This is a genomic window from Thermodesulfatator atlanticus DSM 21156 (assembly GCF_000421585.1).
GTDB classification, from domain to species: domain Bacteria; phylum Desulfobacterota; class Thermodesulfobacteria; order Thermodesulfobacteriales; family Thermodesulfatatoraceae; genus Thermodesulfatator; species Thermodesulfatator atlanticus.
In genome coordinates this window covers 1-57,671 of sequence record NZ_ATXH01000007.1, presented here as the reverse complement: position 1 = coordinate 57,671, position 57,671 = coordinate 1, and the positions used below count along the sequence as shown (strand labels likewise).

General features: G+C 45.1%; 52 protein-coding genes and 1 other RNA gene (1 of these 53 running past the window's edge). 33 read left to right on the top strand and 20 right to left on the bottom strand.

What is annotated here, in order from left to right:
- From bamA to H528_RS0104265, 12 genes are all read left to right on the top strand, one after another.
- Positions 1-334 carry the 3' end of an outer membrane protein assembly factor BamA gene (gene bamA, locus H528_RS12620; RefSeq protein WP_169352770.1) on the top strand. 2,297 nt of this gene lie to the left of the window's left edge, so 334 of the gene's 2,631 nt are visible here — the last part of the coding sequence; the start codon falls outside the window, past its left edge; it ends in the stop codon at positions 332-334.
- A gap of 97 nt (positions 335-431) precedes the next feature.
- Positions 432-2,501: an elongation factor G gene (gene fusA / locus H528_RS0104315; RefSeq protein ID WP_022853117.1), complete on the top strand. Its 2,070-nt coding sequence runs from the start codon at positions 432-434 to the stop codon at positions 2,499-2,501.
- Positions 2,501-2,992, top strand: a complete 492-nt coding sequence (locus H528_RS0104310; protein ID WP_022853116.1) for a MogA/MoaB family molybdenum cofactor biosynthesis protein — start codon at positions 2,501-2,503, stop codon at positions 2,990-2,992. Before fusA ends, H528_RS0104310 begins: the two co-directional genes overlap by 1 nt.
- A gap of 12 nt (positions 2,993-3,004) precedes the next feature.
- Positions 3,005-4,102, top strand: a complete 1,098-nt coding sequence (locus H528_RS12615) for an ATP-binding protein (RefSeq protein ID WP_022853115.1) — start codon at positions 3,005-3,007, stop codon at positions 4,100-4,102.
- Entirely contained in the window at positions 4,065-4,496 is a 432-nt protein-coding gene (locus H528_RS0104300; RefSeq protein ID WP_022853114.1) for a universal stress protein, read from the top strand. Before H528_RS12615 ends, H528_RS0104300 begins: the two co-directional genes overlap by 38 nt.
- Before the next feature lie 165 nt (positions 4,497-4,661).
- On the top strand, positions 4,662-4,943 hold the full coding sequence (locus tag H528_RS0104295; RefSeq protein ID WP_022853113.1) for a DUF1844 domain-containing protein: 282 nt from the start codon (positions 4,662-4,664) through the stop codon (positions 4,941-4,943).
- A gap of 261 nt (positions 4,944-5,204) precedes the next feature.
- Complete coding sequence (gene ispE, locus H528_RS12610) at positions 5,205-6,059, top strand: 4-(cytidine 5'-diphospho)-2-C-methyl-D-erythritol kinase (protein WP_022853112.1); 855 nt, start codon at positions 5,205-5,207, stop codon at positions 6,057-6,059.
- Positions 6,049-6,996 carry a ribose-phosphate pyrophosphokinase gene (locus H528_RS0104285; protein WP_022853111.1) on the top strand — a complete coding sequence of 316 codons (948 nt, stop codon included), beginning with the start codon at positions 6,049-6,051 and terminating at the stop codon, positions 6,994-6,996. Before ispE ends, H528_RS0104285 begins: the two co-directional genes overlap by 11 nt.
- A gap of 30 nt (positions 6,997-7,026) precedes the next feature.
- A complete protein-coding gene (locus tag H528_RS0104280; RefSeq protein ID WP_022853110.1) occupies positions 7,027-7,656 on the top strand; it encodes a 50S ribosomal protein L25/general stress protein Ctc in 630 nt (209 codons plus the stop codon).
- Between the two features lie 2 nt (positions 7,657-7,658).
- Entirely contained in the window at positions 7,659-8,222 is a 564-nt protein-coding gene (gene pth / locus H528_RS0104275; RefSeq protein ID WP_022853109.1) for an aminoacyl-tRNA hydrolase, read from the top strand.
- An 86-nt stretch (positions 8,223-8,308) separates the two neighbouring features.
- A complete protein-coding gene (locus H528_RS0104270) occupies positions 8,309-8,800 on the top strand; it encodes a CarD family transcriptional regulator (RefSeq protein WP_022853108.1) in 492 nt (163 codons plus the stop codon).
- A gap of 3 nt (positions 8,801-8,803) precedes the next feature.
- On the top strand, positions 8,804-9,841 hold the full coding sequence (locus H528_RS0104265; protein ID WP_022853107.1) for a PIN/TRAM domain-containing protein: 1,038 nt from the start codon (positions 8,804-8,806) through the stop codon (positions 9,839-9,841).
- On the opposite strand, the gene H528_RS0104260 is transcribed toward H528_RS0104265, so the two are convergent.
- Positions 9,838-11,040, bottom strand: a complete 1,203-nt coding sequence (locus H528_RS0104260; RefSeq protein ID WP_218969818.1) for a molybdopterin molybdotransferase MoeA — start codon at positions 11,038-11,040, stop codon at positions 9,838-9,840. The two genes, H528_RS0104265 and H528_RS0104260, sit on opposite strands and share 4 nt — an antisense overlap.
- Before the next feature lie 230 nt (positions 11,041-11,270).
- Here H528_RS0104260 and H528_RS0104255 point away from each other — a divergent pair, with 230 nt between their 5' ends.
- The 8 genes from H528_RS0104255 to H528_RS0104215 all read left to right on the top strand — a co-directional run bounded on the left by H528_RS0104255 (position 11,271) and on the right by H528_RS0104215 (position 21,097).
- Positions 11,271-12,569 carry an adenylosuccinate synthase gene (locus H528_RS0104255; protein ID WP_022853105.1) on the top strand — a complete coding sequence of 433 codons (1,299 nt, stop codon included), beginning with the start codon at positions 11,271-11,273 and terminating at the stop codon, positions 12,567-12,569.
- Entirely contained in the window at positions 12,569-13,963 is a 1,395-nt protein-coding gene (locus tag H528_RS0104250) for an ATP-binding protein (protein WP_022853104.1), read from the top strand. The genes H528_RS0104255 and H528_RS0104250 overlap by 1 nt, the downstream gene beginning before the upstream one ends.
- The gene (locus H528_RS0104245) at positions 13,960-16,200 is read left to right on the top strand and encodes an acetyl-CoA carboxylase (protein WP_022853103.1); all 2,241 of its coding nucleotides are present in this window, start codon (positions 13,960-13,962) and stop codon (positions 16,198-16,200) included. Before H528_RS0104250 ends, H528_RS0104245 begins: the two co-directional genes overlap by 4 nt.
- Before the next feature lie 5 nt (positions 16,201-16,205).
- Positions 16,206-16,862, top strand: a complete 657-nt coding sequence (locus tag H528_RS0104240; protein WP_022853102.1) for a hypothetical protein — start codon at positions 16,206-16,208, stop codon at positions 16,860-16,862.
- Positions 16,850-17,743, top strand: a complete 894-nt coding sequence (locus H528_RS12605; protein ID WP_022853101.1) for a biotin--[acetyl-CoA-carboxylase] ligase — start codon at positions 16,850-16,852, stop codon at positions 17,741-17,743. Before H528_RS0104240 ends, H528_RS12605 begins: the two co-directional genes overlap by 13 nt.
- A 110-nt stretch (positions 17,744-17,853) precedes the next feature.
- Positions 17,854-18,226: RNase P RNA component class A (rnpB, locus tag H528_RS13980), an RNA gene on the top strand.
- Positions 18,227-18,264: 38 nt separating this feature from the next.
- Positions 18,265-19,155 carry a sulfite exporter TauE/SafE family protein gene (locus H528_RS0104220; RefSeq protein ID WP_022853100.1) on the top strand — a complete coding sequence of 297 codons (891 nt, stop codon included), beginning with the start codon at positions 18,265-18,267 and terminating at the stop codon, positions 19,153-19,155.
- Positions 19,156-19,264: 109 nt separating this feature from the next.
- The gene (locus H528_RS0104215) at positions 19,265-21,097 is read left to right on the top strand and encodes a triose-phosphate isomerase (protein WP_022853099.1); all 1,833 of its coding nucleotides are present in this window, start codon (positions 19,265-19,267) and stop codon (positions 21,095-21,097) included.
- A 33-nt stretch (positions 21,098-21,130) separates the two neighbouring features.
- Here H528_RS0104215 and H528_RS0104210 read toward each other — a convergent pair whose 3' ends face one another.
- Genes H528_RS0104210 through H528_RS0104200 form a run of 3 tightly spaced genes read right to left on the bottom strand, consistent with a single transcriptional unit; the run spans position 21,131 to position 26,833 of the window.
- Positions 21,131-24,343 carry an efflux RND transporter permease subunit gene (locus H528_RS0104210; RefSeq protein ID WP_022853098.1) on the bottom strand — a complete coding sequence of 1,071 codons (3,213 nt, stop codon included), beginning with the start codon at positions 24,341-24,343 and terminating at the stop codon, positions 21,131-21,133.
- A gap of 9 nt (positions 24,344-24,352) precedes the next feature.
- Entirely contained in the window at positions 24,353-25,495 is a 1,143-nt protein-coding gene (locus H528_RS0104205) for an efflux RND transporter periplasmic adaptor subunit (RefSeq protein WP_022853097.1), read from the bottom strand.
- A 3-nt stretch (positions 25,496-25,498) separates the two neighbouring features.
- Positions 25,499-26,833 carry a TolC family protein gene (locus H528_RS0104200; protein ID WP_022853095.1) on the bottom strand — a complete coding sequence of 445 codons (1,335 nt, stop codon included), beginning with the start codon at positions 26,831-26,833 and terminating at the stop codon, positions 25,499-25,501.
- Between the two features lie 116 nt (positions 26,834-26,949).
- On the opposite strand from H528_RS0104200, the gene H528_RS0104190 reads away from it, so the two are divergent.
- The 4 genes from H528_RS0104190 to H528_RS12600 all read left to right on the top strand — a co-directional run bounded on the left by H528_RS0104190 (position 26,950) and on the right by H528_RS12600 (position 30,286).
- A complete protein-coding gene (locus H528_RS0104190; RefSeq protein WP_022853093.1) occupies positions 26,950-27,543 on the top strand; it encodes a hypothetical protein in 594 nt (197 codons plus the stop codon).
- Positions 27,540-28,295, top strand: a complete 756-nt coding sequence (gene larB, locus H528_RS0104185; protein ID WP_022853092.1) for a nickel pincer cofactor biosynthesis protein LarB — start codon at positions 27,540-27,542, stop codon at positions 28,293-28,295. Before H528_RS0104190 ends, larB begins: the two co-directional genes overlap by 4 nt.
- 9 nt (positions 28,296-28,304) lie before the next feature.
- Entirely contained in the window at positions 28,305-29,573 is a 1,269-nt protein-coding gene (locus H528_RS14755) for a nucleoside recognition domain-containing protein (RefSeq protein WP_218969819.1), read from the top strand.
- 92 nt (positions 29,574-29,665) lie between these two features.
- A complete protein-coding gene (locus tag H528_RS12600; protein ID WP_022853090.1) occupies positions 29,666-30,286 on the top strand; it encodes an RNA methyltransferase in 621 nt (206 codons plus the stop codon).
- A gap of 19 nt (positions 30,287-30,305) precedes the next feature.
- Here H528_RS12600 and paaI read toward each other — a convergent pair whose 3' ends face one another.
- The 11 genes from paaI to H528_RS14440 form a co-directional block, all read right to left on the bottom strand.
- The gene (gene paaI / locus H528_RS0104170; RefSeq protein WP_022853089.1) at positions 30,306-30,737 is read right to left on the bottom strand and encodes a hydroxyphenylacetyl-CoA thioesterase PaaI; all 432 of its coding nucleotides are present in this window, start codon (positions 30,735-30,737) and stop codon (positions 30,306-30,308) included.
- Between the two features lie 20 nt (positions 30,738-30,757).
- Positions 30,758-31,387, bottom strand: coding sequence for a tetratricopeptide repeat protein (locus H528_RS0104165; protein ID WP_022853088.1), 630 nt, complete (start codon positions 31,385-31,387; stop codon positions 30,758-30,760).
- 131 nt (positions 31,388-31,518) lie between these two features.
- Positions 31,519-32,373 (bottom strand): hypothetical protein, encoded by an 855-nt coding sequence (locus tag H528_RS0104160; RefSeq protein ID WP_028845768.1) that lies wholly within the window; start codon positions 32,371-32,373, stop codon positions 31,519-31,521.
- Positions 32,370-34,496 (bottom strand): urea transporter, encoded by a 2,127-nt coding sequence (locus tag H528_RS12595; RefSeq protein WP_022853086.1) that lies wholly within the window; start codon positions 34,494-34,496, stop codon positions 32,370-32,372. The genes H528_RS0104160 and H528_RS12595 overlap by 4 nt, the downstream gene beginning before the upstream one ends.
- A gap of 17 nt (positions 34,497-34,513) precedes the next feature.
- Complete coding sequence (locus H528_RS0104150) at positions 34,514-35,866, bottom strand: type III PLP-dependent enzyme domain-containing protein (protein ID WP_022853085.1); 1,353 nt, start codon at positions 35,864-35,866, stop codon at positions 34,514-34,516.
- A gap of 17 nt (positions 35,867-35,883) precedes the next feature.
- Positions 35,884-36,921: an ATP-grasp domain-containing protein gene (locus H528_RS0104145; protein WP_022853084.1), complete on the bottom strand. Its 1,038-nt coding sequence runs from the start codon at positions 36,919-36,921 to the stop codon at positions 35,884-35,886.
- A gap of 9 nt (positions 36,922-36,930) precedes the next feature.
- Positions 36,931-37,167 (bottom strand): PqqD family protein, encoded by a 237-nt coding sequence (locus H528_RS0104140; protein ID WP_022853083.1) that lies wholly within the window; start codon positions 37,165-37,167, stop codon positions 36,931-36,933.
- Between the two features lie 78 nt (positions 37,168-37,245).
- A complete protein-coding gene (locus tag H528_RS0104135) occupies positions 37,246-37,761 on the bottom strand; it encodes a hypothetical protein (RefSeq protein ID WP_022853082.1) in 516 nt (171 codons plus the stop codon).
- A 270-nt stretch (positions 37,762-38,031) separates the two neighbouring features.
- On the bottom strand, positions 38,032-38,706 hold the full coding sequence (locus H528_RS0104130) for a DUF1614 domain-containing protein (RefSeq protein ID WP_022853081.1): 675 nt from the start codon (positions 38,704-38,706) through the stop codon (positions 38,032-38,034).
- A gap of 467 nt (positions 38,707-39,173) precedes the next feature.
- A complete protein-coding gene (locus H528_RS0104125; RefSeq protein ID WP_022853080.1) occupies positions 39,174-39,440 on the bottom strand; it encodes a TMEM165/GDT1 family protein in 267 nt (88 codons plus the stop codon).
- A complete protein-coding gene (locus H528_RS14440; RefSeq protein WP_022853079.1) occupies positions 39,437-39,592 on the bottom strand; it encodes a hypothetical protein in 156 nt (51 codons plus the stop codon). Before H528_RS14440 ends, H528_RS0104125 begins: the two co-directional genes overlap by 4 nt.
- A gap of 397 nt (positions 39,593-39,989) precedes the next feature.
- Here H528_RS14440 and H528_RS0104110 point away from each other — a divergent pair, with 397 nt between their 5' ends.
- Positions 39,990-40,286, top strand: a complete 297-nt coding sequence (locus H528_RS0104110; protein ID WP_022853077.1) for a ComEA family DNA-binding protein — start codon at positions 39,990-39,992, stop codon at positions 40,284-40,286.
- Between the two features lie 153 nt (positions 40,287-40,439).
- On the opposite strand, the gene H528_RS13965 is transcribed toward H528_RS0104110, so the two are convergent.
- From H528_RS13965 to H528_RS0104090, 4 genes are all read right to left on the bottom strand, one after another.
- A complete protein-coding gene (locus H528_RS13965) occupies positions 40,440-42,785 on the bottom strand; it encodes a flagellar hook-basal body complex protein (protein ID WP_022853076.1) in 2,346 nt (781 codons plus the stop codon).
- A gap of 64 nt (positions 42,786-42,849) precedes the next feature.
- On the bottom strand, positions 42,850-44,256 hold the full coding sequence (locus H528_RS0104100; RefSeq protein ID WP_022853075.1) for a flagellar hook protein FlgE: 1,407 nt from the start codon (positions 44,254-44,256) through the stop codon (positions 42,850-42,852).
- 3 nt (positions 44,257-44,259) lie between these two features.
- Entirely contained in the window at positions 44,260-44,952 is a 693-nt protein-coding gene (locus H528_RS0104095) for a flagellar hook assembly protein FlgD (protein ID WP_022853074.1), read from the bottom strand.
- A 16-nt stretch (positions 44,953-44,968) separates the two neighbouring features.
- Entirely contained in the window at positions 44,969-46,498 is a 1,530-nt protein-coding gene (locus tag H528_RS0104090; RefSeq protein WP_022853073.1) for a flagellar hook-length control protein FliK, read from the bottom strand.
- A 527-nt stretch (positions 46,499-47,025) separates the two neighbouring features.
- Here H528_RS0104090 and clpB point away from each other — a divergent pair.
- From clpB to fmt, 6 genes are read left to right on the top strand one after another with little or no spacing between them, the layout of a single operon-like run.
- A complete protein-coding gene (gene clpB, locus H528_RS0104080) occupies positions 47,026-49,644 on the top strand; it encodes an ATP-dependent chaperone ClpB (RefSeq protein WP_022853071.1) in 2,619 nt (872 codons plus the stop codon).
- A 41-nt stretch (positions 49,645-49,685) separates the two neighbouring features.
- Complete coding sequence (locus H528_RS0104075; protein ID WP_022853070.1) at positions 49,686-52,052, top strand: hypothetical protein; 2,367 nt, start codon at positions 49,686-49,688, stop codon at positions 52,050-52,052.
- Positions 52,036-52,278 (top strand): DUF433 domain-containing protein, encoded by a 243-nt coding sequence (locus tag H528_RS0104070; protein WP_022853069.1) that lies wholly within the window; start codon positions 52,036-52,038, stop codon positions 52,276-52,278. Before H528_RS0104075 ends, H528_RS0104070 begins: the two co-directional genes overlap by 17 nt.
- 5 nt (positions 52,279-52,283) lie before the next feature.
- On the top strand, positions 52,284-52,694 hold the full coding sequence (locus tag H528_RS12585) for a DUF5615 family PIN-like protein (protein ID WP_022853068.1): 411 nt from the start codon (positions 52,284-52,286) through the stop codon (positions 52,692-52,694).
- Positions 52,672-53,229: a DUF1318 domain-containing protein gene (locus H528_RS0104060; RefSeq protein WP_022853067.1), complete on the top strand. Its 558-nt coding sequence runs from the start codon at positions 52,672-52,674 to the stop codon at positions 53,227-53,229. The genes H528_RS12585 and H528_RS0104060 overlap by 23 nt, the downstream gene beginning before the upstream one ends.
- A complete protein-coding gene (gene fmt, locus H528_RS0104055; RefSeq protein ID WP_022853066.1) occupies positions 53,226-54,173 on the top strand; it encodes a methionyl-tRNA formyltransferase in 948 nt (315 codons plus the stop codon). Before H528_RS0104060 ends, fmt begins: the two co-directional genes overlap by 4 nt.
- On the opposite strand, the gene nikR is transcribed toward fmt, so the two are convergent.
- Positions 54,174-54,596: a nickel-responsive transcriptional regulator NikR gene (gene nikR / locus H528_RS0104050; protein ID WP_022853065.1), complete on the bottom strand. Its 423-nt coding sequence runs from the start codon at positions 54,594-54,596 to the stop codon at positions 54,174-54,176.
- Between the two features lie 164 nt (positions 54,597-54,760).
- Here nikR and H528_RS0104045 point away from each other — a divergent pair, with 164 nt between their 5' ends.
- Positions 54,761-55,798: a bis-aminopropyl spermidine synthase family protein gene (locus tag H528_RS0104045; RefSeq protein WP_022853064.1), complete on the top strand. Its 1,038-nt coding sequence runs from the start codon at positions 54,761-54,763 to the stop codon at positions 55,796-55,798.
- A 15-nt stretch (positions 55,799-55,813) separates the two neighbouring features.
- Entirely contained in the window at positions 55,814-57,463 is a 1,650-nt protein-coding gene (locus H528_RS0104040) for an SWIM zinc finger family protein (RefSeq protein ID WP_022853063.1), read from the top strand.
- Positions 57,464-57,671 lie beyond the last annotated feature (208 nt).

Below are 57,671 nucleotides of genomic sequence, written 5' to 3'. Positions count from 1 at the left end.
CTCAGTACGTGGCTATCGCTACGGTGATATCAGCCCTATTGATCCCAGCACCGGTGAGCGCATTGGTGGCAACAGGATGTTTTTCGTGCAAAACGAGCTTATTTTCCCGTTGGTTAAAAACATGGGGCTCAAAGGAGTTCTTTTCTTTGATATGGGTAACGTGTGGGAACAGTCAGAAGGGTTTCGTTTCTCTGATGTGCGTAAATCTGTAGGGTTTGGTCTCCGGTGGCTTTCTCCTATGGGGCCTTTGCGCATAGAATGGGGTTTCAATATCGACACCAAGCCAGGAGAAGAGAAAAGCAACTGGAATTTCCGTATTGGCGGCGTCTTCTAACCTTTGGTACTCATTTGCTTGACACTTAGATTTAAATTGCGCTAGCCTCTCAAATACGGAAGAATTTTTCTTTCTTTAAAACACAGAAGGAGGGCCTATGGAGACCGCCAAAATTAGAAATTTTGTCTTTCTTTCCCAAAGTGGTGCTGGAAAAACTTCCCTTGCCGAGGCCATGTTGTTCCTTTCTGGTAAGACCAAAAAACTTGGTCGGGTGGATGACGGAAGCTCCATCCTTGACTTTGAGCCTGAGGAAGAAAAGCGCAAGATAACTATTTCCACGGCCTGTCATCATTTTTCCTGGAAAAAACACGAGGTTTTTTTCTTAGACACCCCTGGGGACGACAACTTTAATGCCGAAGCAAAACTTGCCACCTGGGCGGCAGATAATGCGCTCCTGGTGGTGGAAGCCACTTCTCCTGTCAAGGTGCAAACTGAAAAAGTATTTGCCTTTGTAAAAGAGTTTGGTTTGCCCTGTGCGGCCTTTGTAAACAAACTAGACCGTGAGCACGCAGATTTTGACAATGCCTGCGCTGCGCTTGAAGAGCGCCTTGGCATAAGGCCGGTTCCCGTGGCTTACCCTATTGGCAAAGAAGAAAACTTTCGCGGCGTGGTGGATCTTATCGCCATGAAGGCCTTTGAGTTTGAAGATGGTAAGCCCAAGCCCATTGATATTCCTGATGATATTGCCGAAAGGGTCGAAGAATTAAGGGCCAATCTAATCGAATTTGCCGCTGAAAGTGATGACGAACTCCTAGAGAAATTTTTGGAAGAAGGAGAGCTTACTGAAGAAGAAATCGTAAGGGGGCTGAAGCGCGGTATTCTTGAAGGCCGCTTTGTACCGGTATCATGTGGTTCGGCGGCAAAACTTATTGGCATTCAGCCTTTGATGGATCTCATCGTAAACTTTTTGCCTTCGCCTTTAGAACGGGCCGCCTGGGAAGGGGAAACCCCATCAGGGGATCCTGAAGAACGTGAACCAAGTCCTGAGTCCCCGGTTTCCCTCATAGTCTTTAAGACTTTTATGGATCCCTATGCTGGAAGACTTTCTTTTTGTAGGGTGGTCTCCGGGACCCTTCCTGAAGAGGGTCTTCTTTCTAACCCCATCCGCGATGTGAAAGAAAAGTATGCCAACCTCGGCATCCCAGAAGGAAAAGAAATTAGTTCCTGTGCTAAGGCTGTCCCTGGGATGATCTGTGTCATTCCAAAACTTTCCGAGACCAAAACAGGTGATACCTTATGCGATCCTGATGCCCCGATCATATTCCCCATGCCCACTTTACCGCACGCAGTGCTTACTTACGCTTTACACCCCAAGACCCGTGCTGACGAAGAAAAGATTGGTGCAGCCCTTGCCAAGCTTCAGGAAGAAGACCCAAGCCTTGTTATTACGCGCGATGAAGAGAGCCGGGAGATTTTGCTTTCAGGCCTTGGGCAGATCCATATCGAAGCCACCATTGACAAGCTTTCCCGTAAATACGGGGTAAATGTGGAGCTTTCTCTTCCTAAAATTCCTTATCGCGAGACCATTAAAAAGCCCAAGGAAGGGGTTATTTATCGCCATAAAAAACAGACCGGTGGCCGTGGGCAGTTTGCCGAGGTCCACTTTCATATTTACCCGTTACCAAGGGGCCAGGGGTTTGAGTTTGTAGAGACTCTGGTGGGTATGAATGTGCCGCGTAATTTTGTCCCTGCGGTGGAAAAAGGCGTGCGGCAGGCTCTAGAAAAAGGCCCTCTGGCAGGGTATCCCGTGGTTGACGTAAAGGTCCAGTTCTATGATGGCAAGAGCCACGAGGTGGACTCTTCTGATATGGCGTTTATGATTGCAGCTTCCCAGTGTTTTAAAAAGGGTATCCAGGAATGCCAGCCGGTCTTGCTTGAACCCATCATGGAACTTGAGATCGAAGTTCCAGATGAAGTCATGGGAGACGTAATAGGAGACATTAACGCCCGTCGCGGGCGAGTGCTTGGTATGGAGCCAAAGGACGGTAAGCAAATCATAAAGGCCCAGGTCCCCCTTGCAGAAGTGCAACGTTATGCCCTTGATTTGAATGCTATTACAGGTGGTCGTGGTACTTTTCGCATGAAATTCTCCCATTATGAAGAAGCACCCCCACAAGTTGCTGAAAAAATTATTGCCCAGGCCAAAGAAGCTGAGGAGGCAAAATAATGGCTTTTACGGCGGGGGTCTTGACCTTGTCTGACAAAGGTGCCCTGGGAGAAAGAGAAGACACCGCAGGGCCTCTTATCAAAGAGGCCCTGCTAAAGGCTGGTTTTCAGGTGCCTGCTTATCGCATTATTCCTGATGATTACGAAGAAATTTTAGTGGTGTTGGTGGATTGGGTGGATAGAAAAGGCCTTGATCTTATCATTACCACAGGCGGTACCGGGCTTTCCCCAAGGGACGTTACTCCTGAGGCCACCAGGGCGGCCATTGAAAAGGAAGTCCCGGGGATTGCTGAAGCTATAAGGGCTTACGGCATGAAACATACTCCGTATGCCATGTTGAGCAGGGGGATAGCTGGTATCAGAAAGCAAAGCTTAATTATCAATCTTCCAGGAAGCCCGAAGGCTTGTCAGGAATCCATGGAAGTAATATTGCCGGTGCTTAACCATGCCCTTGAAAAGATTAAGGGAAGCACCAAAGAATGTGCACGCTAAAAGAGCCTGTTTATGGTATTTTTTAACAGGGAAAAAGATATAAAACGCTTTAAAGCGGTACTTTCTGGTGAGCCAAACCTGATTCATTTTGTCTACGGACCTATAAACAGTGGCAAAACAGCTTTGCTTATCAAAGTATTTGACGAACTTCCTTCAGAGTATCGGGTCTTTTATATAAACTTCCGTGCCCGGTATATAAGTGAATTTCAGGATTTGCTTAAGGTCCTTTTTGAAGTTCAATTTAGCCGCAGGCGCAAAAAAGCCCGTGAAATCGTAAAAGAATTTTTTAAAGCAGGAACTAAAGCTGTTGAACGCTATAAAGGTATCCCCATTCCCGAAAAAATATTTGATCATATTTTTGCTGATTCACGACGGGTAGATGATGTTTTTCGCTACTTAGAAGATATTTTTGAAGAAACAGTAAAAGCAGGATTACGACCTGTTTTAGTATTAGATGAACTACAACTGATAAAAGAAGTGGTTAATACCTCCGGGAGGCTCGTTTTAAAAGGGCTTTTTAATTTTATGGTACGGGTTACGAAAGAACTCCATCTATGCCATTGTTTGTGTGCCACAAGTGACTGCCTTTTTATTGAAGAAATTTATTTTGATGCCAGACTAGAAGGACGAGCTGAATATCTGCTGGTGGATGACTTGGAAAAGGAAGATGCCTTAAGGGTTTATAAAAACTTTGGTTTTAAAGAAAAAGATCTAATATGGGATTACGTAGGCGGAAAAATTGGTGACATGGTAAGGCTTTTAGAGAAGAAAAAGCAGGGATATAACGAACAAGAAGCTCTCGAACACTTGTTGACTGAAGAGAAGGCGAGGCTTACTTGGCTATTGGGTGGTCTAAAGGAAGAAAATTCTCTCTTATTTGATGAAGTAGAAGAAATTCTGGCTTATTTTGAAGCAAATTTTGTTATGGCCTATGATCCTTTAAAAAGAAAGGCCCTCAGGTTTTTGATTGCTGAAAATGTGTTATTTTATGACCCACTTAAAGGAGAAGTTAGGCCTCAGGGAAAACTTTTGTGGCACGCAATAAAAAACTTTTTGGGAAATGGAGGTTCTCATGTCAGTGGAAATCAAAAAGATCGGGGTGGGGCTTGACGGTTCAGAGGCAAGTTTTAAGGCCTTAAAAGAAGCTCTTGATTTAGCCAAAAAACTTGGCGCAGAAATTGTTGCCCTTCATGTGCTTCCTATCCCTACAGAATTTGCAGATTTAGGGGGCATGTTGGTGGATGTAGAAGCCCAGCTAAGGAATGAAGCTGAGGCTATTCTTGCGCGCGGAGCAGAAGAAGCCAAAAAGAAAGACGTGCCTTATACCGGCGTTATCCTAGAGGGTGATATTGCAGAAAGCATGGCAAATTATGCCGCGGATAAAGGCCTTGATTTGCTAGTTGTGGGGTACCAGGGTAAATCCAAGCTTTCAGAGCTTATTATGGGAAGTGTGACTTCTAGATTGTTAGGCATTTCCAAAGTTCCCGTTTTAGTTATTAAATAGAGACCTTTACAAAATTGCCAGGAGAGGGATCCGTTCCCATTTTTCGGACGAAAAGTGGGAACGGATCGCCTTGAAAAAAAATTCTTTTTTGCAAAGGGCGCGATAAAAGATTTCATCTTATACTTCTGAAAAAGTTTTAAATCTGTTTTAAGGAGAAAAATCTTTATGGTTGAGGAAAAAGAAAAAAGAGAGGATCTGCCGCCGGTAAATTTTAGTATGTTTATTCTTTCGCTAAATACCTCGGCGTTGGTGCACTTAGGAGAGCTGCCAGATCCTCATTCCCAGCAAAAGAAAAAAGACCTTGCCCTTGCACGCCAAACCATAGACATCCTTGATATGCTCAAAGAAAAAACCCGTGGCAATTTGACACGGGAGGAAGAAAAGCTCCTCGATACCATTCTCTACGAACTCCGTATGATTTATCTCAGGGTAAGTGGTGGAAAATAGTCATGAGACCTTTGCAAAGGTGTTCGGCAAAGGTTTTTCATATCGCTTGACGAAAGAACGCCCCTTAGCCACTAGAGACAGCACCCTTGGCTTATTTCTTTTCCGGTCTTCTAGCGATGATCAGGGTGAGGTGTTATTGTAAGCATGCCCATTTTGGCTCATTTGCGGGCGTCCTTCTTTTTATTAGTCATTGCGAGCGAACGTAGTGAGCGGAGCAATCTCAAGGAGCCAGGGGAGCTTGCCTGAATACAGTCGTGAAAAATGACGGTATTTGCGCCTTGCAAAATAAATTTGGTTTTAAAGATACTTTTTCGTCGTGAAGATGGTTATCACGAGCTTTATACCATTTTTCAAAAGATAACATTTGGCGACGAATTAACCTTTAATTTTGTTTCAGAGGGCTTGAGTTTAGAAGTAAATGGCGAAAGTGTTCCCACTGACGACACCAATCTATGTGTCAAAGCTGCGCGTCTTTATGCTAAAGAAGCAGGACTTTCCTTTGGGTTGCATATTCAGCTAAAGAAAAATGTTCCGCCAGGTGCAGGCCTTGGGGGAGGAAGCAGTGATGCTGCCGCAGTGCTTAGCTTTTTAAATAGGCACTTTAAGGCTTTTACTCAGGAAAGATTACTAATTCTTGGCAAAAAACTAGGAGCTGATGTTGCTTTTTTCCTGGTACCATATAGTACAGCCCTTGCCCGAGGAATAGGAGAAAAACTTTTTCCTTGGAAGACCCATGAAGCGTGGTATGTAATACTCTTGCCTCGTGTTAATATTTCTACTAAATGGGCATATGAAAATTTAAGGTTGACAACTTGCCAACCACCACCTAATTATGTGCCGGACCAGCCCTTGTGGGAACAGGGGCTAGTTAATGATTTTGAAGCCCTGGTTTTTAAACATTTTCCAGGGCTTAAGCTTTTAAAAGAAAGGCTTTTGGAAGAAGGGGCCAAGGCCGCGCTTCTCAGCGGGAGCGGGGCTGCGGTCTTTGGTGTGTTTGAAAAAAGGCAAATGGCTGAAAAAGCTTTAAAAAACATTGAACGAGACGATATCAAAAAGAAGATATTGGCAAGAAATTATATCCCCGGGGGCAAGGAGGAGCGGGAAAATGTTTCTTAACCACTTAAAAATTTTTACCGGGAATGCCAACCCAGAGCTTGCGAAAAAAATTTCAGCTTATCTTAGCATCCCTTTGGGGCAGGCAGTTGTTAAGACCTTTAGTGATGGTGAGATTTACGTAGAAATTAAAGAAAACGTGCGTGGTTCTGATGCCTTTGTGATTCAGCCCACGTGTCCTCCGGTAAATGATAACCTTATGGAACTTCTGATCATGGTTGATGCCCTAAGGCGTGCTTCGGCCAGGCGAATCACCGCGGTGATCCCCTATTACGGCTACGCTCGCCAGGATCGCAAAGTTATTCCGCGCACCCCTATTACCGCAAAACTCGTGGCAAACCTTATCACCGTGGCCGGGGCAAGAAGAGTGCTTACTATTGACCTTCACGCTGGCCAAATACAGGGGTTCTTTGATATTCCAGTTGATCATCTCTATGCGGCGCCAGTACTTATCCGTTACCTGAAAGAAGAATTTCGCGGTAAAGACCTGGTTATTGTCTCTCCTGACGCCGGAGGTGTTGAAAGGGCTAGGGCTTATGCCAAAAGGCTTGAAGCAGGCCTTGCTATTATTGATAAAAGACGCTTGCGTCCCAACGAAAGCGAAGTAATGAACGTGGTGGGTGATGTCAAAGGAAAGATAGCTATAATCCTTGATGACATGATCGACACTGCAGGGACTATGTGTAAGGCTGCCGAGGCCCTTAGTGAACGCGGAGCCAAAGAAGTACACGGTATGGCAACCCATCCCGTACTCTCAGGGCCAGCCCTTGAACGTATCAAAAAATCTCCTATGAAAACAGTAGTTGTTACAGACACCATTCCTTTGCGCGAAGAGGCCAAAAAACTCAAAAAGATCAAAGTTTTGTCCGTAGCAGAACTTTTAGGAGAAGCTATACGGAGGATCCATCACGATGATTCCGTGAGCTCTCTTTTCGTATAGAATTTTGAATGTAACAAGGAGGAGATCTAAATGAAAACTATCGAGCTAGCAGTTAAAGTAAGAGATAAAACAGGCAAAGGTGTGGCGCGCAAACTAAGGGCCGCAGGGCTTGTTCCGGGGATACTTTATGGTCCAGGAAGCGAGCCCACTCCTTTGGCGGTAAGGCTTAGTGATTTAAAGCGTTATCTTTATCGCTATCGTGATGAGCAGCTTCTTTTTGATTTAACCCTTGAGAATAACGGTTCTACCACGAAAAAAATGGCCCTGGTAAAAGAGCTACAATATCATCCTGTTACAGACGAGATAATTCACGTTGACTTTTACGAAATTTCTATGGAGCGCGAGGTTGAGGTAGAAGTTCCCATTGAACTTGTGGGCAAGGCCAAGGGGGTGGAAGCTGGCGGTCACTTACAGCAGCTCCTTCAAACCATGACGGTGGCATGCTTACCTGGAGCTATCCCTGATAAGATCGAAGTTGACGTTTCTGACCTTGATATCGGCGACGTTATCCACGTTCGCGATCTTACTCCACCTGAAGGGGTTCGCTATCTCGATAGTCCTGACGAGCCTATTGTTACCATCCTTGAGCCTGCGGGAGAAGAAATTGCTGCCGAGGGCGAAGAAGAAGCCGCAGCCGAAGAAACTGAAACTACCGAATAAAAGTGGGCAAATATTCGTGGCTATGGGTGGGCCTCGGGAATCCGGGGCCCAAATATCGCTACACCCGGCATAATTTTGGCTTTTTGGTGCTGGATTTTTTTGCCCAAAAGAAGGGCCTATCTTTTGCCCCAGGGCCTTTTCAAAGTGAAATCTGCCCGTATAAAGACGTCTTATTAGTCAAGCCCCAGACTTTTATGAATCTCTCAGGAGAAGCTGTTTCTCCCTGGGTGCGCAAGCTTTACTTAAAGCCAGAGCAAGTGCTTGTGATTCATGACGATTTAGATTTGCCCCTTGGGCGTATTAAATTTGTTCCCAAGGGAGGCGCCGGTGGACATCGAGGGGTAAAATCCATTATTGACGCCTTAGGAACCAAAGATTTCCCGCGCCTAAAATTAGGCATTGGGCGCCCTGCTCCCGGACAGGAAGTGAAAGACTATGTTCTTGAGCGCTTTTCCACGGATGAATGGCCTACGGTGGAATCTATTTTAGAAAAAACCTCTGAAGCGCTTGATTTTTTGTTAGAAAATGGCCTTCTGAAGACCATGAGCATTTATAATCGTGCCTGATCTCATTCCATTCCTTGTTCGTTTCGTTCACAAAACCGTCTTTTAATGGTAAAATTTGATAAATATTTTATGGCGGGGGGTTTGCCATGTTCAGTGTAGGAGACATGGCCGTTTATCCTGCTCATGGCGTAGGGGTCATTGAGGCAGAGGAAAAAAAGGTCATCGGAGGGGTTGAAAAAATTTTTTATGTCATGCGCATTCTTGATAACGACATGACGGTCCTGATTCCTAAAGATAACATCGATCGCATTGGATTAAGAAACATTATCTCCAAAGACGAAGCGGAAAAAGTTTACGGTATTTTGAGTGAGAAGGAAGTCACCTTTAACAACCAAACCTGGAACAGACGTTATCGCGAGTACATGGAAAAGATTAAAAGTGGTTCTATTTTTGAGTTGGCTCAGGTACTTAGGGATCTTCATATCATCAGCCATGATAAACAGCTTTCTTTTGGTGAGCGCCGTATGCTTGAGACCGCCAAAAACCTTTTAATCAAAGAACTTTCTCTGGCAGAAGGTAAAAGTGAAACGGAAATAGAAGCCAAGATAAACGATCTTCTCTCAAATAACGGAGGATAGTGGGTGCTGAAAAAGCTTCTGGTGGTAGGGCTTTTCTTAGTTTGTGCCTTCCTAGGTTTTTTTGCCTTCAAGAACCTCCCATATGCCCACCAATATAAATGGTTTCCTTACTTGGGCATCTTGGTGGGTTTTGGCATAGCGGGTCTTGCTATCTTCATCGAACAGGTATTTAGAAAAGTTCCACTTCCGGTGATAATTGGCGGCACTGTCGGCCTTTTTTTAGGTCTTGGTTTGGCACGGTTACTTTCCCTTGTTTTCGAACAACTCAATACCGGACTATTCAGCGCTTTTCTTTATGGCCTTCTTTCGGTTTTCTTTGGCTATATTGGTTTGGTGCTTGGAGGGCGTAAGTTTCAAGAAATTCGCATGCCTGATTCGGTTTCAAATGCGGTCTCTTTTGTTTCAAAGCGCTTTCCTAAACGGGAATGCCCAAAAGTAGTAGATACAAGCGCCATAATTGATGGCCGTTTGGCAGATTTATGCGAAACCGGCTGGGTAGATGGCCCACTAATCATACCTTCTTTTGTTTTAGCGGAGCTTCAACACATAGCCGACAGCACCGACCCCCACAAACGTGCCCGTGGGCGCAGAGGCCTTGATACCCTTCAGCGTATTCAGGAGGCTGGCACGGTAGAAGTGCGCATAGTGGAGCAAGATTTCCCTGAAATCAAAGAAATAGACGACAAGCTCGTTGAGCTTTGCCGTGAAATAGGCGCTAAACTGATTACCACGGACTATAACCTTAACAAGATAGCGAGGCTTAAAGGTGTGCCAGTGCTCAACATCAATGAACTTGCCCTTGCGCTTAAGCCCATTGTTACTCCTGGAGAAACCCTGAAGATAACTCTGGTCAAAGAAGGAAAAGAAAAACACCAGGGGGTGGGCTACCTTGATGATGGCACCATGGTGGTGGTGGAAAACGCAAGGGATCTCATTGGTAACGAAGTAGAAATCGTAGTAACAAGCCTTTTGCAGACCCCTGCTGGGCGCATTATTTTCGGGAAATTAAAAGAAGCCAACGCTAAAAAAGCAGTAGCTTAAGGAAGCAAGAAAACTTCTGCGAGCTCTCCCTCATAAATTCCTTCAGAGCTTTCAGGAATACGCAAAAATCCGTCGGCTTCAGCCATAGAGGAAATTAAGCCTGACTTTTTAAATATGGGGGTGGCGGTAAAGCCCTTTTCAAAGGGAGTCAACTTTACGCGGATATAGTCTTCTCGGCCAGGGGCAGAGGGGATATTTCTTTCGGCATAGGCCAAAATCTTTTTAAGAAAAAGATGTTTTTCGTTAGCTCCTTGAAGATGCAGTAGAAGCGGCCTAACCATCAAATAAAAAATGAGAAGAGCACTTGCCACTTGCCCGGGGAGGCCAAAAATAGCTTTTTCTTGGACCTTTCCAAGGATGGTAGGCTTTCCGGGTTTAACTGCTACGCCATGGCAGATAAGTTGGGCTCCAGGTAGTTGAGAAATGGCCTTAAGGGTATAGTCCCTGGTCCCAACAGAAGAACCCCCTGAGATTAAGACCACGTCGTTTTCTTCAAAAGCGACCTTTAATCTTTCGAAGAGTTCTTCTGCTACATCAGGAACAATGCCGTAGATCTTTGGTTCTCCGCCTGCTTCTTTGATAGCCGCAAAAAGGGAATAGGAGTTAATGTCTCGAATTTTTCCTGGTTCTATTGGTTTTTCAGGTGGGATAAGCTCATCTCCCGTGGATAGAATCGCGACACGGGGTTTTTTCCTTACAGGGATGTTAGTTATGCCGAGTCCTGCCATTACCCCGATGACCGCAGGGGTAATTTTGGTTCCCCTGGCAAAAACAATTTGTCCTTTTTTAAAGTCTTCACCCTGCTGGATAATGTTTTCATAAGGAGCTACGGGTTTTTTTATTTCCACTAGCCCAAGGTTTTCTTCGGTGTATTCCACCATGACCACAGCGTCTGCGCCTTCTGGGAGCATGCCTCCTGTGGCAATGCGTGCGGCTTCTCCAGGGTGTAAGGAAAAACGCGGTTTCTCCCCCATCAAAATTTCGCCGATGACTTTAAGAATAACGGGCTCGGTTTCCCTGGCACCAAAGGTGTCCTTGGCAGATACAGCGTAGCCATCCATGGTGGCCCGAGAAAAAGGAGGTAAATCTTCTGGAGAAGATAAATCTTCAGCAAGAAAGCGCCCCAAAGCTTCTAGAAGAAAGACTCTTTCTTTGGGCAGGGACTCAAATTGCTTTATTTCGCTAAGAACTTCACTCACTTTTTTAACCTTGAAAAATTCATGCATACCAGACTATTAATACGAATCTAAAATTCTTTCCAGAGTTGCTGTTTTTTTTTAAGGCAGAGACTGCTTCGCGCTTGCGACGCTTATAATGACTTTACGTAAATACCTTATGTTTTTTTCAGCGAAAACAAAGTTCGAAAAAAATTTGACTTTTTCGCTCCTGTTAAGTATTTTCCTGCCCGGAATAGTAAAAGGGGGATACTATGGCCTCAGTTGTAATAGTCGGTACCCAATGGGGGGATGAAGGAAAGGGTAAAATTGTTGATCTCCTTACCCAGGATGCAGATGTCATCGTGCGTTTTCAGGGTGGGAATAACGCCGGGCATACCATTATGTTTGACGGCAAAAAGTTTATCCTTCATCTTATTCCCTCGGGCATCTTTCATGAGAACAAAAAGTGCCTTATAGGAAACGGGGTTGTTATTGATCCCTCAGTTCTTCTTGAAGAAATCGACAACCTTGAAAAAAATGGCATCCCGGTAAAGCCAGGGCGTTTGCTCATCAGTGAACGCGCCCACTTGATAATGCCCTACCATAAAGCCATAGACCACGGTCGTGAGGCCAAGCGCGGAAAAACTAAGATTGGTACTACCGGCAGGGGCATTGGCCCATGTTATGAAGATAAAATTGCCCGTCGCGGCATAAAAGTAGGCGATCTCCTTGATGAGGCCCTTTTCCGGGAAAAACTTTCAGAAATCCTTGAAGAAAAGAATTTTTACCTGGAAAAATATCTTTCCTGTGAGCCTCTTTCATTTGATGAAATATTCGATGCGTATCTCCGCATGGGTGAAAGGCTTGCCCCCTACGTAACTAACGTTTCCGTTGAGCTTGAAATAGCCAGGGGCCAAGGGGCAAAGATCCTCTTTGAAGGGGCCCAAGGAACACAGCTAGACATTGACCACGGCACTTATCCTTTTGTTACTTCTTCAAACACCGTAGCTGGCGGGGCTTGTCATGGGGCAGGAGTAGGGCCCACCACCATCGATTTTGTTATGGGGATTTGTAAGGCTTACACCACAAGAGTTGGCGGGGGGCCGTTTCCCACCGAACTCTCAGACGAAATCGGTCTTCACATGCGGGAAAAAGGTGCAGAATTTGGTTCCACTACCGGAAGACCTAGGCGTTGTGGCTGGCTTGACGGTGTTGTCTTGAAGGAAGCGGTGCGGTTAAACGGGCTTTCAGGTCTTGCCATCACCAAGCTCGACGTGCTTTCTGGCCTTAATCCCCTTAAAGTCTGCGTGGCTTATGAGCTTGACGGCAAGCGCCTTGAAGTAATCCCCGGAAACATCAAAGAATTCAGCAGTCTTAAGCCTATTTATGAAGAGCTTCCTGGTTGGCAGGAAGATATTTCTCAGGTAAAAGACATAGGAGAACTCCCTGAAAATTGCAAAAACTATCTCAGGTTCATTGAAGACTTTGCCGGGGTTCCCATTGATATAGTTTCTCTCGGCCCTGTGAGAGATCAAACAATAGTTTTGCGAAATCCTTTTAAAGGATCGTAATGAAAGAACGCGTCCTTATAGCAAACAGGGGTGAAATTGCCCTACGCATAATGGAAGCTTGTGAGATTCTGGGAATGGATTATGTGGCGGTCTATGCCCCAGGAGACGAACAGAGCCTTCACGTCAAAATTCCTAAAAAGAAAGGCAAGCCCTGCTACCGGATTTCAAGCTACCGCGATGCTAACGATATTTTGGCAGTTGCTGACGAGGCCAAATGTACCGCTATCCATCCCGGATATGGTTTTTTCTCTGAGGATTTCCGTTTTGCAAGGCGCGTGGTAAAGCGCAATAATCCTCTTATCTTCATTGGCCCTCGCTGGGAAGTTATCAGGGATCTCGGCCACAAGCTTATGGCCAAAAAAGTTGCCCACGACATCGGGGTTCCGGTCATTCCCGGGACAATTCATCCCATTTACAACGAAATAGAAGCAGAAGCCAAAGCGGAAGAGCTTTTCCTGTGGCAGGAAGAACAGGGCCTTGAACCGCGCATCCTTATCAAAGCTGCAGCTGGCGGCGGTGGCATGGGAATCGAAGAAATAGACGATCTTGACATGGTGCGTCCTGTCTTTCGCCGCATCAGGGCTTATGCCAAACGGCTTTTTGGTGACGACGGCGTTCTGATTGAAGTTTGTATTAGAGATTACCACCACATTGAACTCCAGGTGCTTGGGAACCAATTTGGCGAATTAGTGCACTTTGGCTCGCGGAACTGCACGATTCAGGTCCACCGTCAGAAGCGCATTGAAGTTGCCCCGGGTTTTGACCCTTCATATACTTCTTATCCCTTTGACGCCCAGAAAGTCCTTGACGGCATTGTCAAGCATTCCCTTAAGCTCGCTTCCCATGTAGGTTACGACAACGTCGGCACCTGGGAGTGGCTGGTTACCCGGGACGGCAAGTATTACTTCATGGAGGTAAACACCCGCATCCAGGTTGAAAACGAAATCTCTGCCCGGGTGAGCAGGATTAAAGGCAAGGAGCCCAATCTTTTGGTTGAGCAAATGCGAGCCGCTTTTGGCGAAAAGCTTGGTTATTCTCAGAAAGACATTTCCTTTGAAGGAACAAGTATTGAATTTCGCCTTATTGCTGAAGATTTTCGCCGGGGTTTTAAACCCCTTTCCGGCACCATTACCCGTTTTTCTTATCCCTCTTATGATTGGTTGAGGGTGCGTACTCATGTGCCTCAGGACGAACCCTATCGCATCCCTACCGAGTTTGACCCAAACCTTGCACTGGGTATTGTATGGGGGAAAGATTCTTTTCAGGCTGAAGAAAGGGGCTTTGAGTTTTTAAATGCGCTTGTTATTGAGGGAGAGACTCCTAAAGGCGAGCCTCTTATCACCAATATCGAATATTTAAAACAAAAATTGCCAGAAATTTTGAAATTTCTATGAGAGAACTTCATCGCTATTTAAACGATTTGATTACCAAGGTCCAGTACCTCCAGGACATAAAAGGCGAGGACTGGGAAAACATTAATGACATCCTTTCAGAACTTACGGAAATAAAAGAAAATTTCTATCAGATAGGCGAAAAAAAATGTTATGATCGCCTGCAAGCCATTGACAATCGCCTGGAAATTCTTGAAGAAGAGGCCGATAAAGCCCTTACTCCTTATGAAATCGTAAAAATAGTCCGTAACCCTCAGCGTTTTACCCTTCTTGATATCCTGGAAAACGTCTATGATTCATTTACCGAGCTTGGTGGCGAGGGAGAGATTAACGTTGACCCGGCGGTTATTTGTGCCCGGGCTATGATCTCGCGCCGGGTAGGGGATAAGGTCTATCTTCATCAAGTCATTGTGATCGGTCACGAAAAGGGCCACGGCGAAGAGTTTCGAAACGGCGGTAGCGCTAAGCCCTGGGGGAACGAAAAGGCCTTGCGCTACATGCGGGTGGCAGAAACCGAAGGAATTCCTATCCATTTTTATGTTTTTACTCCAGGAGCTTATCCCATTGAGGACTATCCTGGGGCTGCCCAGCAGATTGCCCGCAACCTTTATTTTATGAGCAAGCTCAAAGTGCCTACAGTGGCCTTTATTTCAGAGGGCGGCTCAGGAGGGGCAGAGGCCATAGCCCTTGCCGATGTCCGGCTCATGGCCCAGTATGGCTACTATTCGGTGATAAGCCCTGAAGGAGCAGCGGCTATCGAAGGAAAGCTTAGAGAAGGCGAACGCCCTCCGCGGGAGTTGGTAGAATTTTGCGCTAAACAGCTCAAAATTACCGCTCAGGACAATTTGCGTCTGGGGACCATCGATAGAATCGTCCCTGAACCTGTACTTGGTGCGCGGCGCAATGATTATCAGTTCTTTAAGCGCTTACGCTACGAAATGATTCGTGCTACCGACGAAGCCGTACTGCGCACCAAAAGTCTTAGAGCCTTTCGAAGTTACGCCTTAAAACGCAAAAGCGAAGAAGAAAATCCCCCTGAGGAGTTTGACGTTCACGTACGCTGGGAGCTCTCTGATGTTGAAATAGAAAAACTCCTTGACTTGCGCTCAAAGAAGTATCGTGAGATTAGCCGCCAGGTATTAAAGCTTAAAAAATCTTCCCTTAAAAACTACGTTGAAAAAGGCCAGGACCTTGGTCTCCGCCTTTATCATGATCTTCGCTACGGTTTTCTTAAGCAAAGCCAGAAAATGATTCAACGTGTTATGGAAGATATTTCAGGCGAAGGCCAGGCCTTTCTCAAGCAGCTAACCGAGCCCCTTAAAACCGCCTATGATCTTTTAGGCACCAGGCCACGGCGCGGGCGAGTTAAACCCGTAGTGGAAGAACAAACCCTTGAAGATATTTCCGAGCTTTATGTAAGCCCGCTTGCCCTTGAAGATAGAACCGTTACCTGCCCGAACGCTGAGACCCACGGTTGCCCTGATATCTGGGTGCCAGACTTATACGGTGAATTCTGTGGGGTTTGCCCTACCTGTGGTTATCACTTTCCCCTTGAGTATCAGTGGTATCTCAGCAATATTTTCGATGCCAATAGCATCAAGGAATTTAACGAGCATATTGCTTCGGTAAATCCGCTTGGTTTTGAAGGCTATGATAAAAAGCTTGCCCTTGCCAAGAAAAAGACCGGGCGAAACTCTGCCATGATAACCTTTCAGGCCAAGATAGGCGGAATATCTTTAATCGTGGCCATGCTTATTGCGGATTTTCGCCAGGGGACCGTGGGCGTGGCAGAGGGTGAGAAGTTTATCCAGGCCTGTGACCGGGCCCGTATTACCAAGCGTCCTTTTCTAGCCTTCATCCACACCACTGGAGGCATCAGAATCCATGAAGGCACTCTTGGCGTGATCCAGATGCCGCGGTGTACCGTGGCGGTGCGGGAATATATCGACGAAGGCGGGCTTTATCTCGTGGTTTATGATAACAATTCCTATGCCGGGCCGGTGGCAAGTTTTCTTGGTTGCTCTCCGTATCAATTTGCCATTCGTTCTACACGCCTTGGTTTTGCCGGTCCAAGAGTTATCCGTGAAACCACCGGTGAAGACATTCCTCCTGATTATCACAGTGCCGAAAACGCGCTGCGACGTGGACATATTCAGGGGATCTGGGACAGACGTGAAGTGCGCAAAAAGCTCTATGAAGCCCTCCTTACCATGGGAGGCAAAAATCTTTACTACCGTTAAAGGCTATGGGTTTTGATAATCAAAAAATAAACGAACTTTTGCGGAATTTTAAGGCCAATCCTTATCGCATTTTTGTGGTGAGAGCCCCGCATACGGGCTATATCAAGGAGTTTCTGGTAAAAGAGGGCGATGAGGTTAAAGGCCCACGGGGCAAATGGCTTGAAAAGCCGGGGACTCCGCTTTTTGTGCTTGAGCGGGAGAGAAACCCCAAAACGATCAGGGCCAAGGCCGGGGGCGAGGTCTCTAAGATAAACTACGATCTTTTGGGCAAGTTTGTTGAGGCCTTTCAACCTGTGCTTGAAATCAAGCATGCCTATAGTCAGAAGGAAATTATTGCAGAATTATTGCGTGAGGCGTTGCACATCATTACGGCGCCTGAGAAGGCTCGCTATTTTTTAAGTCCTGAGCTTGCCAAAAGGATAGAAAAAGAAGGTGAAGGCCGCGTGGTGGTTAAACCAGGGGATGAGCTTGCCATCATGTACTTCATGAAACGTGAGACCCCGATTTATCACGAAGGCTCACCCATGGTGGTCTTCCGGGTATTTTTTTCCCGGGGGCAGATGGTTGAGCAGGGCGAGCCACTTTTTGGCTTGTGTCACGAAGAAGAACGCCCTTACATTGAAAAGCTTATTGCCCGCGTTAAAGAAGAATGGCCCAACTGAAAAGGCTTTTCTCCCTTGAGTCCCAGATCTCTCAGGGGATAACCAGAGAGCTTTTAAATCTTTCCTTTCATCCGTTGTATTCCTTTATCCCTTCAGATGAGATTTTGCGTCGCGGCGCGGAAATTGCCCAGCAGATATACTGTTTTGAAAAACTTCCTCGGGCAATGGATTTTTTGCGCAAAAGGCTTGGAGAATCTAAAAAATTTAAAAACGGCACTGTGGCCATCGCCCTTGAGATGACAGGGGCTAAAGGGCGCTTTACCAGGAGTTGGTTTGCCCCTCGGGGAGGCCTCTGGCTTTCTATGGCGGTTTACGATTCTTTTTTGCCTGAGACAAGGGGTTGGCTTCCCATCCTTGTTGGCTTTTCTCTGGTTGAGACGGTGGCTTCTTTTGGCGTGCCTGCCAGGCAAAAATGGGTTAACGACCTTTTATTTCAGGGGAAAAAACTTGCCGGGGTTTTGGTTGAGCAAGAAGTACAGGTTTCCCATGAACGCTGGTTTCTTATAGGGGTAGGGCTAAATGTGAATAATTTTTTGTTACCAGGCCTTGCGGGCATTTCCCTAAAAGAATGCCTGGGAAAAGAACTTTCTCTTGCCGAGGTGGCGGCGTGTTTTTTAGCCCATTTGCGCAAATACTACGGCCTGCTTCTCGCTTATGAAAAGAGATTTTTGCAGGAAGAAGACATCCCGAATCCTTTCCCAGCTCTTTTTTACGAATTTTCAGACACCATTGGCCGTTACGTGGCTTTTGCTGAGGATATTACCCAGGGGGAAGAAGGCAGAGGCCTTGTAAAAGAGATTGATCCTCGGGGAAGGTTGATAATTACTACTTCTTCGGGGGAGGAAATAATTCTTTCTTCCGGAGAGATTCTTTATATCTAGTTACCTGCTCACGAAAAGGATTCACCAATCGAACGGCATTTTGCAAAGGGTTCTAATGATCCTTGCTGCCGAGGCATTTGAAATAAAAAATTTTTTGCTTAAATTTAAGTATGGGCCGGTCGGTGGTCGCCGGAGGGCATTAGCCCTTCGGAGGAAAGTCCGAGCTCCACAGGGCAGGGTGCCGGGTAACGCCCGGAGGGGGTAACCCCTGGAAAGTGCCACAGAAAACAGACCGCCTTGGCTACTTTTTAGTAGCCAGGGTAAGGGTGAAAAGGTGGGGTAAGAGCCCACCGCCTCTCCTGGTAACAGGAGAGGGCACGGCAAACCCCACCCGGAGAAAGGCCATATAGGGGAGCGCTTGAGGGTGGCCCGCCCGAAGCTCCCGGGTAGGCCGCTTGAGCGGTTGGGTAACCAACCGCCTAGAGGAATGACCACCACCCGCTTTGCAGGGGACAGAACTCGGCTTATGGCCGGCCCATTTTTTGTTTATCTTCCTCCCCAAAGTTTGCTAATTTATCCTTATGCTAAAGGTTACTTTCCCGGTATCAGGCGTTAAGACTTATCTTTTTCTGCCACCTCTTGTTTCTTTTGTTTTGGCCTATTTTGGTGCTATGGCAGGGGTTACCGGAGCTTTTTTGCTTTTACCTTTTCAGATGAGTGTCCTGGGATATACCTCTCCTTCTGTTTCGGCGACAAACCTTTTGTATAATCTTTTTACCATCCCTCCCATTGTTATAAGCTATGCCCGTGATGGAAGGCTCAATTGGCCTCTTGCCCTTTGTATCTCAGCAGGAAGCAGTCTTGGAATCGGTGGAGGATATTTGTTAAGGATTCATTATTTAGAAGATCCCGCGCGTTTTAAACCTTTTGCAGGTTTGGTGCTTCTTTACCTTGCCTTTCGTTTAGGAAAAGATCTTTTGTCAGGAAAAAAAAGAAAAACGCCTCCGCAAAAAGCCGTCATCAAATACGAAGAATTAAGTCTTAAGCAGGCGCGATTTTCCTTTGCCGGGCAAAAACACAGGTTTTCGCCGATTACGGTTTTTATAGTTTCTTTCGCAGTGGGCATCGTTGGGGGAGCCTACGGCATCGGAGGCGGTGCTATCATGGCCCCTTATTGCCTTAGCGTTTTGAAACTTCCTGTTTATACGGTGGCGGGGGCAACTCTTTTAGGAACCTTAGTTTCTTCTATAGCAGGGGTGCTTTTTTATTCTTTTGGTCCTGCTGCTAAGGGAATTCTTACCAGGCCAGATTTCTTACTGGGCGCCCTGTTTGGTCTTGGTGGAATGCTTGGTGGTTTTTTAGGCGCCCGCAGCCAAAAATTCATTCCTGAAAGACCTATCAAAGCCGGACTCTTTCTGGTGGTTCTTTTAATTGCCCTTAAGTATCTTTTGGTTTTAATTAATATTTTTTAGGACTAACTCCTAATTACCCCTTTTGCAAACGAAAATTCCGTGTTATGAAGGGATAGGTCACAGCGAAGCGGTAAGTTTTTTCCCACACTTTTTCTGTAAGGAGGTTGTTATGCCTAAATGGAATCCTGAAAGAAGATTACTTGACCATGAGCATACAAAGTTTTGGCAACATAGGCTTCAAGATGTTGATGAGCCCAATTTAATGAAAGAAATTTTCCCTTATGACGATGTTCCCCTGGTAGATTTTGACCACAAATATGTCATGCCTATGCCTCCCAAAGAGATCTGGATAACTGATACCACTTTTCGTGATGGTCAACAGGCCCGCCCTCCCTATACCGTTGACCAGATAGTTACCCTTTTTGATTTTCTCCATAAGTTAGGCGGCCCAAATGGAGTTATTCGTCAGTCTGAATTTTTCCTATATACCCAGAAAGACAAAAAGGCCGTGGAAAAATGCCTTGAACGCGGATATCGCTACCCTGAAATAACCGGCTGGATTCGCGCTAAGGCAGAAGATTTAAAACTTGTCAGGGAAATGGGCCTAAAAGAAACCGGCATCCTTACTTCCTGTTCTGATTACCACATTTTTTTAAAGCTTAAAAAAGACCGCCGTCAGGCCCTAAATGACTATCTTGCCATTGTCAAAGCAGCCCTTGAAGAAGGCATTATTCCCAGGTGCCATTTCGAAGACGTAACCAGGGCTGATATTTATGGTTTTGTAATTCCCTTTGCCATTGAACTTATGAAACTCCGGGAAGATTCAGGTATCGATATCAAAATCAGGCTTTGTGATACCTTAGGCGTTGGTGTTCCTTACCCTGGTGCGGCACTTCCAAGAAGTGTCCCCAAGCTTATACGGGCCCTGGTCGAAGAAGCAGGAGTTCCCTCTGAGCTCCTTGAATGGCATGGTCATAACGATTTTTACAAGGCGGTAATAAATGCCACCACGGCCTGGCTTTACGGATGTGCTGCGGTGAACACCACCCTTTTGGGATATGGCGAAAGAACAGGCAACACCCCTCTTGAGGCCATGATTTTTGAGTACATTAGTTTACGAGGAACCCACAACGGCGTTGATACCACCGTGATCACCGATGTGGCAGAATACTATCGCCGTGAACTGGGTGATAAGATTCCTGCCAACCAGCCTTTTGTTGGGTCTGAATTTAACGCAACCAAAGCCGGCATTCACATTGACGGAATTCTTAAGAACGAAGAAATATACAACGCCTTTGATACCAAAAAGCTCCTCAAAAGACCCATCGGGATCATCATCACTGATAAAAGCGGCACTGCAGGCATTGCTTACTGGATTAATACCCATTTTGGCCTTGAAGGTGAAAAGCAAATAGACAAAAAGCATCCTGGCGTGGCCAAAATTTACAAGCAAATTATCAAACAATTCGAAGCCGGGCGCATTACCCCGATTTCAAATGAAGAAATGATGCACCTGGTGAGAAAGTATATCCCCGAGCTTTTTGTCTCTGAGCTTGAACGCATGAAAGAAAAAGCCTCTAAGCTTCTGGTAGAGCTTGTGGAAAAATTGGCCGAACGCCCAGAGATTCGTTCCCTTGATCCTGAAAAGATCGTACCAGTGCTCAGAGAAGTTATCGAAGAGCATCCGTATATACAATTTGTTTACGTGGTAAACCAGGAAGGAAAACGCATCACACCACTGGTAACCCATATCGAAGACAAGGCCCGCTATGAGCACCTCTTAAAAGACGAAGATTATTCAGATCGCCCCTGGTTTATTGAGCCCTTCAAAACCGGTAAGGTTTACGTGACAGACTTTTACTCTTCAAAAGTAACCGGTGCCCTTTGTCTTACCGTTGCCGCCCCTATCAGGAATAAATACGAGGAAGTTGTAGGCGTCTTGGGCATGGATATCCGCTTTGAAGACCTTCTCAAGATGGAAGACGAAGAAGAAAACGAATAGTTCTATGCAGGGCGGAGCCCGCCCTGCTTTTCCCTACAACACCAACCGCCTTTCCTGCTTCATCCGGTGGTCAAGGTAGTAAAGCACCGGGACCACCATGCGTGAAAAAAGCGTCGCCGCCACTTCTCCGGCCATAAGTGAAAGGGCAAGGCCGTTAAAAATCGGGTCAAAAAGGATCACAAAACTTCCCACCACCACGGCAGCTGCGGTAAGGAGCATGGGGCGAAAGCGCACCACCCCGGCATCAATTACCGCTTCTTCAAGGGGCAGGCCCTGTTTCAGGCGTAACTCGATAAAATCAGCCAGGATAATAGAATTGCGCACCACGATACCAGCGCCGGCAATGAACCCGATCATGGAGGTGGCGGTAAAAAAGGCCCCCATAAGGGCATGGGCCGGAAGAATGCCGATGAGTGAAAGGGGAATCGGCGCAAGGAGCACCAGTGGTACCGTGTAAGACTTAAACCAGGCCACGATGAGGATGTAAATCAGCAACAGGCATACTCCAAAGGCAATACCCATGTCTCGAAAGACCTCGTAGGTCACGTGCCACTCGCCATCCCACTTAACGGCCCATTCTTTCTCAGAAAACGGTAGTTTGGTGTAGTAGATTTGTAGGTTTGAACCATCTGGGGCCTTAAGCTCTTTTAAGACCTTGTTTATCTTGAGGATCCCGTAAACCGGACTTTCTTCGGTGCCGGCCATGTCTCCCACCACATAGACCACCGGGTGTAAGTTTTTATGGTAAATGGGATGAGGGACCACGGTCTTTTCCCAGTGGGCAAGCTCCGCAAGGGAGATGAGAGTCCCGTCTCGGCCGCGAACTTTTATGCTCTTAAGGTCCGGGAGACCGGCCCGGTCTTCCTGGGAAAGACGCACCTTTAAAAGCACATCTTCAAGGGCTTTTTCATCGTGAAAAAGCCCGGCATTTTGGCCTGAAAGCGCGGTTTTTACCACCCCAAGCACCCTCTCGGGGGATACGCCGGCAAGAGCGGCCTTGGCGGTATCTACCCTTAGCTGCCATTCCTCCTGGGGGTCCGTCATGTACCAATCTACATCTACCACCCCCGGGGTCCTGGCAAAGATCTCTTTTATTTTACGAGCAAGGGCGATCTGTTTTTCGTAGTCCGGGCCATAGACTTCGGCCACTAAGGTTTGAAGCACCGGCGGGCCAGGGGGAATTTCCGCTACGGTAATGGTGGCTCCGTATTTTTGCGCCACAGGCTCAAGGAGCTTGCGCACGCTTTTGGCAATCTCGTGGCTCTGGAGCTTGCGTTCTCCTTTGGGCAAGAGATTTACCTGAATGTCAGCCACGTTGTCTCCCTGCCTGAGGTAATAATGCCGCACTAGGCCGTTGAAGTTAAAAGGTGCTGAGGTGCCTACATAGAGTTGATAGTCGGTGACGTAGGGTTCTTTTTGGAGTTGATCCCCAAGGACCCTTGCCACTTTGGCGGTTTCCTCAAGGGGAGTCCCCTCTGGCATATCAACGATTACCTGAAACTCACTTTTGTTGTCAAAGGGTAGCATCTTAACCCGCACCACCTTGAAGTAGATAAGGGCGCAGGAAAGCATAAACAAAAGGCCTACAAAGCCAAGGAAACCCCAGCGCCACAGCGGGCTTCTTATGAGGTGGCTCATCATCCAGCGGTAATAGCGGGTAACCAGGGTGTCTTTGACCTCTTCGTGTTTGCTCTCCCGGGAAAGAATTTTTTTGGCGGTCCAGGGAGTGATGATAAAGGCCACCGCCATGGAGAGGAGCATGGCCACTGTTGCGCCAACCGGCATGGGGCGCATGTAAGGCCCCATAAGCCCGCGTACAAAGCCCATGGGGGCAATGGCCGCAATGACCGTAAAGGTGGCCAAGATAAGGGGCGCGCGCACTTCGTTTACCGCGCGCACTATGATATCGCGAAAAGAAAGCCCCCGGTTTTCCGGCAAGTGAAGATGCCGGACGATGTTTTCCACGTCCACAATGGGATCATCAACCAGGATACCGATGCAAAAGATGAGGGCAAAAAGGGTGACGCGGTTAAGGGTGTAGCCAAAGAGCCAGTAAATGGCAAGGGTTATAGCAAGTGTTACCGGTACCGCCACCATGACCACCAGACTTGCCCGCCAGCCCAGAAATAGGGCAATTAACACGGCCACGGAAAAGACCGCGATAAAAAGATGCTTTAAGAGTTCGTCGGTCTTTTCTTTGGCGGTTTCCCCGTAGTCTCTGGTAATAGTGACCTTTACGTCTTTGGGGATTACGTAGCCTTTTAGGCCTTCAACCTTCTCTAAAATGGCTTCGGCAAGCTTGGTGGCGTTTTGCCCTTTACGCTTGGCAATGGCCAGAGAAACCGCGGGATAAAGGGCCCCCGGAGTGCCCTCTATGTGCTTTTCTTCTGCCGCAGGCCCGGGCACAAAAAAGACGTAGTCTTTTGGTTCTTCCGGGGCAAGACTTACGCGGGCAATGTCTCGTAAGTAAATGGGTTTTCCAGCAACCGTGGTGACCACGGTGTTTTTTAGCCCGGAGATGTCTTTAAAAAAGTTATCAAGCTTGACCTTAAAGTGATAATCTCCGGTTCTTAAGTCCCCCAAAATACGGGCCTTGTTCTGGGCAGAAAGGAGCTCAACCACGTCTTGGGGGTCAAGGCCAAGGGCGTAAAGCTTCTGGGGTAAGATTTCAACGCGTGCCTCTCGTCTTAAGCCCCCTTTGATAAAGGTCTCCGAGATGCCCGGGATGCGGCGGATTTCTTCGTCAACCTTTTTGGCTATCTGGCGAAGGGTAAGGGCGTCATAGCCCTTGCCCCAAAAGGTGAGCACCACAATGGGCACGTCGTCAATGGAGCGCGGCTTAAGCAGCGGAAGCGAACACCCTGGGGGGATCCAATCAAGGTGGGCGTAGAGTTTGTCATACGTCTTAACCAGGCTGTCTTCCACGTCTTCGCCCACGTAAAACCGCACCACTGTTAGCGCCCGGCCATTTTCCGCAGTGGAGTAAACGTATTCCACCCCGGGAATTTCCCAGAGGAGCTTTTCCATGGGATAAACCACGCGGTTTTCTATTTCTTTGGCCGTGGCCCCGGGCATCTCCACGAAAATGTCGATCATGGGGACCACGATCTGGGGTTCTTCTTCACTGGGGGTATTGAGCACAGCCATTATCCCCAAAAGAAGCGTGGCGATGATAATGATGGGCGTTAAGGGTGAATCGATAAAATACTCGGTAATACGCGCGATAAAGCCGCCTTTTCTCTCCATGGGCTACCCCTAGATTACCTTGGTCCCGTCTTTTACCTTCTCCGGCTCAAGGACGATTCTTGCCCCACTTTTTAGCCCGGAGAGCACCTCAAAGTAGAGGGTTTGGGCCTCTCGTAAAGCGGGTTTGAATTGCGGGCCTTCTTTGACGTAGGCATCCCCTAGGCGAAGGACCTGAAAATGGGCTATTCCTTTTTCATCTACCAGGTAAACGCCGGCAAGGTCTCCGCGGTAAAAAATAGCCTCTTTAGGGATAAGGAGCTTTTCTTTCGTGCCAACAGGGAAATAAAGCCTTCCTAAAAGGCCTGAGACAAAGTTTCCTTCTGGAAGCTTAAGCTTTAATAAAAAAGTCTTGGCCTTGGGATCGACCCTTGGCACCACGGCTAGCACGCTAAGCGTAAGGGTCTTTTTTAGGGCTGGAAAAGAAACAAGGTATTTTCCCCTGGGATCAACCTGGTTTAACAGGCCCTCATCAAGGGACACACAGAAGCGAAAGGAGCTTAGGCCTTCAAGCACCAGAAGGGGGGTGCCTGGGGTGGCCATGGTGCCTTGAGATACCAGGCGCTTAACTACTTTTGCCCTCAGGGGGGCCTTGATCTCCGTGTAAGAAAGCAGGTTTTTTACCTTGCTTATCTTGGCCTTTATGGCGGCCTGTTTGGCCAAAAGGGCCTCTTTTTGGGCCGCAAGACTCAAGTATTGGGCCCGGGCCTGCTCGTATTCGTCTTTGGTAGCGGCCTTTTCTTTGAAAAGGGCCTCAAAGCGCTTAAAGTTGGCCTTGGCGTAGTCTAGACGGGAGATCAGGGCCTCGCGTTCTTTTTCCAGGGCACGGGCCTCGGCCAAAAGGGCCTCTATATCGGCTTTCAGTTCGCGGTCATCAAGGCGTAAGAGGACCTCTCCTGGGGATACGGTATCGCCTTCATCCACCAGCACCTGCCTTACATAGCCGGGGATCCGGGCGGCAAGGGTGATCTTTTCTTTGGGACAAACTTGGCCGACAAATTCGCGATATTCGGCAACGGGATAAGGCCTAACCTGGTAAAGCTTGGCCTTTACCGTTTGTGTTGGTAGTTCTTCTTTGGCCTTGTGGTCTCCCTTTTGGCAGGAAAGGGTCAAAAATACCAGGGCCAGGGTCAAAACAAAGAGACGTTTGGGCATGTTCTACTCCTTTTCGCTGAGTACTCCGGCACGGAAACGGAGTTCTGTCCACGCCAGATACTGGCGAAAACGGGCAGACAGAAGCTCCAAGCGGGCCTGCCTCAGGGCGGTTTCCGCAGAAAGCAGGTCAAAAATAGTGGCCAGGCCGTTTTGATAGCGCTTTTTAACGAGTTCAAGGGCTTCCTTAGCCTGGGCCACGGTGGCAAGGCTTACCTCTACCTGGGCCTTACTGGTCTTAAGGGCCAGATAGGCCTCTTCAACCTCTTGGAGCACTTGATTTTTCTTCTCCCGCACCTTGGCCTGCTCCGCCAGGGCCTGGGCCCGGGCCTTGGCCAGGCGGGCCCGGTCTTCAAATCCGGAAAAAAGATTAAGCCTGGCCTCAGCCATGATACTAAAGGCGTCTCCGGACACGCCGCCAATCCCCTGAGCGTTATATTCGTAACTTCCCTTCACGTTTACCGATGGATAAAAACGAAAGCGGGCCTCTTTTACGCCTAAATCGGCCAAAGAGGCCTTTTCTTTTACCAGGGCAAGGTCAGGCCTTTTGAGAAGGGCCTTTTCCTGCCAGGGGGCAAGGGAGCCAGGGTTAAATTTTCTTTCAAAGCCAAGGGCTTCAGGCTGCCAGGGGGTGTTTGTAGGAAGGCCGAGCACAAGGTTTAACCGTGAAAGGGCGACTTTTTCTTGGTTTTTGGCGGCAAGAAGTGCACGCTTTACCCCAGCGAGGTTTACTTTGGCCTGAAGTAGGTCTGAGGTTAAGGCCCTACCGTTTTGCACCCGGGCCTTCACTATGGAAAGATTGGTCCTAGCGGTTTCTTCAGCCTTCTCAAGCACCTTTACCCGCTCCCGGGCAAGGATCCAATTGGTGTAGGCCGCCTCCACCTGATAGAGCACGTACTGGGTCAGGGCCTCTTTTTCAAGTTGTGCCATGTAGGCGTGTTTTTTTGCCTTCCTAAGGCCTATGATTTCTTTTCCCTGGTTAAAAAGGGGCTGGGTGATCTCGATGGCGGTCTTTAGATTAGTGCGCGGCGAGGGGTGATTAAGCGGGTCTATCTCAAAGTCGCTTGCCTTAAAATCCTGCTGGGCAAGCTTGGCCATGAAGACCTGGATGGGGCTGTCACTGCGCTGATAAATAAGCATTACATCAACCCGGGGCAAAAAACGGCCTTGGGCCTGTTTAACCCCAGCCTGCGCAGCCTTTAATCGGTAACCCGCAGCCACCAGGGCTGGATTTTTGGCAAGCGCGATTTTTTTGGCCTGGGAAAGACTAAGTGAATCAGCGCACAAGGCTATTTGAGCATGAAAAATGACGAAAATTAGAGAAAAAATGAGTTTTCGCATGTTTTCCACTTTAGCACTTTTCTCCCCCACGGCAAGGGGTGGGTCTAAAAATCCAGGGATTGACGGTAAGTTTTCTGATACTATGCTTTTAGCAAAAACAAAGCAGGGAGATTGAGATGGGAGACGAGATTCGTAGCACCCTTGAAATAGCCTTAGAGAAGGCCGCCAAAATTGGAAAGGCCAGCAAAGAAGAACTGAGACGTGACAAGCTTGAAAAAGAAGGCAGACGCCTGGCAGCAAAGTTTTTAAACGAAAAAGACTTTAATCTTCTCGAGGCCCTGGCCAAAATTCCTGGAGAGGACAAGCCCATTGTGCTTAAGGCAGCGGTTGATACTTTGTGTCGCAACATTGTTTTCCCTCAAGATGAAGCTGCTATGGCTGACATTGAAAAGGCCCTAAAAGGTCTTGAGCTTATTTTCTTAAGCTTTCCCCAGGTAAAAGAGCTTACCGCTGAAATCAAAAAACTCCTTCTTCTTTATTTACAGCAGCAAAAACAACTCTACGAGCAATTCAAGCTCCAGTTTCAAAGCCAGATGGGCGAGATTGAAGAAGCTCTCAAACAGCAATATGGTGAAGGCGTAAAAGTTGAGCCAGAAATGATCCCGCAATTTCAGGATGAATGGCGCAAGCTTAAAGGGAGACTCCAGGAGCAATACCAATCCCAGCTCAACTACCTGAAAAACATTTTCTACAAAATGCTTCAGCAATGAAAAAAGACTTGCGTGTTCTGCTTGAAAAAGTTGCCAAAGGAGAAGTCTCACCTTACGAAGCAGAAGAGATGCTTTTGCATCTCCCCTTTGAAGACTTAGGCTTTGCCCGCATTGACCATCACCGGGCGTTGAGAAAGCATTTTCCCGAAGTGATCTACGGCCCGGGCAAGACTTTGGCAGAACTTGAAAAAATAGTTGCTACTTTCATCTCAAAAAAACTTTCTCTTTTGATTACCCGTGTTGCTGAAGAGAAAGCGAGGCCTCTTATAGAAAAGTTTGAAGGGCTTTCTTATTCTTCGCGTGCCAATCTTCTTTATCATTTGCCTGAGCGTCCAGAACCTAAAGGGAGTCTTTTGATCCTTTGTGCAGGCACAGCAGACCTTCCTGTGGTAGAGGAAGCGCGCCTTTGTGCCGAGGCCTTTGGTAACAAAGTCGAAGTGATAAAAGACGTTGGCATTGCAGGGGTGCACCGTATTGTCCCTGAGATCCCTCGGCTAAGGAAGGCACGGGTCATAATTTGTGTAGCAGGGATGGAAGGGGCGCTTCCAAGCCTTGTGGCAGGGCTGGTGGATGTGCCGGTTATTGCCGTGCCTACCAGTGCGGGCTACGGGGCAAATTTTTTCGGCCTGGCGCCGCTTCTTACCATGCTTAATTCCTGTGCTGCCGGGGTGGCGGTGGTAAATATCGACAATGGCTTTGGCGCAGCCTATATCGCAAGCCTGATTAATCAACTCCCTGAGAAGGTCTCTTAAATGCCCAAAATGGCCATCATGAACCGCATCTGGTTTTATCTCCTGCTTTTTGCAGTGCTTGCCGCGGCGTTTAACAATTCCATGGAAGCAGTAACCAAGGCCTCTTTTGATGCCGCCAAAACCGCGGTAAACCTGGCCATAGGGCTGGTGGGGGCCATGACCCTCTGGCTCGGGTTGGTAAAAGTGGCTGAGGAAGGGGGGCTGCTCAGGCTTATTGCCAGAAGGGTCAAGTGGATTCTCACCCGGCTTTTTCCTAATGTGCCACCAGAGCATCCTGCTATGAGCGCTATGGTGATGAATATTTCGGCAAACGCTCTTGGGCTTGGAAACGCTGCCACTCCCCTTGGTATCAAAGCCATGATGGAACTTCAAAAGCTAAACCCCCATCCAGAACGGGCCACTGACGCCATGTGTCTTTTCCTGGCGATCAATACCTCAAACGTAACGCTTCTTCCCTTGGGGGTTATTGCGGTGCGAGCGGCAGCTGGCTGCAAAGACCCCGCGGCTATCTTAATCCCAACCCTTTTTGCCACCACCTGCTCAACCATAGCTGCGGTGGTAGCAGCCAAGTTTCTTGCCCGTTTAAGCGGGCCAGAGGAAGCTCCTGTTGTTTCAAACGAAAACAAAGCAGAAGACACTTTTACTGAAGAAAAAAGACCACGTATTTCGTCTTTGGAAAAAACTTTTATCTGGCTTTTGGTTTTTTTGATTTTTTTGGCGCTCCTTTACAGGATCTGGCAGGACCCTGGTGCTGAAGCCTTAAAGCAGCTTATTTCTTTTTGGCTTGTTCCTCTACTTATGCTTTCCCTTTTGCTCTTTGGTTACTTTCGCGGGGTTCCGGTATATGAAAAGGCCTGTGAGGGGGGCAAAGAAGGCTTTCAGGTGGCCCTTAAGATTATCCCCTTTTTGGTAATGATTCTTGTGGCCATTGCTATGTTTCGGGCGTCAGGGGCCTTTGATTTTTTGGCCACCCTGCTTAAGCCCATAACCAGCCCCATTGGTTTTCCAGCCGAAGTGCTTCCCGTGGCGCTTTTGAGACCTCTTTCTGGCTCTGGTGCCTTTGGTTTGATGAGTGAGATCGTAGCCCGTGCTCCTGATAGCTTTGCTGCTTATCTTGCTTCAACGATTCAGGGCTCAACGGAGACCACTTTTTACGTGCTGGCGGTGTACTTTGGTGCGGTAGGAATCAAAGACCCACGTTATGCGGTATGGGCTGCCCTTTTTGCTGATTTTGTAGGGGTGGCGGCGGCCTTTTTTATCTGCCGCTTGACGTATTAATTTTGGTATTAAAACCGCGATATCGGTAAGGATCCGCTGTTTTCGGAACGAAAAATGGGAACGGATCCCAGGCAATGTAGAAAAGGTTAACCATGAGCAAAGCCTACTTTTATAAATGTGAAGCCTGTGGTTTGCGCTTCCCTGCCCTTAGTGAACTTGAAAATTGTCCTGCCTGTAAAAAGACTCTCTGCTTAAAGGCTACGAGAGCCCTTGAAACCGATGATTATTCTTCTCCTGCTAAAAAGCTTTTTCCTCCTTGTGTGGCAGTGCTTGATAACATCCGCAGTGCCTGGAACGTGGGTTCGATTTTGCGCACGGGTGAAGCTGCAGGCATTTCTCATTTTTATCTCTGTGGCATAACACCAACGCCTGCACACCCCGGGGTCACTAAAACTGCCCTTGGCGCAGAAAAAGTCGTCTCCTGGTCTCACGAACCAGATGCGGTAAAAACGCTTATTTCCTTAAAAGAAAGGGGTTTTTACCTCTGGTCCCTTGAAACAGAAGGAAGTGCCCTTTGGGATCCGCAAATGGAACCTCCGGATAAGGCTCTGGCCCTGATAGTAGGAAATGAGCTTTGTGGCGTTGATCCAGGCGTGCTTGACCTCTGCGACCTAGTGTTAAGGCTTCCCATGCGCGGGGCCAAGTGTTCTCTTAACGTGGCGGTGGCCTTTGGGGTGCTTGCGCTTTGGCTTTCTGCCAGGCGCAAGGACTAAGACAGAGGCCACTTTTTTCCTAAGAGCTTTTTTCTATCCAGTCTTCCACGCGGTCTTCGCGTAAAAATACGTGCCCGGTGAAAAGGGCTACTAAAGCTTCGGCATTGCGCCGCACTTCCACCTGATAAAGGCCGGTGCGCTTGCCACGGGAAACCTCTTTTGCTTCAGCAATAAGGAGATCACCTTCTTGGGCAGGGGATACGTAGCTTATCTGGCAGGACATAGCCACGGCCACCTGACCGTGGCTATTAGAGGCAAGGGCAAAGGCATAGTCTGCCAGTGAAAAAATAGCACCACCGTGGACAATTTTTACAGCATTAAGCATGTTTTTGGTGACTTTCATGCTTACTCTGGCATAACCCGGGCGGATTTCTTCGTTTTTCATGCCGTAATTAACCGCGACCATGTCATGTTTTGCCATAAAATCAGCAATTTTTTGCGATATGTCCATAAAACAACCCCTGGAAAAAACTATTGTGCTAGGAATTTACGGGCAACTACGTTTTCAGGGTCGAGAAGAAGGACTCTCTGAAAAATGCGTTTTGCGTCAGTGTTTTTGCCTTGCCACCAGAGCGTGCGTCCAAGCTCTACTAAAAAGTCTAAACTTGTTGGGTAACGGGCAAGCATTTTACGACATATTCTTTCAGCCAAGCGGGCTTTATTCTGCAAACGCAGGGCAATAGCCAGGCGTAAATTACCATAATAGTTATAAGGATCAGCAGCAACCAGGCGATTCATTGTCTTTTCTACCTCACTCCAGCGCTGTTGCGCCATAAGGGGAAGTGAAAGTCCAAGAAGTGGCTCAAAAGCTTGGGAGCGTAGGGAAACGGCCTTCTTATAGTGTTTAATGGAATTTCCGTATTTGCCGGAAAGATAATAGAGCCAGCCAAGACGCAAGTTCACCAAATAAGAATTAGGATAGCGCTCAGCAAGGGGTAAAAGGGCTTTGATGGCATCTTCATAGGCCCGCATTTTTTCATATTTGTAAGAATCTTTAAATGCCTGGTAGAAGTTATTATTAACTTGGGCAAGACAAACGCTGGTACTTAACATCACGAAGAAACTTAAAATTGAAAGACATTTGAAAAATTTGCTTTTCATAACACCTCCACAGCGTTATTAATCAGAACATTTTAGTGGGTAAGGCTTTCTGGGATCCGTTCCCATTTTTCGGAACGAAAAATGGGAACGGATCCTTAACGAAGCCGGACTTTTACCCATAATAACAACTCTTAGAAACTCCCACCAATGCTTAAAGTAACTATTGTTTGGCTAGCGTCGTCGTTATATCCAGCGTGTTCCAGCCACTCTTGGGTCAGTTGGCCAGAAATTTTGAGAGAAGGATTGATTTTGTAGCCTATTTCTGCGGAAAATCCGCCTTTGTATTTATCAGATAAGTTATAAACTACAAAATTGCTATTTTTTACCGCATAAATTTGTTCTCCAATCCAGGCAGATACTGAAAACTCATAATTACCAATAAAAGTGCTTAAAAGCTGTTCTAAAGAATAAAAGTTCTTTTGAGAGGAAACTTTTTCGTCAGTATGAATATAGTAAAAGCTAGTATTACTATAAATTCTATAACCAGCTAAGGCAAAGTAATAGCCAAAGTGAGGCTTAAGTTGAATAACATCTAAGTTAATTTGGTCATGATAGCGAGAGTAAGCAAATTCTAAACCACAGTTCCAATTGTAAGCTTTATAATAAGTACCATCAAAATAAAATACTTTACCTTTATCAGTAATATCATCATCAGAGAGAATGTAATGGAATCCAAACTTAAAGATATGGTTTTTGAGGATATTGTCCGTATTGGTGTAGAGAAAAGTGAAATCTGTTTGATTGAGATTATCGATATTAGCACGCGGTTTGTAATCTATATAGGTTTGGGCAAGGCCAATTTCAAATTTATGCTGGTAATTTTCATAAAGGGAAAGATATCCTAAAACAGACCATCCGTTATCTTTTACACTAGAATTATTAAAATTCATGAAGCTTCCATACAAACTTCCATATTTTTTAAGTTCTGCATGGGCAGGTATGGCTAATACGAGTACAAACATCGTAAATAGTAATAATCGTTTCATGACACCCTCCTTAATACAATTTTTTTATTTTTTAACACCACCTGGGCTTCTTTGACAAACCCTTTAGTACGATCAAGGATTACGGTAGTTTCAACTTGGTCGCTACCATGTTTTATAAGGCCTTTTATTACCTCTGGACTTTCGTAAATATAGGTCCCTTTTATTTGGGCCAAGCGGTGACTAAAAGACGCCAGCAGGATATAAATCGAACGTTTTAAAGGTCCGTAAAAAACTTCAAGGGGAAGAAAATCCTCCCAAAAAAGTTCTTTTTGATAGGTAAGGGGAAGACGTGGCAAGGCCATAAACAAAGCCCTAAAGGCTTGTGAGTTGCCATCCTGCCTCAAGAAATAAAATGTTCCTTCTATTTTTTGGAAATAAAGTGCTTTGTGGTTGGTACCAAGATAATAGGTTCCATCAGGGGCCATGTGGACCTTCCAGGTTTCTTGTTTGCTAGTCTTTTCCTCTATCTCAATCTCATAAGCCATTTCTTGGTCCAAGACAAGGGACATAAGATGTTCCAGGGATTTGTCAGGATAAAGAGCGGTAACTACTTCGCCTTCTTGAGGAATATTGTTTGCCTGATATTTGGTTTTAGTTCCAATTTGAACCGCATAATGTACAAAACTAAAAGGTTGGGTGGGTGCGCCCAGTTCAGGGGTTAATTGAACTTGAACGTGGAGATGTGGCTGGGGTGAGTAGCCGGAGTTTCCACAGAGTCCAAGGAGTTGGCCCTGCTCTACCCACTCCCCTTCTTTTACTTTGATGGAACCTTTTTTAAAATGGGCAAGGAGAACATAAAAACCCCGTTCATCGTAGATGAGAACGTAATTTCCCCAGTTGTTAGTTTCGTTTACCGTGCCAGGGGGATTGTCATCAATATCGTTCGAAAGACTTATTATCCTGCCGCGAACTGGTGAGAGCACGGGTTTTTGAAAACAAAAGTAGTCTTCAAGGTTAGTCCCCTCATTTTGAAAAGTTTTGCCTTCATTATCGGTAATGACAAAATCAATGGCATGGCGCCACACACCTTGATGTGTCCAGCGGCCGTCAAACCCTTGCCAAACGGTCCAGCTCCCTGCAAAAGGCAAACTTAAAGTTCTAAGCGTACCAGGGAAGCGGGCCTGGAAAGAAAGATAGTGGTCTAAAGTGCGCTCAGGATTTCCGCGATAGTAAGTGGCAAGATAGGGAAAACCCGCTAATCCTAAAGCATAGACAAGGGAAAGCACTACCATGTTAAAAGGCAAGGTAAAGGTAGGGATACCGTAATGAGCCCAGAAAAAAGAAGCTGCATCAAGCAAAAATGGTGAGATGGCCACAGAGATAGCGGCTAAAAGATAACTTTTGGGCCCGGGAATCAAAAAGACTCCACCGATGGCCATGGAAATGAGGCTAAAATTAAAAGCACTCAAGTTGGTAGCAGCCTGGTAAAAGGACCCTTCCATAAAAGAAAGAATGCCAACACCCAGGAAATAACCGCCCACTGCTAGGATAAAGAGTATGCGCGAGGCAAAGAAAATAACTAACAAGAAAATGAGCCCCCCAATAATATGGGGGCAAAAGAGAAGGGCTCCCAGAGCCTTGGTAAGACCTGTAAGCCAGACCGGAAATTTTAACTCAAGGGTTCTGGTAAGGTTTATTAATTTGGCTTGGTATTCCTGTACTAAGAGGTTGGAGTATTTGTACGAGGCAAGATAAATCGTGGTGCTCACTACTACAAACGGGATATTTAACACCGGCAAACGAAATAGCTGCCAAAAAACATTAGACAGGCTATAGGTGACAATAAACGTAAATGCTCCTGCAGCTATTACCAAAAATGCCGTAAGCAAGGTTAGTTGGAAAATGTATCCAATGGAAAGACCTACCAAAAGCGGATTGTAGGTGTAAAATCCCGAACCACGAAAAATCTTTTTTAACCCCAAAAACCTGGCAAATTCATAAGCAGAAAGCACACAAATAAGCCCTGAGATACCCACAGAAGGGTTAATAAAAGTGGCCCCCAAGAGTAAAAGCCCAAGGAGATAGTTTTCAAAGAAAAAAATCTCTGAATAGCTATTGGCTATAGTGCGCACATAGTTGGCAAAAAACTTAAAAATATGTGAAAGAGGCCTTTCTTTTTCCATGGAGCTTTATTCGAAAGCTAGCTTGACTTTAACCGAAGCCTCTCAGGTAGTCTTTCCCTAGCGATAATGTCTTCAAGGTTTTCGGCCTCACGTATCAACTCAGCTTCGCCATTTTCATTTATTAGTACCACAGCAGGGCGATAACGGATAAATTGCATCCACTGGGTCACGTTGTAAGCCCCAACTGGGGAGAAAATAAGGCGTATGCCCCGTGGAAGAGGAGGTAATTGGACCTGTTCAGCCACTACGTCTATGTTCATGCAAAGTGGCCCATAAATAACACAAGGCTCCGCAGGGCCTGGGACGTCTTCTTCTAGTTCTACGCGGAAGTTATACCAAAAAGCAGTAAAAAGGATGTTAACACCTGCATCAACCACGTATGACCTTGTGCCATCAGGCAACCGCTTGCTTGCCACCACCGTGGTTATCAGAAAACCAGCTTCGTCCACGATAGCACGGCCTGTTTCCAAAATAAGTTTGGGAAAATCATTTGGCCGAAGCTTTGCAAGAAGGGTGTCACAAATAGCCTCTGCAAAATCTTCTAGCGGGGGTACTGCAACTTCTGGAGATAGATAAATCCCTTTCAAACGATTGCGTGACGGAAAGCCTCCCCCTAGGTCTAAATATTCTATTTTGAGGTCAAAATTATCTTCGACCTGATAGGCAAAATCTACCAGTTTTTCAACGGCACGGGCATAGGCCCTTGGTTCAAGAAGGAAAGTTCCCAGGTGGCAATGTAGTCCGTTTAAAATAAGTTTTCCGCCTGAGACAATGCGCTTGGCAGCATCCATAGCCTGCCCAGACTCTAGGTTGAAACCAAAGCGTGTCCATTGGGGGCTAATACCTGTGTCCATGTTAAGGCGTATGCCTACTTTGATTTGTTGTCCTAGCTCTTCAGCAATGTCTTCTAGGTCATAAATTTCGTCGAAATGGTCAATATTGATTATGGCTCCCTCTTGAACAGCGCGTTTAAGAGCAGGAAGGGGCTTATAGGGGCCGTTAAAAATGATTTCAGAACCAGGGACCCCAAGACGCCTTGCTTTTTCGTACTCAAACTCTGATACCACTTCGGCGGTTTCTCCTTCTTGATGCAGGATAGCGCAAATAGCGTCCAGATAGTTGGTTTTGTATGACCAGGAGAAATGAACGTTGGGATACCTGGTGGAAAAGAGTTGGTAAATCTGGCGATATTTGGAGCGTAGCCTTTTTTCGGAGAATACAAAAAGGGGCGAACCAAAGCTACTTACCAAGTCTCCTATGGGGATACCGTCTATTTCAGGGCGCACATGGCGACCATAAACCGAACCAAATTTATTGCTAAGACCTACTTGCACTTTGCGGATGATAGGCTTTTCGTAAGGCTCGCGCACTTTTATCCTCCTGATAGTTAAGATTCACCTTTGGTGACTACTTTTTGAAAGGTGGTCATGTCAGTGACAAGGTCGTAAGTGTAACGAATATAGAGTTTTCCTGCTTGGTAATCTGAGTGGCGCTCAACGTTTGCGCCGATAGCTGCCCGGACTAAGCGTGCAGGAAGATTTATCCCGGCACCAGTGGCAAAATAGATCCATGCTGGAAACCGGGGGTTAATTTCTATGAGATAAATGCGCTCTCCGTCAGTGATACATTCAAGTTCAAAGGCCCCACGCCAGCCGATTTGTTCTAAAAATTTGTAGGTAGCTTCTAGTAGGAGTTCGTTTTTTATGGTGACCCCTGTCCAAATTTTTCCAAGAGAGGTAATCCAGAGTTTTTTGATGGCCATGTGTCCCAGGCTTCCACCTTTTCCATCGCCAACCCCTACCACGTTTACCTCTTCACCTTGGACGACCTTTTGGACCAAAACAGGATAACCCCATTCTTCGACGATTTTTTGAAAAGCATGTTCTGCCTCAGCATAAGTGTGCACCCGGTAGGCCTTATAAAAAAGCCCTTTTACCATGGCGGGAAAACCTACCCGGTCAAGGGCACTTAAAAGCTCTTGATACGAGGTTACTTGTTCGGTGGGAGGAATTGAAAGCCCAAGGCGTGGGGCTAGTTCTAGAAGCCTCTGTTTGGAACGCAATTCGAATTGTTCCCAGGTAGGGAGAAAGGTTTTAATGCCCGTTTGTCTCAAACGAGCCTCTCCTTTGATAAATAGTGGAAGCTCTGCATCAAGGGTAGGAACAACTACCTCAAGCCCTGAGGATTCTTTGATATAGCCGAGGCGTGCCAGGTAATCTTCCTCGTCGCTTGAAGGGTAGGGCATGATGTATGACTTATCAACTAGCCAGTCAAGGTAAATACCTGGTTCCATAGCATCGTAGGCTAAGCCCAAGGCCTTAACATTAAGTTCTTGGTCTTCTTTTAGGCTACGGATAACACCAAGGCCAGGGCCAGGGTTGTCCACCGCGTTTATGCCTGAGACAGCAACCACCAGTTCTTCCATAAGAGCTCCTTAAATTAGTTTGTAGTTCTTAAGTTGTTCTAAAAAGTCCGTTAAGTCGCGTTCCGCAGTCTCTTGGTCAACCTCAAAGTGTTCGGTCATTTCTGCTAAAATTTGGGAGGGACTCTTGCCTTCTTTTAAGCGGGTAAGAATCCAAAGACCGACTTTGTTGGTGGTAAAGCTGTTGCCTGTTACTGGATCAAAAATAAACCCCTCTTCGCTTATGGCTAAACGTGATAGTCGCTCCATAACTCACCCCGTTTGACAAAATTAAGGCAGGAGATCCCTCCTGCCGTATAATCCCTTGCGGTTGTGCATGCAACACTATTATTTATTTCGTCTTCCAAACCAAAGAGGATAACAGGTATTTGGGTCTCGCAATTGTATGCTTGAACCATTTGGCAAAATTATTTTTACCGCAAAAATAGCGGTAGATCCGTCTTTAAAAGTGACTTCGTAGCCTTCGATAGTAACTTCGTCTCCAACCCGAGGACGAGGAATGCCCATACGTTTCCAGTACCAAACCGGCCCAAAGCCACTGACTACTACGTTTTCACTCCCTGTGTCGATTATGTAGCCTCTTCCTGGATAAACTCCTACTACTCTTCCTCTGATAGTTACCGGAGTCCCGTTTTCGCAAATAAGCCTTGCGGCAATGCCGCCGCACCACCCCGGAGGTCCGCTCCAGGCCCCACGTGGTTGAGTACGAGCTTGATTGTTACTTGGTACACCCCAACCAGGCCAAATACCACCTTGCTGGTTCTGGGCCCAAGAGGGGATGTTTAAAAAGGCTAAAACTGCTAAAACCATTCCTGTTGCCCAAAACTTAAACTTCCCTTTCATGTTAACCCTCCTTAACAAGGATTTCGTTCAGTTAAAATTGCAAGTCAAATGCCAAACATTTGCAGTTTATGAAAAAAACTTGGGCAAAATTTTCGGTGCGATGAACTCTTATGGCCTATTTCAAACTATTAATGAGTGTATTAAACGCCCGCTACCGTTAAAGATCCGAGAGGAATATCGACTAAAAATGCTCCCAATAATAAAAATATTCGACAAAAATTACCTTTCGACAAAAACGTCGAAAAGCAGTGGGGCAGACAAAATTTCCGATTATGCCAGAAGCACAGCGATGATGCCGGTTAGAAAGATGCCGTCAAAGGTGCCTGCCCCACCAATGGAAGCCACAGGAGCCCTTAATTTGTTAATATCCCTTAAGTGCAAGATATCAGCACCGATTAGCGTTCCCATGGTTCCTGAGATGTAGGCTACCACCGGGGCCTTGTCAGGCATTATTAAAAGAGCTACCAGGGCAGCTACTATTGGCGGAATGAACATGGGAATGGCGATCCCTATGCCAGGGACCGGGCGAGCAAGCTTGTAACAAACCGCGGCCACGATAGCCGTAGCAATTAAAGGGCTTATGAGAAGGTTATTTTGGAGCATAAGATAAAGGGATACCAAGACCGGAATAACACAACCGCCAACGTTTATTGCAATTATCGTATATCGGGGTTCAGGAATACGTGGCACCACGTAACGCATGCCAAAAAAGTTTATCACCATTTCCTCAGGATAAAGCTCTACGTCACGGGGGATCTTCTTAACCGGAATATTTATGTGACTGCCGATCAGAGACCCAAAAAGAAAGGTAAAAACCTGAGAAGCCGTAAGGCCAAGCTTGCTAGCAGCTATGGTGATAAGACCAACGTGAACAAAAAAGAAGAGAAAAACCAGGAGAAAAAGAAACAGTAAAAAGAAAATCAGGGCAAAAGGGCTAAATATCATTTTTTACATCTCTACAATTTTTTTAAAAAAGCAGTTTATCACTTCGCGGTTCTATTGGCACTACCTATTTTTAGGTCTGTTTTAGCAACATTCCCATTTTGTAACTCAAAATGGGAACGGATACCAGTTGTGCATAACAACGCTGATCTCGGCAATTTTTCAATTTCTACTTTTATTTCATTACCAGGAGTGTAGCACAGGCGACCCTTGAACAGTGTTCATTGCGAGCTAAGCGAAGCAATCCCATGAGATCACTTCGGTGACTGCGTCGCCTCGCGTGACACCTTGTCGGATAACGGTGCTCCAATAATAGAAGTTGTGGAGTTTGTAGAGGCGCCTTTGCGGGGTAACCTTGCGATAGCCGGTAAGGGCATTATGAGCGAAGCAATATCGGGTGAGTAGCCGTTTTTCAGCAAAATGTGAAAAGGAACAAGAGAAGCAGGGCGTAGAGGCTTTGGCAGGTGCAGTTAAAATTTGCCGGTAAGCATAAGGACACCAAGGATGATGAAAAGAAAGCCTCCGGCCAGCCGTATATAACGCAAAGGAATCAAAGTCTCTAAAAATTTGCCAGCAATAACGCTTATAGCGGTTGCCATAACCAAAGCGGTAGCTACTGCCACAAAAACCAGCATCCTGTTTTCGTTTTTCGCAGAAAACATAAGAGTGGCGAGTTGGGTTTTATCGCCTATTTCAGCCAAAAAGATAGTAAGAAAGATCGTAAGAAATAGCTTCATTTCTCGCTCACCTTAATCACAAGATATGCGGTTAAAGCCCCTATACCAAAAAGGGCAACTCTGCGAAGCATCCTTAGGGTAATACTCTTTTCAAGGCCTTTGCGCCAGCGTTCGTTAATGTTTTTTGTTTTGTTAGTTATTACTGGGAGCATTTTTTATCGATGTTCCTTTCGGGGATCCGTTTCTATTCTTCGAAAAGAAAATAGAAACGGATCTTTGTTTTTGACTTTTACTTTGGCAGAAATTTAGCATTTCTTTTAAAAAAAATGTCAGAACAAAAATTGTGAAATTTATTTGTCAAAAATACAATGGTTTCCCAAATTCTTTTCTCAATTCCTGAGCTCGAAAACCCCCCTTTTGGGCTTGAACTAACCTTTCGTGATCCGTTCTTCTTTTCGGAACAAAAAATGGGAATGGACCCCGAAAAACGTCGGGCCTTAAATGCCTCATTAATGATCAAATTGAACCGAAAAAAATTTTCTAAAATTTAAGTTTTCCTATCTTCCTATCGATAATAATTATTAAACTTATTTTAAAGGAGGATGGAAAATGAAGGGTTTGATGGGCAGGGTAAAGGTAACTTTGTTGGCAGTGATTTTTAGCCTGTTTTTGTTTTCCATGGCGCTAGCCAAAATAAACATTAACACAGCTTCGGTTGAAGAGTTAACAGAGCTCCCAGGAGTAGGAAAGGTTGTAGCTGAGCGCATAGTTTCTTATCGAGAGGCAAACGGGCCTTTCAAATCTCCTGAGGATTTGATCAAGGTAAAGGGCATTGGGCAGAGAAAACTCGAAAAGATTTTGCCACTTATAACGGTTGAGCCTGAAGTAAAGGAAAACCAGAACTAGTAATAGGGCCCCAAAAACGCCCTCAATTTAGGAACTATCCCATTGTTCCGAAAAATGGAAGCGGTTCACAGAGAAGTATAGACTTATTTTGTTCCCTTAAGGAGTAAGATCGTCGGCGGGACTACCCCGCCGACGGTTTTTTATTCGCTAAAACTAACGCTTAAGGTTAATCAATTCTTCTAACATGGCGTCAGTTACGGTGATCGTGCGGGCATCAGCTTGAAAGCCTCGCTGAATAGTTATCATTTTTACGAATTGTTCACCAAGGTCAACGTTTGACTGCTCAAGGCTGTTGGGGGCGATAGAGCCAAGGCCGTTTGTGCCAGGCTTACCGGTAACTGGAGGTCCAGAGTGGGTGGTTTCTCTATATAGGTTTCCGCCTGCTTTGTCGAGCATTTCTGGTGCATTGAAATTGGCTAACCCAACCATCCAGAGAGGAATTACCCTTCCGTTTGAATAATGTCCAGTGAGAACTCCCTCGGTATCAACTGATATTGACTCAAGATATCCGGGACCGTAACCATCCTGATCGTAAAAAATAGTTGAATTACTAGTAGCATACTGGGTTGTTCTTACAGATTCTGAACGCCAAGCGCCATCCTTGTAGTAATAACCAAAATTTAGTTCAATGTTTTGAATGTCTTTCCGTGCAGCAGCAAGTTCTTCATCTGTTTGAGGAGGATCTTGGTCTAGATTTAAGCCTAAAAAGTCAGCTAGGACTAAAGGGTACCCGTGTTTTCCGAGAATATTAAATCCGTCCTCTGCATCACTTATAGGACTTCCATTTTCGTTAATGATTTGAACTATATCTCCGGTGTCAGGGTCAACGCGATAGGTCTCATAAAATTGTTTAACATTGCCTTGATTGTCAAATTCTAAGCGTCCATACATTAAAACTCCTCTTTTAGTGTCTGCTAGAGTATTTCCAGAAGGAATTTGTTCTTTAACGGTTACAGAACCTTCTGTTGTAGTCCACTGCATTGGTATAGTGTCATCGATAAAATCTCTTTGGTCTTCTTTCGGATCACAAGCAACTAAAAATTCATAAACATTATCCTTTGTAGTCCTATCATAATAAATTGTAACTTCATGAGGGGTTCCTAGAGAATCGTAAATAGTGAGCGTAGTACGATAGGTATATTCAGTATTAGGAAGAGGAGTTTCATTTCGAGCATTCCAACTATCATAGATTGTATTTACTTGTTGCAAACGGAAGAAATCTTCACCTGAGTCACTTTTTATAGTGTCTAAATCACCAGTTCCAGTTGAACTGTAATTAACAGCATCCCAATTAAAATTTATTTTTTGAGTTGTACCGTCTAAGAAGAAGGAAGCTTTACGTTTGACATCACTTATATTACTACCCCACGATAGGAGAATGCTGTCAGTTTCTTCAGAGGGCCGAGTCGCTCCTGGTGTTGGAGATTGAAATACCAAAAAATGCCATCGGCCATTGGCTAACTCTGGTAGTGAATCCTGTATTTCTGCTGGAAAATCAGTGATGTTAGGTGGTGTACCATTTTGAAAATAAAGATAAATCCTTAATGGGATATCATTACCACTTGCATCTTTTACTGTAATATCTATACTTTTCCATGTATTTTCAGGAATTGGTGTGCCGTTGTCATCTAGCTTAATCAAACCGGCACGTCCAGGAACACTGAGTCCTTCTGTTAGTCCATTTTCATGAGTAACATTTGACCAGTTTATAAGAACTTTTTCTTTAGTAATAGGAAGTTCGATAGTGGCTTTGGTTGCGGTTGTGTCAGAACCACTTGCTAAAACTTCTCCAGTAGTTTCGTATATAATTGAATAGTTGTCCCATTTCTGAGTAGTACCATTCCAGGTTAATATTACTTTGATTGGGATATCTTGACCATTGATATCTCTAATAACAAAGTTTGTTGTAATAGTTTGAGAAGGATCCCCTGAAGCTACGTAAACATTACCTTCTAAAGGAATTTCCATGGTTTCTAATTCTTCACGTGTATCAAGATTCGTTATTACATCCACTTTAGATGTTTGGACCGGAGGAGAACTGCGCTGGATTTGAATATCTTGTAAAGCTCCGGTAATATCTCCAGTTACTTCATCTATTTGCCACCCTTGAACTCTAAACCCCGCAGGATTGACCAAGTATCCCTGTTTTTCTACAAGGAACTGGCCATCTCGGGTGTAAAAAGTATTACCGCTAGAGCCAGGTTCCTTAAGGATAAAAAAACCATTTCCCGCGATGGCAAGGTCGGTGGGGCTAGCGGTGCTTTCAAAGGAACCCTGTTGCATCATAGGATAAAGGGCGTTGATGGAAGCCCCGCGACCCATCTGCCCGGAGCCAGAAGAAGTGTTAATCCTTTGGGCCATAACGTCTGAAAATGTAATACGGGCCCCTTTAAAGGCAGAGGTATTCAGGTTGGCCACGTTATCGCCAACTACGCTCATGCCGTGACCAAGGCTCCTTAAGCCACTTGTTCCTGCAAAAAGGGCATCAGTCAAACCCATAACTTACCTCCTATAAGTTCCTAGTAATATTTTTCGTCAGCATTGGTTAGTCAGCTCAAAATTCCTAAACTTGTCTTAAAAAGTCTTCTAGCATTTGGTCCGCCGTGGTGATTATGCGGGCATTGCTCTGGAAAGCCCGCTGGAGAGTTATAAGATGAACCATCTCATTGGCTACATCTACGTTTGAGCCTTCAAGTGCTCCTCCAAAAATAGCCCCAGGGCTACTTTTCCCTGGAGGAATCATTTCAGGAGTTGTTCCAGCTACAGCTTTAAAAAGGTTTCCCCCTGCACGCTCTAATTCGTCAGGGCTGCCGAAAAGGGCCAAAGGAATACGCGCAACATCAAAGGTTTGATTGTTGGTATAAGAGATCTGTAAAACGCCGTCTTCGGTAATATTAAGTGTTTCAAAAAATCCAGGTGGATAGCCATCTACGTTTTGGTTAAGCACGGCGTAGGGTGAAGCAAATGCCGTGCTAGCATGGTCTTCTAGGCGTTCCCAGGTATTGTTTGCCACATTGAAGCGTGTGCCAAAATCAAGGGCAATTTGCTGAGGGCCTGCTCCAAAATCTACCGTAAAAACCGGGAACCCCTCATCTGAATAAGTGTTAAGAGGTGTTCTTGTGCCAGAAACATCACTAACAAGTTGTAAGTCTTCTAAAGATTCAAGCTGCCCTAAGTAACCGAAGCGGATTCTTCCTGTCATTAAGGCGCCTGAATAAGGCCCTGTCCCCCGGGGATCAGCTTCAGGGGGGATTCCTATTAAAAATTCAAAAACCTGAGGGTCAGAAGTCCTGTCCACGTAAAGATTAAGATCATGAAGGTTACCGAGGCCATCATAAACGGGTATATCCACTTTAAAATCATAGGCCCCGTCCTCAAGGGGAGGGGAATTATTGGCGTTCCATAAATCGAAAAGATTCGAGTCGGTTTCTTCAGCGGGTTTGCTGGTATCAAAATTCATTTGAATTGTTATTTTGCTTGTGGCCTGACCGTTTATATAGCGTGCAAATTCAACGGGTGTTAAGTCACCTGAGGTAATGGTGCTGCAATCAACCCCTTCGGGACAAATCCAGCCCAAAAGATCGTAGCCTGTGGGAAGCGAAAGACGCATGCGACCTTCTTCAACTTCGCGGGGAAGAAACTGGCCGTCCCGGGTATAGTATAAATTTTCGCCGTCAGAAACGGTGAAAAATCCCTTCCCCGAAATAGCCATATCTGAAGGTTGCTCAGTCTGTTTAATAGGACCTTCGTTGTAAAGTACTTCTATGTCCTTAACCCTTGAGCCCAGGCCTTTTTCGTCGTAGGGAGGTGCTTCGGTGTTGGCCCTGGCAAAAAAGTCTTCAAAAAGGGCTCTGCTTCCTCGAAATCCAGTGCTTTCAAGGTTAGCAAGGTTATCAGCAGTGACGCCTATCCCATGGCTCATGGATGAGACGCCGCTTTTGCCGACGTAAATGCTTCCAAACAAGCCCATTATTTAAGCCTCCTCAGCCATGATTTTTTCAAGCTCTGATAAGTCTATTTCTTCGTGTCCGTTAAACAGGAGTTGATATTTGTTGTCTTCAAGTAAAGCACCTGTAATACGTCCAACAGTCTTAATTGTTACATAAGATTTTTCTTCTGCTGTTGGAGTTTCTACGTAAAAGCGATAATTTCCGTCAGAGACTGGGTTTCCATCTTTGTCTTTAGCATCCCAATCAATAGAATGTTCTCCTGCAGAAAGTGCACCTATATCTAGTGTTTTTATAAGTTTTCCTTTTTCGTCATATATTTTTAGCGCGACATCGTTTATAGGTTGTTCAAGGATGAGTTTTCCACCTAAGAAATTGCCATTTTCAACGCGTCCGGTACTGCTTTTAACAAGTGCTTTTTTACCAATAAGTCCTGAGATGGTCTGAAGATTGTCATTTTGGGCAATGTCAACAAGCTGTTTAATCTTTTCATTTAGATCGAATAACTGATCAACCTGATTGAAAAGGGCTAGTTGAGTAGCCATTTCGTTATTTTCAAGAGGTTTTAAGGGATCTTGAAACTCTAATTGTTTGATGAATAAAACCATAAAATCATCCCGATCTAGGACTTTTTTAGGTTCTCTTATTTTTGGTTTGTTAGTATCAACTTCCTGGAAAAGACTAGGCTTTTCTTCAAGCTGTGTTTTGCCGGAGATCATAAGCTAACTCCTAAGTTTAAATTTTAATATTTATTATTCCCTGGTAATAATCAGGAACTTTTGATTCTTCATTTAAGTCGTTTCCTATCTTAGCTACTTTCTTCTTATCTTGGTTCCCCTGAAAATTTTTCTTTTGTTCATCTTGATTTTGTCCTAGATTAATATGACAACTATTCAGTTGTAAGCCACAATCTAAAATGGCTTTATTTAGATTGTTTATTTGCTGTTGTAGGGCCTGTGCTGCCTGGGAATTCTCCACCGTGAAGATTAGTTTTACTTCTCCTTTGTCAATTGACATTGATATTTTTACTTCTCCCAGATTAGGAGGATCAAGTTTTATCTTTATATGGTGCTTGCCTTCATTGTTGGTTTTGATGATTAGTTCTTTAACAAAGTGAGGTATTTCTTGAGGTCTAATTTCTGTATTTTTTTGTAAGTACGTTTGATGTTCTTGGTTTTGAATTTTTTGGTTTTGAAGGTTGTGTCTCACAAAATTAATTTCTGTATTTTGGTGTCTGTCATCAATTTCTTTTGCTTTGTGTTCTGGCTGGAATTTAAGCTGAGATTTCATTTCTAATGTGTTTTTGATGTGTTCGTCTGCTTTTTGGTTTATGTCTTTGATGTTTTTATTAAGTTCTTTTGTTGTAATTTTATCTGTGTTATTATTATTGACCGGGTCTTTTCTGATTTCGAGTTTGTCTATTTTGTCTTGTTTTTCAATGTTTTTTTCCATTTTCAAAAATTTTTCGTTTTGGGTTAAGGCTTTGTTTGTGCTATTTGGTGGTTGGATTTCCTTATCTTTTGGGTTAAAATAATTATCTTTAATTTTCTGCGTATTGTCCTGGGGGGTTTTACTGATGTTTTGGTAGTTCTTGTTTAGTAAGTACTCGCTGGAAATGTCTTTTTTCGGGAGTTCTACTTTGTTGTTGGTTTCTTGTGTTTTTTTATTCTGGATGGTTTTTTGGATTTTAAGCTCGTTTTCTTTAGAAATGTAAGCTTCTTTTTTGCTGATTATTTCCTTTAATATTTTGCTTGGTGTAGTATTGTTGCTTTTTTCTAAAATTTTTACGATATCATTGTTTAAATAGTTTTCTTGTGTTTTATTTTCTTGAGGTAACTTTCCATTAGTAAAATTATTGAAATAGGAATTTATTATTGCAATTTCTTCGTCTTTATTTATATTTTCATCAGTTTCTTTGTTGGTAAGATGTAATTTTTTAGTATGGTTCTTGAGAAAGGCTATTAAATCAGATAAATTAGATAAATCAGATGTTTCTTCTCCCTTGGAGCCTTCTGAAAGTTTCTGAAATTTTTCAAGAAAATCCTTTAAAAATGGGATGTCTGCCAACTGATTTTCAAGATCTGCTAAATTTTTATTGCTTATTTCTTCGCTTATGTTTCCTTTTATTTCCGTAAAAATAGCTCCACCTTTTCCTAGGAGCCCCAATAAAAGAGCAAAGAAATCTAGTCCAGCGTTAAAAGAATTCGAATTATTTGTGTTAAAAGCACCCAGAGAGTTATTTGACATGCTTGCTTCGATTTTCATTTTGCCCTCCTTTGCTGCTGATTTGTTACTGCAACGGGCATGCCAGTTGTTGTTGGGAGTGACGTTCCTCTTGGAGATCCCTTCCCACTCCTGTGAAAATGGGTCTTAAGGGGACAGGCCAGATGCCCTGCCCCGCAATGCTTTTTCGCTGTGAGTAATCGCTCATCACGGTTAATGACTAGGGATGACACTGCTACTGTCATGCTGCTGAGGAAGCGAATCGACTGAAGCGTCCACAGATCGATTATTGGATTCTTCGCCTGCGGCTCAGAATGACGTTGGAAAGAAAGGCCCCCTCGCCTGTTACTCAGGGATTTGGCTCAGGGCAGGCTCTTCGCTTCGCTCAGAAGAGGAGAAGGCTTGGGCTGACAAAGAAAATAACAAGCAAAAATTTCCTAGGAAAGATTTTCCGCCTGGGAAAAATTTGCCGCTTCTTGACACCGGAAACCACCATCCTTACCTTCCCAAGCGAAAGCGTTAAATCGCTAAAAAATTGGAAAAAATGAAAAAATACAGGAGGTAGAAATATGAGACTTGAAAAATTCACCTTTAAATCTCAAGACGCTATCCAGGAAGCGCAACGGCTTGCGGAAACCCGCGGCCATCAAAATATGGAAGTAGAGCACCTTCTCAAGGCCCTGGTTGAGCAAGAAGATGGACTGGTGCCCATGATTCTCGATCGCCTGGGCATTAACAACAAACTTATTTCTTCTGACGTTGATGAAGTTCTTGACAAGATCCCTTCTGTTTCAGGAACGGGATTTCAGGTCTATCTTTCTCCCAATCTGAAGCAGGTGCTTGAGCGCGCTATGCGCCTTGCCTCTGAGATGCGCGATGATTACGTCTCTACCGAGCACCTCCTTTTAGCCATTCTCGAGAGCAATACGCCTTCTGCTGAAATACTTAAAAGGCGTGGCATCACCAAAGAAAACTTGATGGAAGTGATTAACCAGATCCGCAAAGGCCAGCGGGTTACTGACCAGAATCCCGAAGACAAATATCAGGCCCTTGAAAAATTTGGCCGTGACTTAACCGCTTTGGCCAAGGCAGGAAAACTTGATCCTGTTATTGGTCGTGACGAAGAAATTCGCCGCGTAATACAAATTCTTTCCAGGCGCACGAAAAATAACCCGGTGCTAGTGGGTGAGCCTGGTGTTGGTAAAACTGCTATTGTAGAAGGCCTTGCCCAGCGTATTGTTTCAGGGGATGTCCCAGAGCCCCTTAAAAATAAACGTATTGTTCAGCTTGATGTGGGTGCGCTTCTTGCCGGTGCCAAGTATCGAGGTGAATTCGAAGAACGCCTAAAGGCAGTCCTAAAAGAAGTCACCGAGAGCGAAGGCGAAATAATCCTTTTCATCGACGAGATTCATACGATAGTGGGGGCTGGCGCTGCTGAGGGCGCAATGGATGCGGCTAACATGCTAAAGCCTGCGCTGGCACGAGGAGAGCTCCATTGTATCGGTGCCACCACGATTGACGAATACCGCAAATACATTGAAAAAGACCCGGCTCTTGAACGCCGTTTTCAGCCCGTTTACGTTGATGAGCCCTCTGTTGAAGAGGCCATTGCTATTCTGCGTGGTTTGAAGGAAAAATTTGAGGTTCATCACGGTGTGCGCATTACTGACAGCGCTATCGTGGCAGCGGTGCAGCTTTCTGCCCGTTATATCACCGATCGCTATCTCCCTGACAAAGCCATCGACCTAATCGACGAGGCTGCGGCCAAGCTTCGTATCGAGATCGAGTCCATGCCCACAGAGATCGACGAAATCGAGCGCAAGATAAAGCAGCTTGAAATCGAAAAGATGGCCCTTGAAAGGGAGACTGACCCACGGGCGGTTGAGCGTCGTAAAAAGATCGAAGAGCAGCTTGATGAGCTTCGCAAAAAGCTCGAAGAAATGAAGGCCCAGTGGCAAAAGGAAAAGGAAATCATCCAGAAAATACGGGCCATCAAAGAAAAAATCGACCAACTCCGCATTGAAGCCCAACAGGCTGAACGTCAGGGTGATTTAAACAAAGTGGCCGAAATCATTTATGGCCGTATCCCTCAGCTTGAAAAAGAGCTTGAGGAATGGAACAAAAAGCTAGAGGAGCTTCAAAAAGAGGGCAAAAGTTTCTTAAAAGAAGAAGTTACCGCGGAAGACATTGCCGAAGTGGTGGCCAAGTGGACAGGAATTCCTGTTACCAAGCTTCTTGAATCTGAGCGCGAAAAGCTCCTTAAGATGGAAGAACGCCTGGCCCAGCGAGTGGTTGGTCAGGACCATGCTATCAAGGCCATTGCCAATGCTGTGCGCAGGGCCCGTGCCGGACTTAAAGACCCGAATCGTCCTATTGGGTCTTTTATGTTCCTTGGGCCCACAGGTGTTGGTAAGACCGAGCTTGCCAAGGCTTTGGCAGAGTTCATGTTTGACACCGAGCAAGCACTTATACGTTTCGACATGTCTGAATATATGGAAAAACACGCTGTTTCTAAGCTCATAGGCGCGCCTCCTGGGTATGTGGGCTATGAAGAAGGGGGCCAGCTTACCGAAGCCGTGCGCAGACGGCCTTATTCTGTGATTCTTTTTGACGAAATAGAAAAGGCGCATCCCGATGTGTTTAACATCTTGCTCCAGATCCTTGATGACGGCCGTCTTACAGACAGCAAAGGCCGCACGGTGAATTTCCAGAACACCATTATCATCATGACCTCTAACCTTGGTTCACAGTACGTAATGGAGCTTGAGGATAGGAAAGACGCTGAGCGTTTAGTGATGGAGGCTGTGCGGGCGCACTTCAGGCCAGAATTCCTGAACCGTATTGACGAGATTATCATCTTCAACAAGCTCACCAAAGAACATCTCAAGAAGATTGTGGATATTCAGATTCGCTATCTTCGTCAGCGTCTTGAAGAGCGCCACATTACCATTGAGCTTACCGATCGGGCCAAAGAGTGGCTTGCCGAAGTGGGTTACGATCCTGTTTACGGGGCGCGTCCGCTTAAGCGTGCTATCCAGCGCTACATTGAAGATCCGTTGGCAGTGAAGATTCTTGAAGGTACTTTCCAGGAAGGCGATCACATCCTGGTGGATTACGACGAAACCAAAGGCGGTCTTGATTTCAGGAAGCACTTTCCTGAAGAGATTCCCGAGGCCAAAGTAGCCTGATAAAATAAAAGGCCGGGGACTCTCCCCCCGGCCTTTTTATTATGCGAAAGAAATTATTTTTTCTGCTGAGCTTTATTTTTTGTTTTTTATTTGCGCTTTATCTCTTTCGTGATGCTATTTTGTTTTATGCCTTCCAGAAGCTCCTTGCCGAAAAAGGCATCTCCCTTAAAGCTCAAACCCTTAAGGTTGAAAACGGAAAAATCTATTTTTCTGGTTTAAGCGTAAGAGGAAAAGACTTTTTTCTTGATGCGAAAGAGGCCAGTTTTGCTTTTTCCCTGAAAGAAAGGGGGCTAAGGGTCTCTTTGAGCAACTTCAGTGGCGGAAACTTTTTCGCCGGGGAAGACAAGTCGTCTTCACTTCCGGTTTACCTTGCCAAGATTTATCTGGATGAAGGCACCTGGCGCATCATCGGGGAAAAAGAAACTTTCATAAGGCTTAAGCAGGCAGAAATAAAAGGTCTTGGCGATTTTTTAAGAGGCTTCACTACTCAAAAGAAATTAGCTCTCAACTTTCCTGCCCAAGAGAAAAAGCAAGTCTCTAGAGAAAGATATAATTTTGAAGATTTGAAAGAAGCCATTTCTTTGGCGCTAAAAGTTGACTTCTCAAAACTGCCGAGGTGGTTGAAAAAAGAAGAGATAGACACAGGGCTTTTGCAATTGAAAGTAGCAACTTCTTTTGGCCCTGATCACATAGCACATTTTAAAGGCAACGCCGTGATAAAAAATTTGGGGCTAGGCCGCTATCAGAATGTCTTTTCAGGTAAGACAGGTTTTAAGGGCTGGTGGTCTCCTGCCTCTTATGAGTTTGTTCTAAAAGGCCTTGGGGATTTTACGCCTGCACTCAGGGTTTCTTATAAGCTTTCAGGAAATTTCCAAAAAGAGCCCTATCTTACGCAAATTTTCGCTGAGATTACCGGAAGTGACGCATTTTTCGGCGAGATAGCTTCAACTTTTGGTGCCAAAGCAAAAGGAAAAATAAAGGCTTCTTTTTCCTCAGAAGAGCCGCTTAAAAAGGCCGATGTTCAATTTTCTTTGAATGACTTTGGTTTTGAGCTCTCTCCTGATGAAATAGCCGATGGCTTGAGCATTAAGGGAAAGATAACCCTGAAGTTTGATAAGCCTTTGGCTTTTGCCGGAGAAGTTTTACTTGATAACGGGGAATTTTATTTTGCCCCTTGGTATTACGAATTAAAAAAGCCCCTGGCCCTTTTCTTTAACGCAAATTATCAGGATAAAGGCCTTCGCTTTCAGGAGATCAAGATCACCGGGCCTTTATATGCGGAGATAAACGGCCTTGAAGTTTATCCCCAGTTAAGGCTCCCTGAAAAAAGCAAAGTAGCGCTTAAAGTAGAAGATTTTTTTAAGCCACTCATCGTAGAGGCTTACGGAGAAGAATTCCCCTGGCTTGAAAGGCTAAATTTGGAAGGAACCCTCACCCTCGACCAACAAAAAGACACCATAAAGACAGATTACACGGGAAATATCGTTTATCAGGGCCATGTTTTTGAAAACGTCGCGATTAACGGGGCTTATTCGCTTTCAGGAAAGTGCAATCCTTTTTCCCTTGCCTGGCGTAAGGTAAAAGGGCAGGTGATTGCTGCCGGGCCGCTTTTCATACAGGGGAAAATCTGTCCGCCAAGCGTCTTTATTGCGCCTTTTAGTCTGGCGCTGCTTGACGGAAAAATTTCAGTCGGAGAAGGCAAGGGCGATTTATCTACTAAAAGTTTCGTTTTAAACCGCGTTCTTTTAGCGGATATCAGGCCTCGTTTGCCCGCGCCCTATGATTTTTTAAAGCCAGAAGCATCAGGCAAATTTTCAAAGCTTTTCTTTAAAGAAAATAGATTTTTAGCCGATGGTGAGTTAGAAGTTAAGATAGCTCGCGGCAAGGTGGTCTTTCACGACATTTTCTTTGAACCAGGAGTCTTACCAAAATACGGCGGCAACCTTGAGATAAAGGGCCTTGACCTGGCGATTCTTTCCAAAACCTTTGGCCTTGGGCGGATAACGGGAAGGCTAAAAGGAGAAGTCAATAACCTGGTAATGGTGGGTACTCTTCCTGAGCGTTTTGAGCTTCGTCTGGAAGACGATCCCAGCTGGCAAGGGAAAAGACGCATTAGCCTTAAGGCCGTGCGCCAGATGGCAGAACTTGGCGGAGGCTCGGCTTCTATTTTTGTCCCGTTTGTCAAAAATTTGCGGTATGAAAGGCTGGGATTTAGTTGTAAACTCAAAAATGACTTCTTTCATTTAAAAGGCTTGTTTCACAAAGACGGCAAAGAATATCTCATTAAAGGTCCCAGGCTTTTTGGGGTGGATGTGATAAACCAAAATCCAGGAGGCATCATTTCTTTTAAGGAAATGATTAGACGTATAGAAAATATTCTTGGAGGGCAAAATGAAGGGGTTAGATAGAATTACTTTTGACCCTAATATAATGGGAGGAAAACCATGTATTAGAGGTACACGTGTTACTGTGGGGGCAATTTTAGGTTTACTTGCCTCAGGGACGAATAAGAAAGAAATTTTAGAATTGTATCCTTATCTAGAAGAAGAAGATATTGATCAAGCTTTGGCATTTGCTGCCTGGAAGGTAGAAGAGATCGAAATTTACGATCCGAAGATAAAAGAAGTAGCTTAACTAGCATGAAAATATTGATAGATATGAACTTATCTCCCAAGTTAACTTCTCTTTTAGAAAATGCTGGTTTTAACGCTATTCACTGGTCTAAGGTTGGAAAACCAAATGCCACAGATAAAGAAATATTTTTCTGGGCAAAGACAAACGGTTACATAATATTGACCCACGATTTAGACTTTGGCTCTATCCTTGCCTCGACAAACGCTGATTTTCCTTCTGTGATACAGATTAGAACTCTGGATATACGCCCTCAAAAAATTTTTCCAAAAATTCTCTTGGTGCTAAACAAATATGACAAATACTTGAAGAGTGGGGCGTTAATTGTTTTAGAGGAGCACAGTGCACGAATAAAGATTTTGCCGTTGAAAAAAGAAAATATTCTTGGAGGGCAATATGAAGAAAAAAATGATCTTTAGTTTACTTGCTTTAGTAATTGTGTCCTGTGTAACGATTAACATCTATTTCCCTTCAGCAGAAGTGGAAAAGGCCGCCAAAGAAATAAGCGAAGAGGTGCGCGGCTTAAAACAAAAGCAAGAGACAAAGCCAGAAGATAATCAATCATTTTTAAAGCTTGGGCCCAAGGTAGCCTATGCCCAACAAGAGCTTGCGGTTACGAATCCTGCTATCAGGCAGCTGAAAGCCCGTATGAAGGCCCGCTACCCTAAGCTTAAGCCTTATCTTGTGCGAGGTGTTTTTGGCGAAGCCCTAAACGGCTTTATTGTTCTGCGCAATCCTAATGGTCTTAAGCTCAAAGAACGTGCGGCGGTAAAGCGGCTTCTTGAAGCAGAAAATAAAGACCGCAAGATCCTTTACCAGGAAGTTATGAAGGCTTTGGGAGTTATGCCCAAAGACCTTCCCAGGATTCAGCAGATTTTTGCCAAAGAATGGCAGCGAACTGCGCCAAAAGGAACCTGGATTGAAAAATCTCCTGGCAAGTGGGTGAGAAAATGAAAAAATTACGCCTTGTTTTTATGGGAACCCCAAGCTTTGCGGTTCCCATTTTGAATGCCTTACTTGATAGCGAAGACGAAGTCGTCGCCGTGGTGACTCAGCCTGATAAGCCTGCGGGCCGTGGTAAAAAACTTACGCCGCCACCTGTTAAGGTTTTAGCCCTTGAGCGGGGGGTTCCGGTGCTTCAGCCGCAAAAGATAAAAGATGAAAAATTTCTCACAGAATTAAGATCTCTCAATCCTGACGTGATCGTGGTGGCGGCTTATGGGAAAATTTTACCCAGCGAAGTTTTAACAATTCCACGTTACGTATGTATTAACGTTCATGCTTCGCTTCTCCCAAAATTTAGAGGGGCAGCTCCTATAAATTGGGCCATCATTGCTGGAGAGAAAGAAACCGGAATTACCATTATGCAAATGGACGAGGGCATGGACACAGGAGATATCCTGCTTATGGAGTCTCTTCCCATTTCTCCAGAAGACACCGCAGGCACCCTTCATGACAAACTCTCAGCACTTGGTGCCAAACTCATAGTCAGGGCACTTAACTTGCTAAAAGAAGGCAGACTTACCCCTCAAAAGCAGCCAGAAGAAGGTGTTTCTTACGCACCAATGCTCAAAAAAGAAGACGGGCTACTTGATTTTTCGCGCCCGGCTAAAGAACTTGCCAATTTGATTCGTGGCCTTGATCCCTGGCCCACTGCTTACGCCTATTTCCGTGGCAAGTTGGTGAAATTTTTTGCCCCATCTTTCGAAAAAAAAGACGCAAAAGCAAGCCCTGGGGAAATTCTTGGGCTTGAAAATGGAAAGCTCCTTGTGGCCACCGGAGAGGGGATATTAAAGATTGGCGAGCTTCAGGTTGAAGGGAAAAAGCGCATCAAGGCCGAAGAGTTCGTAAGGGGGTACCGCCCAAAACCAGGCGAAAATTTTACCTCTTATCCATAATTATCCAGGAAGATTTCTCCCGGTGGTGGTCATAGCCAGCTGGCAATGAATGATGCCTTTTAAGGCTTTTATTTTATCTGAAAGGTTTTTGACATCTTCAGCCTTTCCTTTTACTATCACAACTTCAAGGCAGCGGTCGTGGTCAAGATGTACGTGCTGGGTGGAGATGATTTCCTGGTAATGGTCATGCTGGATGTCCATTAAGCGGTCTGAAAGTTCTCTTTTGTGATGGTCGTAAACATAAGTGATGGTGCCGATGACTTCCTTGTCACTCTCACGCCATTCTTCTTCTACAAGCTTTTCGCGGATAAGGTCCCTGATGGCTTCAGAGCGATTGGTGTAATGACGGCGTTCGATATAGCGATCAAATTCTTCAAGTAACTTAGCAGGCATTGAGACCCCGAAACGATAGAGTTCTGCCATTTTGGTACCCCCTTATAGAAATTTCGCGATAATAATACCAAAAGAAAAAATTTTCTCAAAAAAACAATTTGGTAATGGCATCCCAGGTTGTAAAGCCCTTTTGATTTGCCTCTTGTCAAAAGCTTAAGGCTTTGTTATCCGTGGGCAAGCCAAGGAGGTAAAACATGACAGAAAAACAACGCATTCGTTATCAGATTCTCAGGGCTCTTAAAGCCAGGCCAATGAGTTTTTGGGAATTGATAAATTATCAGGATTCTCATCTGGTGGCTTTTTTTGAAGTTGTCCAGGAACTTTTAAAAGAAGGCCTAATTGTTCAGGAGGGCAAGGTTTTAAAACTTGCTAAAGATGTTGATATAAACCCTTTAGAAGACACCCTTTGCCATGTTTGTGGCCAGGGCGTTGAAATTAAAGGCCTTTTTGCCAAGGTCTACGAAAAATTTGCCAAAATTTGTGCGGGACGGCCGCTTCCCACTAGCGACTTTGACCAGGGATTTATAAGGCCCATCGATACCATGAAACGCGTTGTTTATCTCTATCAAAGAGGCGATCTTGAAAATACCGACATTTTTATTCTGGGTGATGACGACTTATTTTCAGTGGCCGCCACTTTGACCGGGCTGCCCAAACGGGTGGTAGTGGTAGAGATAGACGAACGCATAAACAATTTTATTCGCACTTATTGTGAACAAGAAGGCGTTTCCAATTTAGAGGTTTATGATTACAACGTAATCGACGAATTGCACGAAGATTTACGCAAGAGATTTGATGTCTTTGTTACGGATCCGGTAGAAACCAAAAAAGGCCTTAAACTTTTTGTGGGCAGATGTATCGAAGCCTTAAAAGGCCCTGGTTCTGTGGGGTATATGGGGTTTACCCATCGAGAGGCTTCCTTGAGAAAATGGTTTGATTTTCAGAAGTTTATTCTTGCGGCAGGCATGGTGATTACAGACATTTTGCGGGACTTCACCACCTATCCAGAGCAGGAAAACCGCTGGGAGGACTTTTACCGTACTTACGAGATCATGAAAAAGATGGAACTTCCTCTGCCTGAAGTTGACTGGTATAAGTCGTGTTTTGTGCGTTTTGAGGTGATAGAAGGCCCAGTTCTTCCGCCCTTTGAAAAACCTAAAGATTTAAAAGAACTTTATTTTGATGACGAGTCTTGGGCCACGCCACTTCCCTCTTTTATGGAAGAAAATTAAGCGCGTTTTAGACGAATGAAAGTAAACGCGTTTCTAAAAGAAGTGCCTTCTCAGATAATTGAAAGGGCAAAAGACATACTGAATAAAGATGACCTGCTTAGCTTTAAGGTAAAAGATGGAATTGTTAAAGCTGCAGTTAAGGGTAATTATGCCCCCTTTTATAAGGTGGAAGTGGAGCTTAAAGACCAGGAAATCATAGATTGGTATTGCAGTTGCCCTTATAATGGATCGGTTTGCAAGCATGTGGTGGCAGTGGTGTTAAAGGCTTTCAATGATGATTTCCTTTCAACAGAAGCTAAGAAGGCCACTAAGAAAAGAAAAAGAAAAACTAAAGCAGAACTTGCCGAAGAAATACTTGAAAAACTTTCCTGCGAAGAACTTAGAGAGTTTGTGAGAGAGGGAATAAGATACAGCAAGGAATGGAGAAATGCCCTGCTGGCAAGATTTGCTTTTTATGCTGATCCTGGGGGTAAAACCCTTGAGGCCAAATACAACGCCATCTTTAGGCACCTAGTAAGTAGCTACAAAAAACACGGATTTATCGACTACTATGCCACCATGGAACTTGAACGAGAAGTGGGGAAGTTACTCCTTACTGCTGGGAAGCTTATCAATGCAGGAAAGCTTGAAGAGGCCTGTGCTATAGCAAAAAGCGTGCTTTCTGGCTGGGTAAAAAATCTGCAAAACATGGACGATTCCGCTGGTTCCACTGGAAATGTAGTTAGCGAGGTGCTTGAAATTTTCAAACTTCTTTATTCCGGGGGCAAAAAAGAAGTTATGGATTACCTTTTGAAAGAAGGAAAAAAGAAAGATTATCGCGACTTTGACATACATTACGAAATAGCTGATTCTATGGCGGAAGTGATTGACAGCCAGGAAGCAGCCAAAAAGTTACTTGCTTTCGTTGATAACCTGAAATATGGCGAGACTATAAAGGCTAAAATCCTTTTAAAATTCTTCCCTGAAAAGTATGAAGAATTTGTCAACGCAAACATCACCGATTTTTCCCTAGCAGACTTTCACCTTGAAGAACTTATAAAGCGAGAGGATTATAAAGAAGCTCTTAAATTCGTTGAGAGGGTGCTTTCATCAAAAACACCCAACAAATTTCACTTTTTTACGAAAAAGGCCTTCATTCTGGAAAAACTTGGCCGAAAAAAAGAAGCCTTAAAAATTTATTACTCTTTTTTCACTACCGCGCCTTCTCTCAATTTTCTCTGGGATATGAAAAAGCTTGCCTCTCCTGACGAGTGGGAAAAACTTAAACGAGAAGCCAAAAATCTTTTAAAAGGGCAAGAATTGTTGACCTTTTTGCTTAAAGAAGGAGATTTTTCAGCATGGCTTGATACATTAAAAAAAGAAAAAGAAAGAGTTGGAAAGTTCCCTGATACATTTCTAAATGTGGTTGGTATGTTAGAGGAACTTCCTCACGAGATTGCCAAAGAAGCTGCCAAGACACTTCTTGAAGTTTCTCATCTCATGCTTGAGACATATAATCCGAACCGCAGGCTTTATCGAGAATTCATCAGATCTATCTATCCACTCAAAGATTATCTAGGGAAAGAAACCATAAAGGCCCATCTGGAAGAAGTTATCCAGACCTATCCCACCCGCCACGCCCTTAAAGACGAAATTCAAAAGTATTTATCGAAAATAGACAGATAGAAACTTATATTGCTACCTTAAGGTCCGGATAAGAGATGAGAAAGGGGTACCTCTCTTTTATATTTCAAAGGAAACACGAAACTTATATTTTCACCCAGGAGGTGCCCCATGGACAATATATCAAAAAAATCCTAATTGACTTCACCGATGAAAAAATTACTCCATCAGGAGGAAGTTTCTTCCTGGCTCATGTTTCTCATCTTCTCGG

Bases quoted from the DNA above. Each gene is read 5' to 3' on its own strand.
- fusA (WP_022853117.1), top strand. From the start codon at position 432: ATGGAGACCGCCAAAATTAGAAATTTTGTCTTTCTTTCCCAAAGTGGT.
- H528_RS0104310 (WP_022853116.1), top strand. From the start codon at position 2,501: ATGGCTTTTACGGCGGGGGTCTTGACCTTGTCTGACAAAGGTGCCCTG.
- H528_RS12615 (WP_022853115.1), top strand. From the start codon at position 3,005: ATGGTATTTTTTAACAGGGAAAAAGATATAAAACGCTTTAAAGCGGTA.
- H528_RS0104300 (WP_022853114.1), top strand. From the start codon at position 4,065: ATGTCAGTGGAAATCAAAAAGATCGGGGTGGGGCTTGACGGTTCAGAG.
- H528_RS0104295 (WP_022853113.1), top strand. From the start codon at position 4,662: ATGGTTGAGGAAAAAGAAAAAAGAGAGGATCTGCCGCCGGTAAATTTT.
- ispE (WP_022853112.1), top strand. From the start codon at position 5,205: ATGACGGTATTTGCGCCTTGCAAAATAAATTTGGTTTTAAAGATACTT.
- H528_RS0104285 (WP_022853111.1), top strand. From the start codon at position 6,049: ATGTTTCTTAACCACTTAAAAATTTTTACCGGGAATGCCAACCCAGAG.
- H528_RS0104280 (WP_022853110.1), top strand. From the start codon at position 7,027: ATGAAAACTATCGAGCTAGCAGTTAAAGTAAGAGATAAAACAGGCAAA.
- H528_RS0104270 (WP_022853108.1), top strand. From the start codon at position 8,309: ATGTTCAGTGTAGGAGACATGGCCGTTTATCCTGCTCATGGCGTAGGG.
- H528_RS0104255 (WP_022853105.1), top strand. From the start codon at position 11,271: ATGGCCTCAGTTGTAATAGTCGGTACCCAATGGGGGGATGAAGGAAAG.
- H528_RS0104250 (WP_022853104.1), top strand. From the start codon at position 12,569: ATGAAAGAACGCGTCCTTATAGCAAACAGGGGTGAAATTGCCCTACGC.
- H528_RS0104245 (WP_022853103.1), top strand. From the start codon at position 13,960: ATGAGAGAACTTCATCGCTATTTAAACGATTTGATTACCAAGGTCCAG.
- H528_RS0104240 (WP_022853102.1), top strand. From the start codon at position 16,206: ATGGGTTTTGATAATCAAAAAATAAACGAACTTTTGCGGAATTTTAAG.
- H528_RS12605 (WP_022853101.1), top strand. From the start codon at position 16,850: ATGGCCCAACTGAAAAGGCTTTTCTCCCTTGAGTCCCAGATCTCTCAG.
- H528_RS0104220 (WP_022853100.1), top strand. From the start codon at position 18,265: ATGCTAAAGGTTACTTTCCCGGTATCAGGCGTTAAGACTTATCTTTTT.
- H528_RS0104215 (WP_022853099.1), top strand. From the start codon at position 19,265: ATGCCTAAATGGAATCCTGAAAGAAGATTACTTGACCATGAGCATACA.
- H528_RS0104210 (WP_022853098.1), bottom strand. From the start codon at position 24,343: ATGGAGAGAAAAGGCGGCTTTATCGCGCGTATTACCGAGTATTTTATC.
- H528_RS0104205 (WP_022853097.1), bottom strand. From the start codon at position 25,495: ATGCCCAAACGTCTCTTTGTTTTGACCCTGGCCCTGGTATTTTTGACC.
- H528_RS0104200 (WP_022853095.1), bottom strand. From the start codon at position 26,833: ATGCGAAAACTCATTTTTTCTCTAATTTTCGTCATTTTTCATGCTCAA.
- H528_RS0104190 (WP_022853093.1), top strand. From the start codon at position 26,950: ATGGGAGACGAGATTCGTAGCACCCTTGAAATAGCCTTAGAGAAGGCC.
- larB (WP_022853092.1), top strand. From the start codon at position 27,540: ATGAAAAAAGACTTGCGTGTTCTGCTTGAAAAAGTTGCCAAAGGAGAA.
- H528_RS14755 (WP_218969819.1), top strand. From the start codon at position 28,305: ATGGCCATCATGAACCGCATCTGGTTTTATCTCCTGCTTTTTGCAGTG.
- H528_RS12600 (WP_022853090.1), top strand. From the start codon at position 29,666: ATGAGCAAAGCCTACTTTTATAAATGTGAAGCCTGTGGTTTGCGCTTC.
- paaI (WP_022853089.1), bottom strand. From the start codon at position 30,737: ATGGACATATCGCAAAAAATTGCTGATTTTATGGCAAAACATGACATG.
- H528_RS0104165 (WP_022853088.1), bottom strand. From the start codon at position 31,387: ATGAAAAGCAAATTTTTCAAATGTCTTTCAATTTTAAGTTTCTTCGTG.
- H528_RS0104160 (WP_028845768.1), bottom strand. From the start codon at position 32,373: ATGAAACGATTATTACTATTTACGATGTTTGTACTCGTATTAGCCATA.
- H528_RS12595 (WP_022853086.1), bottom strand. From the start codon at position 34,496: ATGGAAAAAGAAAGGCCTCTTTCACATATTTTTAAGTTTTTTGCCAAC.
- H528_RS0104145 (WP_022853084.1), bottom strand. From the start codon at position 36,921: ATGGAAGAACTGGTGGTTGCTGTCTCAGGCATAAACGCGGTGGACAAC.
- H528_RS0104140 (WP_022853083.1), bottom strand. From the start codon at position 37,167: ATGGAGCGACTATCACGTTTAGCCATAAGCGAAGAGGGGTTTATTTTT.
- H528_RS0104135 (WP_022853082.1), bottom strand. From the start codon at position 37,761: ATGAAAGGGAAGTTTAAGTTTTGGGCAACAGGAATGGTTTTAGCAGTT.
- H528_RS0104130 (WP_022853081.1), bottom strand. From the start codon at position 38,706: ATGATATTTAGCCCTTTTGCCCTGATTTTCTTTTTACTGTTTCTTTTT.
- H528_RS0104125 (WP_022853080.1), bottom strand. From the start codon at position 39,440: ATGAAGCTATTTCTTACGATCTTTCTTACTATCTTTTTGGCTGAAATA.
- H528_RS14440 (WP_022853079.1), bottom strand. From the start codon at position 39,592: ATGCTCCCAGTAATAACTAACAAAACAAAAAACATTAACGAACGCTGG.
- H528_RS0104110 (WP_022853077.1), top strand. From the start codon at position 39,990: ATGAAGGGTTTGATGGGCAGGGTAAAGGTAACTTTGTTGGCAGTGATT.
- H528_RS13965 (WP_022853076.1), bottom strand. From the start codon at position 42,785: ATGGGTTTGACTGATGCCCTTTTTGCAGGAACAAGTGGCTTAAGGAGC.
- H528_RS0104100 (WP_022853075.1), bottom strand. From the start codon at position 44,256: ATGGGCTTGTTTGGAAGCATTTACGTCGGCAAAAGCGGCGTCTCATCC.
- H528_RS0104095 (WP_022853074.1), bottom strand. From the start codon at position 44,952: ATGATCTCCGGCAAAACACAGCTTGAAGAAAAGCCTAGTCTTTTCCAG.
- H528_RS0104090 (WP_022853073.1), bottom strand. From the start codon at position 46,498: ATGAAAATCGAAGCAAGCATGTCAAATAACTCTCTGGGTGCTTTTAAC.
- clpB (WP_022853071.1), top strand. From the start codon at position 47,026: ATGAGACTTGAAAAATTCACCTTTAAATCTCAAGACGCTATCCAGGAA.
- H528_RS0104075 (WP_022853070.1), top strand. From the start codon at position 49,686: ATGCGAAAGAAATTATTTTTTCTGCTGAGCTTTATTTTTTGTTTTTTA.
- H528_RS0104070 (WP_022853069.1), top strand. From the start codon at position 52,036: ATGAAGGGGTTAGATAGAATTACTTTTGACCCTAATATAATGGGAGGA.
- H528_RS12585 (WP_022853068.1), top strand. From the start codon at position 52,284: ATGAAAATATTGATAGATATGAACTTATCTCCCAAGTTAACTTCTCTT.
- H528_RS0104060 (WP_022853067.1), top strand. From the start codon at position 52,672: ATGAAGAAAAAAATGATCTTTAGTTTACTTGCTTTAGTAATTGTGTCC.
- fmt (WP_022853066.1), top strand. From the start codon at position 53,226: ATGAAAAAATTACGCCTTGTTTTTATGGGAACCCCAAGCTTTGCGGTT.
- nikR (WP_022853065.1), bottom strand. From the start codon at position 54,596: ATGGCAGAACTCTATCGTTTCGGGGTCTCAATGCCTGCTAAGTTACTT.
- H528_RS0104045 (WP_022853064.1), top strand. From the start codon at position 54,761: ATGACAGAAAAACAACGCATTCGTTATCAGATTCTCAGGGCTCTTAAA.
- H528_RS0104040 (WP_022853063.1), top strand. From the start codon at position 55,814: ATGAAAGTAAACGCGTTTCTAAAAGAAGTGCCTTCTCAGATAATTGAA.